This window comes from Zwartia panacis (assembly GCF_030410395.1).
GTDB lineage: Bacteria > Pseudomonadota > Gammaproteobacteria > Burkholderiales > Burkholderiaceae_B > Zwartia > Zwartia panacis.
On record NZ_JAUHHF010000006.1, the window covers coordinates 57672 to 115342 of the forward strand.

53 protein-coding genes (2 of these 53 cut by a window edge) are annotated in these 57671 nt (G+C 50.9%); 23 read left to right on the forward strand and 30 right to left on the reverse strand.

The window, feature by feature from the left end:
* Together QWY30_RS09835 and QWY30_RS09840 are read right to left on the reverse strand one after the other, a co-directional pair.
* Positions 1–538 carry the 5' portion of a Bug family tripartite tricarboxylate transporter substrate binding protein gene (locus QWY30_RS09835; protein ID WP_290240562.1) on the reverse strand. 473 nt of this gene lie to the left of the window's left edge, so the window shows 538 of its 1011 coding nt (coding positions 1–538); its start codon is at positions 536–538; its stop codon lies off the left edge, out of view.
* A gap of 27 nt (positions 539–565) precedes the next feature.
* Positions 566–1462: an amidohydrolase family protein gene (locus tag QWY30_RS09840; RefSeq protein ID WP_290240564.1), complete on the reverse strand. Its 897-nt coding sequence runs from the start codon at positions 1460–1462 to the stop codon at positions 566–568.
* A 176-nt stretch (positions 1463–1638) separates the two neighbouring features.
* Here QWY30_RS09840 and QWY30_RS09845 point away from each other — a divergent pair, with 176 nt between their 5' ends.
* A complete protein-coding gene (locus tag QWY30_RS09845) occupies positions 1639–2526 on the forward strand; it encodes an NAD(P)-dependent oxidoreductase (RefSeq protein WP_290240565.1) in 888 nt (295 codons plus the stop codon).
* Positions 2527–2562: 36 nt separating this feature from the next.
* Here QWY30_RS09845 and QWY30_RS09850 read toward each other — a convergent pair whose 3' ends face one another.
* The 3 genes from QWY30_RS09850 to QWY30_RS09860 are packed head-to-tail and all read right to left on the reverse strand — an operon-like array spanning position 2563 to position 6635.
* Positions 2563–3948 carry a GTPase/DUF3482 domain-containing protein gene (locus QWY30_RS09850; protein ID WP_290240567.1) on the reverse strand — a complete coding sequence of 462 codons (1386 nt, stop codon included), beginning with the start codon at positions 3946–3948 and terminating at the stop codon, positions 2563–2565.
* Complete coding sequence (locus QWY30_RS09855; protein ID WP_290240568.1) at positions 3941–5341, reverse strand: DUF2868 domain-containing protein; 1401 nt, start codon at positions 5339–5341, stop codon at positions 3941–3943. The genes QWY30_RS09850 and QWY30_RS09855 overlap by 8 nt, the downstream gene beginning before the upstream one ends.
* Positions 5342–5348: 7 nt before the next feature.
* Positions 5349–6635: an MFS transporter gene (locus QWY30_RS09860; protein WP_290240570.1), complete on the reverse strand. Its 1287-nt coding sequence runs from the start codon at positions 6633–6635 to the stop codon at positions 5349–5351.
* A 62-nt stretch (positions 6636–6697) separates the two neighbouring features.
* On the opposite strand from QWY30_RS09860, the gene QWY30_RS09865 reads away from it, so the two are divergent.
* Positions 6698–7048 (forward strand): DUF805 domain-containing protein, encoded by a 351-nt coding sequence (locus QWY30_RS09865; protein WP_290240572.1) that lies wholly within the window; start codon positions 6698–6700, stop codon positions 7046–7048.
* A gap of 17 nt (positions 7049–7065) precedes the next feature.
* Here QWY30_RS09865 and QWY30_RS09870 read toward each other — a convergent pair whose 3' ends face one another.
* Positions 7066–8070, reverse strand: coding sequence for an alpha/beta fold hydrolase (locus tag QWY30_RS09870; protein ID WP_290240574.1), 1005 nt, complete (start codon positions 8068–8070; stop codon positions 7066–7068).
* A gap of 112 nt (positions 8071–8182) precedes the next feature.
* Here QWY30_RS09870 and ggt point away from each other — a divergent pair, with 112 nt between their 5' ends.
* Positions 8183–9784, forward strand: a complete 1602-nt coding sequence (ggt, locus tag QWY30_RS09875; protein ID WP_290240576.1) for a gamma-glutamyltransferase — start codon at positions 8183–8185, stop codon at positions 9782–9784.
* 11 nt (positions 9785–9795) lie between these two features.
* On the opposite strand, the gene QWY30_RS09880 is transcribed toward ggt, so the two are convergent.
* Positions 9796–10977: a hypothetical protein gene (locus QWY30_RS09880; RefSeq protein WP_290240578.1), complete on the reverse strand. Its 1182-nt coding sequence runs from the start codon at positions 10975–10977 to the stop codon at positions 9796–9798.
* 27 nt (positions 10978–11004) lie between these two features.
* Positions 11005–12843 carry a gamma-glutamyltransferase family protein gene (locus QWY30_RS09885; protein ID WP_290240580.1) on the reverse strand — a complete coding sequence of 613 codons (1839 nt, stop codon included), beginning with the start codon at positions 12841–12843 and terminating at the stop codon, positions 11005–11007.
* 217 nt (positions 12844–13060) lie between these two features.
* Here QWY30_RS09885 and QWY30_RS09890 point away from each other — a divergent pair, with 217 nt between their 5' ends.
* Positions 13061–14155: a TRAP transporter substrate-binding protein gene (locus QWY30_RS09890; protein ID WP_290240582.1), complete on the forward strand. Its 1095-nt coding sequence runs from the start codon at positions 13061–13063 to the stop codon at positions 14153–14155.
* Positions 14156–14234: 79 nt separating this feature from the next.
* Here QWY30_RS09890 and QWY30_RS09895 read toward each other — a convergent pair whose 3' ends face one another.
* The 3 genes from QWY30_RS09895 to QWY30_RS09905 all read right to left on the reverse strand — a co-directional run bounded on the left by QWY30_RS09895 (position 14235) and on the right by QWY30_RS09905 (position 17362).
* Positions 14235–15623, reverse strand: a complete 1389-nt coding sequence (locus QWY30_RS09895) for a TRAP transporter large permease (RefSeq protein ID WP_290240583.1) — start codon at positions 15621–15623, stop codon at positions 14235–14237.
* 5 nt (positions 15624–15628) lie between these two features.
* Positions 15629–16198 carry a TRAP transporter small permease subunit gene (locus QWY30_RS09900; protein ID WP_290240585.1) on the reverse strand — a complete coding sequence of 190 codons (570 nt, stop codon included), beginning with the start codon at positions 16196–16198 and terminating at the stop codon, positions 15629–15631.
* A 186-nt stretch (positions 16199–16384) separates the two neighbouring features.
* The gene (locus QWY30_RS09905; protein WP_290240587.1) at positions 16385–17362 is read right to left on the reverse strand and encodes a tripartite tricarboxylate transporter substrate binding protein BugD; all 978 of its coding nucleotides are present in this window, start codon (positions 17360–17362) and stop codon (positions 16385–16387) included.
* A 317-nt stretch (positions 17363–17679) separates the two neighbouring features.
* Between QWY30_RS09905 and QWY30_RS09910 the strand changes: the two genes are divergently transcribed.
* The 4 genes from QWY30_RS09910 to QWY30_RS09925 all read left to right on the forward strand — a co-directional run bounded on the left by QWY30_RS09910 (position 17680) and on the right by QWY30_RS09925 (position 21499).
* The gene (locus tag QWY30_RS09910; protein ID WP_290240589.1) at positions 17680–18306 is read left to right on the forward strand and encodes a glutathione S-transferase family protein; all 627 of its coding nucleotides are present in this window, start codon (positions 17680–17682) and stop codon (positions 18304–18306) included.
* Positions 18307–18324: 18 nt separating this feature from the next.
* Entirely contained in the window at positions 18325–19326 is a 1002-nt protein-coding gene (locus QWY30_RS09915; protein ID WP_290240590.1) for a Bug family tripartite tricarboxylate transporter substrate binding protein, read from the forward strand.
* A gap of 53 nt (positions 19327–19379) precedes the next feature.
* On the forward strand, positions 19380–20405 hold the full coding sequence (locus QWY30_RS09920; RefSeq protein WP_290240592.1) for a Bug family tripartite tricarboxylate transporter substrate binding protein: 1026 nt from the start codon (positions 19380–19382) through the stop codon (positions 20403–20405).
* Between the two features lie 80 nt (positions 20406–20485).
* On the forward strand, positions 20486–21499 hold the full coding sequence (locus QWY30_RS09925; RefSeq protein ID WP_290240594.1) for a Bug family tripartite tricarboxylate transporter substrate binding protein: 1014 nt from the start codon (positions 20486–20488) through the stop codon (positions 21497–21499).
* On the opposite strand, the gene QWY30_RS09930 is transcribed toward QWY30_RS09925, so the two are convergent.
* Genes QWY30_RS09930 through QWY30_RS09945 form a run of 4 tightly spaced genes read right to left on the reverse strand, consistent with a single transcriptional unit; the run spans position 21496 to position 25387 of the window.
* The gene (locus QWY30_RS09930; protein WP_290240596.1) at positions 21496–22335 is read right to left on the reverse strand and encodes an SDR family NAD(P)-dependent oxidoreductase; all 840 of its coding nucleotides are present in this window, start codon (positions 22333–22335) and stop codon (positions 21496–21498) included. The genes QWY30_RS09925 and QWY30_RS09930 overlap by 4 nt on opposite strands.
* Positions 22332–23060: an SDR family oxidoreductase gene (locus QWY30_RS09935; RefSeq protein WP_290240598.1), complete on the reverse strand. Its 729-nt coding sequence runs from the start codon at positions 23058–23060 to the stop codon at positions 22332–22334. The genes QWY30_RS09930 and QWY30_RS09935 overlap by 4 nt, the downstream gene beginning before the upstream one ends.
* Positions 23053–23856 (reverse strand): citryl-CoA lyase, encoded by an 804-nt coding sequence (locus QWY30_RS09940; RefSeq protein ID WP_290240599.1) that lies wholly within the window; start codon positions 23854–23856, stop codon positions 23053–23055. Before QWY30_RS09940 ends, QWY30_RS09935 begins: the two co-directional genes overlap by 8 nt.
* Positions 23857–23887: 31 nt before the next feature.
* Positions 23888–25387 carry a class I adenylate-forming enzyme family protein gene (locus QWY30_RS09945; protein ID WP_290240600.1) on the reverse strand — a complete coding sequence of 500 codons (1500 nt, stop codon included), beginning with the start codon at positions 25385–25387 and terminating at the stop codon, positions 23888–23890.
* 151 nt (positions 25388–25538) lie between these two features.
* Here QWY30_RS09945 and QWY30_RS09950 point away from each other — a divergent pair, with 151 nt between their 5' ends.
* Positions 25539–26294 carry an IclR family transcriptional regulator gene (locus tag QWY30_RS09950; RefSeq protein ID WP_290240601.1) on the forward strand — a complete coding sequence of 252 codons (756 nt, stop codon included), beginning with the start codon at positions 25539–25541 and terminating at the stop codon, positions 26292–26294.
* On the opposite strand, the gene QWY30_RS09955 is transcribed toward QWY30_RS09950, so the two are convergent.
* A complete protein-coding gene (locus QWY30_RS09955; protein WP_290240602.1) occupies positions 26272–27138 on the reverse strand; it encodes a methyltransferase domain-containing protein in 867 nt (288 codons plus the stop codon). The two genes, QWY30_RS09950 and QWY30_RS09955, sit on opposite strands and share 23 nt — an antisense overlap.
* 111 nt (positions 27139–27249) lie before the next feature.
* On the opposite strand from QWY30_RS09955, the gene QWY30_RS09960 reads away from it, so the two are divergent.
* Entirely contained in the window at positions 27250–28218 is a 969-nt protein-coding gene (locus QWY30_RS09960) for a Bug family tripartite tricarboxylate transporter substrate binding protein (RefSeq protein ID WP_290240603.1), read from the forward strand.
* A 33-nt stretch (positions 28219–28251) separates the two neighbouring features.
* Here QWY30_RS09960 and QWY30_RS09965 read toward each other — a convergent pair whose 3' ends face one another.
* From QWY30_RS09965 to QWY30_RS09990, 6 genes are all read right to left on the reverse strand, one after another.
* Positions 28252–29088 (reverse strand): SAM-dependent methyltransferase, encoded by an 837-nt coding sequence (locus QWY30_RS09965; protein WP_290240604.1) that lies wholly within the window; start codon positions 29086–29088, stop codon positions 28252–28254.
* Positions 29089–29094: 6 nt separating this feature from the next.
* Positions 29095–30084, reverse strand: a complete 990-nt coding sequence (locus tag QWY30_RS09970; RefSeq protein WP_290240605.1) for a Bug family tripartite tricarboxylate transporter substrate binding protein — start codon at positions 30082–30084, stop codon at positions 29095–29097.
* A gap of 86 nt (positions 30085–30170) precedes the next feature.
* Positions 30171–31034: a methyltransferase domain-containing protein gene (locus QWY30_RS09975; RefSeq protein ID WP_290240606.1), complete on the reverse strand. Its 864-nt coding sequence runs from the start codon at positions 31032–31034 to the stop codon at positions 30171–30173.
* Positions 31034–32113, reverse strand: a complete 1080-nt coding sequence (locus tag QWY30_RS09980; protein ID WP_290240607.1) for an ABC transporter ATP-binding protein — start codon at positions 32111–32113, stop codon at positions 31034–31036. The genes QWY30_RS09975 and QWY30_RS09980 overlap by 1 nt, the downstream gene beginning before the upstream one ends.
* Complete coding sequence (locus QWY30_RS09985) at positions 32110–33795, reverse strand: ABC transporter permease (RefSeq protein WP_290240608.1); 1686 nt, start codon at positions 33793–33795, stop codon at positions 32110–32112. The genes QWY30_RS09980 and QWY30_RS09985 overlap by 4 nt, the downstream gene beginning before the upstream one ends.
* Positions 33796–33840: 45 nt before the next feature.
* Positions 33841–35145, reverse strand: a complete 1305-nt coding sequence (locus QWY30_RS09990; RefSeq protein ID WP_290240609.1) for an ABC transporter substrate-binding protein — start codon at positions 35143–35145, stop codon at positions 33841–33843.
* A 158-nt stretch (positions 35146–35303) separates the two neighbouring features.
* Here QWY30_RS09990 and QWY30_RS09995 point away from each other — a divergent pair, with 158 nt between their 5' ends.
* On the forward strand, positions 35304–36128 hold the full coding sequence (locus tag QWY30_RS09995) for a mechanosensitive ion channel family protein (RefSeq protein ID WP_290240612.1): 825 nt from the start codon (positions 35304–35306) through the stop codon (positions 36126–36128).
* A 421-nt stretch (positions 36129–36549) separates the two neighbouring features.
* Here QWY30_RS09995 and QWY30_RS10000 read toward each other — a convergent pair whose 3' ends face one another.
* Both QWY30_RS10000 and QWY30_RS10005 read right to left on the reverse strand, forming a co-directional pair.
* Positions 36550–37575 (reverse strand): methionine synthase, encoded by a 1026-nt coding sequence (locus QWY30_RS10000; protein ID WP_290240614.1) that lies wholly within the window; start codon positions 37573–37575, stop codon positions 36550–36552.
* 89 nt (positions 37576–37664) lie between these two features.
* Complete coding sequence (locus tag QWY30_RS10005) at positions 37665–39266, reverse strand: class I adenylate-forming enzyme family protein (RefSeq protein WP_290240616.1); 1602 nt, start codon at positions 39264–39266, stop codon at positions 37665–37667.
* A 98-nt stretch (positions 39267–39364) separates the two neighbouring features.
* Between QWY30_RS10005 and QWY30_RS10010 the strand changes: the two genes are divergently transcribed.
* Both QWY30_RS10010 and QWY30_RS10015 read left to right on the forward strand, forming a co-directional pair.
* Positions 39365–40339: a Bug family tripartite tricarboxylate transporter substrate binding protein gene (locus QWY30_RS10010; RefSeq protein WP_290240618.1), complete on the forward strand. Its 975-nt coding sequence runs from the start codon at positions 39365–39367 to the stop codon at positions 40337–40339.
* A 130-nt stretch (positions 40340–40469) separates the two neighbouring features.
* Positions 40470–41450, forward strand: coding sequence for a Bug family tripartite tricarboxylate transporter substrate binding protein (locus QWY30_RS10015; protein WP_290240620.1), 981 nt, complete (start codon positions 40470–40472; stop codon positions 41448–41450).
* On the opposite strand, the gene QWY30_RS10020 is transcribed toward QWY30_RS10015, so the two are convergent.
* Positions 41447–42802: an MmgE/PrpD family protein gene (locus tag QWY30_RS10020; protein WP_290240623.1), complete on the reverse strand. Its 1356-nt coding sequence runs from the start codon at positions 42800–42802 to the stop codon at positions 41447–41449. The two genes, QWY30_RS10015 and QWY30_RS10020, sit on opposite strands and share 4 nt — an antisense overlap.
* A gap of 104 nt (positions 42803–42906) precedes the next feature.
* On the opposite strand from QWY30_RS10020, the gene QWY30_RS10025 reads away from it, so the two are divergent.
* From QWY30_RS10025 to QWY30_RS10060, 8 genes are all read left to right on the forward strand, one after another.
* Positions 42907–44253: an MmgE/PrpD family protein gene (locus tag QWY30_RS10025; RefSeq protein WP_290240625.1), complete on the forward strand. Its 1347-nt coding sequence runs from the start codon at positions 42907–42909 to the stop codon at positions 44251–44253.
* Positions 44254–44265: 12 nt separating this feature from the next.
* Complete coding sequence (locus QWY30_RS10030; protein WP_290240627.1) at positions 44266–45189, forward strand: NAD(P)-dependent oxidoreductase; 924 nt, start codon at positions 44266–44268, stop codon at positions 45187–45189.
* A gap of 82 nt (positions 45190–45271) precedes the next feature.
* Positions 45272–46279 carry an ABC transporter substrate-binding protein gene (locus tag QWY30_RS10035; RefSeq protein ID WP_290240630.1) on the forward strand — a complete coding sequence of 336 codons (1008 nt, stop codon included), beginning with the start codon at positions 45272–45274 and terminating at the stop codon, positions 46277–46279.
* Positions 46280–46343: 64 nt separating this feature from the next.
* Positions 46344–47126, forward strand: coding sequence for an ABC transporter ATP-binding protein (locus QWY30_RS10040; protein WP_290240631.1), 783 nt, complete (start codon positions 46344–46346; stop codon positions 47124–47126).
* A complete protein-coding gene (locus QWY30_RS10045) occupies positions 47119–48000 on the forward strand; it encodes an ABC transporter permease (RefSeq protein WP_290240633.1) in 882 nt (293 codons plus the stop codon). Before QWY30_RS10040 ends, QWY30_RS10045 begins: the two co-directional genes overlap by 8 nt.
* Before the next feature lie 36 nt (positions 48001–48036).
* Positions 48037–49002, forward strand: coding sequence for a Bug family tripartite tricarboxylate transporter substrate binding protein (locus QWY30_RS10050; protein WP_290240634.1), 966 nt, complete (start codon positions 48037–48039; stop codon positions 49000–49002).
* Between the two features lie 16 nt (positions 49003–49018).
* Entirely contained in the window at positions 49019–49816 is a 798-nt protein-coding gene (locus QWY30_RS10055; RefSeq protein ID WP_290240636.1) for an SDR family NAD(P)-dependent oxidoreductase, read from the forward strand.
* A 74-nt stretch (positions 49817–49890) separates the two neighbouring features.
* Complete coding sequence (locus QWY30_RS10060; RefSeq protein ID WP_290240637.1) at positions 49891–51516, forward strand: MFS transporter; 1626 nt, start codon at positions 49891–49893, stop codon at positions 51514–51516.
* On the opposite strand, the gene QWY30_RS10065 is transcribed toward QWY30_RS10060, so the two are convergent.
* A complete protein-coding gene (locus tag QWY30_RS10065; protein ID WP_290240638.1) occupies positions 51513–52406 on the reverse strand; it encodes a DUF6279 family lipoprotein in 894 nt (297 codons plus the stop codon). The genes QWY30_RS10060 and QWY30_RS10065 overlap by 4 nt on opposite strands.
* Before the next feature lie 101 nt (positions 52407–52507).
* Between QWY30_RS10065 and QWY30_RS10070 the strand changes: the two genes are divergently transcribed.
* Positions 52508–53416 carry a histone deacetylase family protein gene (locus tag QWY30_RS10070; protein ID WP_290240639.1) on the forward strand — a complete coding sequence of 303 codons (909 nt, stop codon included), beginning with the start codon at positions 52508–52510 and terminating at the stop codon, positions 53414–53416.
* 114 nt (positions 53417–53530) lie between these two features.
* The gene (locus QWY30_RS10075) at positions 53531–54031 is read left to right on the forward strand and encodes a cupin domain-containing protein (protein WP_290240640.1); all 501 of its coding nucleotides are present in this window, start codon (positions 53531–53533) and stop codon (positions 54029–54031) included.
* A 138-nt stretch (positions 54032–54169) separates the two neighbouring features.
* On the opposite strand, the gene QWY30_RS10080 is transcribed toward QWY30_RS10075, so the two are convergent.
* The 4 genes from QWY30_RS10080 to QWY30_RS10095 form a co-directional block, all read right to left on the reverse strand.
* Positions 54170–55123 (reverse strand): TAXI family TRAP transporter solute-binding subunit, encoded by a 954-nt coding sequence (locus QWY30_RS10080; RefSeq protein WP_290240641.1) that lies wholly within the window; start codon positions 55121–55123, stop codon positions 54170–54172.
* Positions 55124–55364: 241 nt separating this feature from the next.
* Positions 55365–56561, reverse strand: a complete 1197-nt coding sequence (gene kch, locus QWY30_RS10085) for a voltage-gated potassium channel protein (protein WP_290240642.1) — start codon at positions 56559–56561, stop codon at positions 55365–55367.
* Positions 56562–56596: 35 nt separating this feature from the next.
* A complete protein-coding gene (locus QWY30_RS10090; RefSeq protein WP_290240643.1) occupies positions 56597–57604 on the reverse strand; it encodes an extracellular solute-binding protein in 1008 nt (335 codons plus the stop codon).
* Between the two features lie 15 nt (positions 57605–57619).
* Positions 57620–57671: the end of an ABC transporter permease gene (locus QWY30_RS10095; RefSeq protein ID WP_290240645.1), read on the reverse strand. The gene runs 1616 nt beyond the window's last position; the window shows 52 of its 1668 coding nt (coding positions 1617–1668); the start codon falls outside the window, past its right edge; it ends in the stop codon at positions 57620–57622.

Sequence of the window (57671 nt, forward strand, 5' to 3'; positions counted from 1 at the left end):
CCGCGATATGTCCCGTCGAACCATTACCTGATGATGCATAGGCGTATTTTTTAGGGTTGGCTTTGGCGAGTTTGACAACCTCAGCCACAGTTTTGGCGGGTAGCACGCTTTGATTAATCACCATGACCATCGGTATTTCACAGGTCAGAGTGATCGGGACGAAGTTTTTGAGCGGGTCGTAGCCGGCATTTTCCAATAACAGAGGTGCCGTCACAAACGTAGTCGAATGTGCAAGAAGTGTATAGCCATCTGCCGGGGCATTCGCAACCATCATCGTACCGACGAGACTGCTGGCGCCCGGTCTGTTCTCAACGATGACCTGTTGTCCGAGTGATTTGGATAGAGGTTCTGCAATCGCCCGCGCAACGAGATCGACGTTTCCACCCGCAGCGACTGGAACAATCAGTCGGATGGGTTTGTTTGGAAAGTTGGAAGCGTTTTGGGCGTGAATGGAACTCAGTCCTGCGCTCATGATGGCCGTTCCGCAGAGCAGGAGTTTCAGCGCTTGTTTAATTGAGTGAATGATTGTTGTTTTCAATTTTGTCTCCTCGGGATGTCATTGATATTAAAAGTCGTAGAGACGTGCTGCATTGTCGACGAGTACTTTTTTGACTGTGACAGAATCCCCCGCCCATTTGGCAATGCGGGTCAGTGCGGCGAAATCGTCCTCTGGCCTGAAATTTTCGATAACAGCCGGGTCGCGTTTGACCCCTTTGGGTGGCATGGGATGTGGCCAGTCCGTGCCCCAGACCATGCGATCCGGGTTGGCATTGATCAGCGCGCGGGCGAAAGGCTCCGCGTCTGAATAACCTGGGAGCTCGGAAATACGATAGGGAGCAGACAGCTTGACGTAGACCTTGCCGGATTGAACAAGCGCACATAAAGCGTCAAAACCTGGTTGCGTGAGAGGTTTGCTTGCATACAGTTTGCCAAAGTGATCGACTACCAGTGGAGTGGGTAGTTGACGGATCGTATCCTGCATGCCTGCGATCACATCAAGATTGGTATAGACCTGAACATGCCAGCCGAGTGGCGCAACTTGTTCAGCGGTCGCTTTAAGTTGTCGGGCCGCGGACTCAGGATCGTGATGTCCATGGGTTTCAAGATTGACACGTACGCCACGCACACCGGCCGAATGAAACTTTTTCAAGGTATCGAGAGTGAAGGTTTCATCAATGACAGCGACACCTCGACCACGCTTGGGGCCCCAAGACTCGAGTGCATAGAGCATGCTGGAGTTGTCTGTGCCGTAAGGGCTCGGATGTGCAAGCACGACTCGATCCACACCCATTGCAGCATGCAAGGCATCAAGCGCCTCGAGAGTTGCCACGGCTGGCGTGTAATTTCGCTTGGCAGCAAAAGGAAACTGCTCAGCAGGAGGAAAGATGTGTGTATGGCAATCGCAGATACCTGCGAGGCCGAGTTTTTTAAAGTCTGCGGGAATGGCGAATGTCGGTTGCATGAAAGAGTCTGTTATTAAAAGTATCGACGCTTAAATACTAACCACAAATTGATTTGGCGTCGATGTTGTTTGAAAACTCTATTTCAATGTCAATCTTGGCATTGGAGCTTTCGATCTACTTTATAGTAATGAGTATTAATTCACAGATCATTCAATAAAGATTTTTTGAGATAACTATGAGCGATATTAGAAAATTAGGATTTATTGGTTTAGGGGTGATGGGAGAGCCCATGTGCCGAAATCTTGCGATTAAGCAATCCTTTCCCGTTCTAGCTTACGACACACAAGCGGCTCCTCTTGAAAGGCTGGCTCATTCGATTGCTGTAGCCAAATCTGTTGGACAAGTGATGCGAGAAACGGATTTGGTATTTTTATCTTTACCCTCCGGTGAAGTAGTTGCCAAGATTTGTGAGCAACCAGATGGTTTGCTCGCAAACTGTCGATCGGGTCAAATCATTGTTGACCTCAGCACGTCACCGGTTGAGCTGACTCGCGAGTTGTATGAAAAATTCAAAGCTAAAGGTGTGTTGCTCATCGATGCGCCCGTGGCCAGAACACGTGCAGCGGCTGAGGCGGGTACCTTGTCTATTATGGTTGGTGCACAAGAGCCAGAGTTTGCGCAAATCAAACCTTTTCTATCCACATTCGCAACTGAAATTACACTCTGTGGGCCTGTCGGCTGTGGTCAGGTCGTCAAAATTTTGAACAACATGGTGTTGTTCGAAACAGTTGCGGCTTTGTCAGAAGCCCGTGCGATCGCAAAGAAAGCCGGAGTTGATCCTAAAAAGTTATTTGAGACTTTAGCGCTTGGTTCAGCTGACAGTTTTGCTCTCAGGAATCATGGTCTCAAGGCAATGATTCCCGGTGATTTTCCAGAGCGCGCTTTTTCAGTGGAGTATGCAGCGAAAGATTTGAGATATGCGTTGGATCTCGCTGAGCAAACCGAGGTTGACGCGGCCGGAGCGCGAAATGTTCGCAGGCTTTTTGAGCTCTCGGTGGCTCGAGGTGACGGTGATCTTTATCATCCAGTGATCAGTAGAGTTTTGGAGGATAAAGTGTATTGAAGCTGGCGTCAGGCTCGGTCTGTCAAATTTTCTAATCTATGAGTATTTTTCATTCGACAGGCCTAGTGCCAGTGCGTCTATTGCTCGTTGTCTTGCCGGACTGTCGTTGAAGTTTTCGCCAATCGATGACCAGTCAGGATGCGCACGTGCCAGTGCGATTGATTTTGTCAGTGCTGGATTTTCGAGCGACAGGTGTGGCGCCTGTTCAAGGCAAAGCGGCGCGAGTGCGGCGTGCCCCCGGTGTTCTAATCCGTTCAGTAACTGCATCTGTCGAAGTGCCAGCAGTTGCAAGATGGACTGATCCACGGTGAGTTCTCGAAAGCCTCGAACCTGACCCAGCACTCTTTCACCCCAGCGATCAATCGCTTTCCAGGCGCCACCCGCGATGGCGCCAATCGCCATTCCTGTGCCTAGACTTAGTCCAGCGCTCAGAACGTCGATGGTTGCGCCTGCTGCAGCACCGGCAGCTATTCCCATGCCCACATGCACACCAAAATGCTGAAGTGCCTGTGGGCTGAAAAGGTCGAGTTCCCAACGGCCTTCAGTCAAAGGAAGTGGGCTGGAAAGATAGTCATCTTGGCGAAACTGGAAAAGATTGAGCAGGGCATTGACGCAGGCTTGCTCGCGTTCGCGGACGTGACTTTGTTGGAGTGCGATTTTCTTTTGAAGAATGTCCGGTTCGGTAGAGGTACGTATTCTCAGGGCTGCAACGTCAATCAGCATGCTGGCAATCAGCATGATGGAAGAATCGTGCCGCGCTTCACGTTGCCGCACAGCTTGTGCCTGGAGATCGGTAAGTGTCTTCTGATAGGAGGACAGCATCAAAGACAATGTTTGATACAGTTTTTCCTCGCCGTCTATCGGAGGACTCACGCTGTCAAACGATAAAGCCGAGTGCAGACCCACGCGCGCCAGGGCGTCTCGCCATTCTTGAGTACGTGCGGCGTTGCTTGCGACAAAATTCAACACAGGCAGAAGTGGCCTTGCGCAACTCGCAAGAATCGCAAGTTCATCTCGATGCTTGGCGAGTACGGGTTCCCGAACATCCACAACATAGAGTCCGGCATGACAGCTCAGCAGTTTTTTGAGAACGCGCGCTTCTTGTTCATATAGAGACGACGCCTCCGGACTTTGCAGGAAAAGGCGAATGCGGTCAGGTCCGTCTAGTCGTTGTGAATGACTGGAGAGTTGCTCGAGATAGTCCAGGAGCCCGATACTGTCTTCGATTCCGGGTGTGTCAAAAAGCATGAGTGCTGTTTGAGTGCCCAGGCTGATAGTTGCGCCCTGGACTTGCCGTGTCGAGCCAGGCATATCCTCGACGACTCCGAAATTGACATCTCGCGTCAACGTGCGAAGCAAGGATGTTTTGCCGACATTCGTATGACCAACGACTGCGATTTGAAGTGTTTGTGGATCAGTCATGATGACGCTCCAGCCATTGCATCACATTCAGGGCATCATCGCGGACTCTGAGTTCCATATTTGGCGGATCGCGAAGCAGGGATAGCCAGGCTTCGGTATGGGCATGATCGGTTTGACTGTGCCGAAGCCATATCAGTGTTCTTTTAGAGCATTCGGAGAGGTCACTGATCAGACGCAGTGTGCCGCGATCAGGCGAGTGTCTGGCATCGCAGACCAGTACGAGATTTTTCGCGCGAGTCAGTGTGATTCGATCTAAAACCAGTCGACGTGATTCACGCGAGTCGATAGGGCCGATGCAGGTGACTGCAGTCCCGATCCCTGCGGGTGGCCAAGGATCATTTGGATCGGGTTCGATTGCGATCAAAAGATTGTCAGTGTTCCAAGAACCGTCTGAGTCAGGGGTATTTGCGTGAGCGACTGAAATGACTGATGGGTGTGGCGCATGTCCCTCTGACATCTGTTCGGATGCTGGCATACGATGTAAGACAGCGACATAATAGGGAGCAGAAACATCAGGTCCGATGCGTAAGCGACGGATCGAGACAATGAATGCGGAAATCAACGACAAGATCACTCTGGGAAGTATGCCGTATGCGACGAGACAGCCCAAGAGCCAACCAGACCACAAACGTCTCGTGACTTCAGCATTGTGATGAGAGAGCGAACCACTGGCACGGATGAGATCTTCGTCGGGTACTGCGAAGCCCAGCCATTGAGGAACCACGGCGAGTCGTCCAACCCATTTCACGAAAACATCCGAAGATAAGACGGTTGTTTCCCAAACAAAATCATACTGGCGGGTTGAGAGTGCAAAGATCATTGCAGCACCTGCTGCCACCATTATCGTGACCCAGATCAGGTGTGTGCAGGTGCTGAACAGCCAGCGTGTCGCATTGGCTTGCCTCCAAACGCTCCACCACGCCTGCACGACTAAGCCGATATTCGGTCCACGCGCAAGCATGAGTGTCAACTTCGGCCATAGCTGTGCGAGCAATCCACCCGAAGCATGAGTTGAGAATATCGTGACACACCATACAATGAGTGAAATGCTGTTCAACCCAAGTAGAACAAAAATAGCTGTCACGATATTCACAGGTTGCGCACTGTTTCCAAGCGAGGCAAAGCCTATACTGGCGCCACTCATTGCTGCAAGGATCAACAATAGGAAAAAAGCTAGCCATCCTGCTTTACTTAGCTTGTTGACGATTGAAATCAAACCGTTCGATTCGCTTAGTGCTTGGGCGCGACGGACAACTTTTGAGAGGGGAGTGAGTTCATGCTGTGCCAGTCGTCTGGCTTTACTGTCGTCGAGAGGTCCCCATTGACTTTCTCTCAGATGCACCGCTTCGCATAGCCATGCCTGACGAAACGAGATTGGCTCACGTTTTTCCATGATCGAATTACTTCTTTCTCTGGCGAAGCAGTGCAATACCAACAAACATTGCCGGCAGAGAGCAGACGACAAAACCGATACCGTAATTGTTCGTCATACCAAGTAAAAGTGAAAAGATCGATGGAGCGGTCAAGGCGCCGACCTGTCCAAAGGAAAGCACTCCTCCAGTCACGGCGCCTCGGGCGCCCTCTGGTGCAGCACGCGCAGTTTCGGCAAGTAAGACGCCATGCCAGGACAGTGCGGTTGCGCTGATGAGCGTGGCGACGATTCCGACGATGATCGTCGGCCAACCTTCGCCGCAAATGCTCAGGAGAACCATGCTGATTGCCATGCCGATTGCCAGCGCTGCCATCATGATGCGAGGATGGACATAAGAGCTGCCGAGTAGCCCCCAAATAATACGTCCCGGGACAGCGACGGCGACGGCGATAGAAAATACAAAGCCGGCGGCGACGAGTGTGTACCCCATTGTTGTCAGGTACACGACGAAATAGACCGTGAAGATTGTTTGAACAGCATTAAAGGCAAAACATGCAAAAGAGAGATTGCGCAACTCTTTGGTGCCCACTACAGCGCGCAGGGTGTTACCGAAATCAGAGAAATGAAATTTGCGAGCGGGATCGCGGTCATCGTCAAATTTCTTGCGTAGTGGTTGAAGCATGAGTGTGAAAACGATACAGGCCAGAGCGCTGATCAGCATGGTGTAGCGCCAGTTTGACCACTCAGTGATCCTGGGTCCGAGCATACCCGCCAAAAGAAGTCCAGCAGGGACCGCAGTTTGCTTGATTGAAAATATTAGAGGCAGGTAACGCGGTGGAGAGCAGCGACCCAACAGGTGCGAGCTAGAGGGCGTGGAAACTGCTGCGCCACCACCACTTAACATCGCGGAGAGGATAAGCGCGATAGGGTGACCGATGGTGGCCAACGCCATCCCTAAAGCAAGGAGGATAAGAGCCAGTTGGCTCATACGCATCGCGCCATAACGCACAATGAAACTGCCGCAACCAAGTTGGGTGGAGAGTGCGGCACCCGCTGCAATAGAAAAATAGACACCGATCCATGCCGAGTCAATCAAGAGATCCGCGATGATGGCGGGCGCGATCACAGCGGGAAGGGCGCGCCCGATTGCCGCAAAGGTTTGCTGCAAGAACATTGCCACGAGGGCAAGCAGAAGGTGATTCACAAGAAGGTGTTTAAAGTTAAGTGTTTTGCAAATGAACTGCTGCGATGCAATATCTTGATGAATCGCACCTTTAGGATAACGGAAGTCATAAATATGTGTTGACGCAGTCAAGACTGATTGTCAATATTAAAACCAACTACGTAATCTAACATCAAATAATCGGGAGAACATCCATGAATTTTTCTACAGCCGTCTCAACCTGTTTGTCAAAATTTGCCACATTTAGCGGGCGAGCCACGCGCAGCGAGTTTTGGTGGTTTTATTTGTTCACTGTTCTACTGGGCTGGGGAGCAACGATAGTTGGCGCGCTCGTGCTCGATGGCGGCGCGTTTCTGGGTAATTTGGTCTCCCTCATTTTCCTGATTCCGACATTTGCCGCGGGTAGTCGTCGTTTGCACGATATTGGTCGTAGTGGCTGGTGGCAACTTTTGGTAATCACCGTTATTGGTGTTTTATTGCTGATCTTTTGGTTTGCTTCGGATAGCGAAAAGGCCGCGAATAAATATGGCGAATACACACCTTGATTCAAATATCAGTCAGGCTAATGATTGGGTAGCTTCAAAAAATTTCTGACTGTTTGATGAATGAAATGTGTTTGACTGGAGCCGAGTAACGCTCTCCATGCAAGATGGCCTTTGTTCGAGTCGACGGGCGCGTAGGTTGCGCCCACCAGTCGTTCTGCGAGCTGTTTGGCACCTTCCAGGCTTAAGAGCCTCTCCTGCGTGCAAGGAATCAAAAGTGTTTTCGCGGTCAAGCGCTCAAGTGCGTCGTTCAAGCTTGAATTAAACGGCGCGCTGACATCGTGATTGGAGGATGCCTGATAACGTTTGAGTAAGCTCCAGGCATCCCAGCGGGCAAACCAGTCTGCCGATGCTTGGGCCTCGAGTTCAAGCGTGTTGAAATCCGTCTTGGCAATATAGTCATCTGTCACGGTCCAGGCAAAGTAGTGTTTGCCAGCGAGTTTCAGTCCGTTAATTGGATTGATTGTGTATTGGCCGTCGTTCCAGTGTGGATCAAGTTTTACGATGTCAATCATTCGCTGGGTCGCGAGTTTAAAGCTATGGCTCGCATGCCAGTCAGGTACTAAAAGCACAGCATTTTTTACCATTTCAGGATAATGAATCATCCATTCCAAGGCCTGAAATGCACCCATGGACGCACCGGCCAGTACGGCGATGGCCTGATTGCCCAGACCCAGACCTTTTTTCACAAGTTGGACTTGGGCGTGCACCATATCCCGGATTGAGTAGTCTGGAAAGTTTGCGCCTAAGCCGTCCGCGGGACTCGAAGAGGTGCCACCCCCAATCGCATCAGTACTGACGACGCAATAATGATCTGTGTCGTACGCTCTGCCTGGTCCGATATGCTCGATTACGCTGTGCCTGACATTGCCAGTGCCGGGGAGAACAAGTAAAAGATTATCTCGCTGCTCATTGAGCGCACCATAACAGACATAACCAATCCTGAGCTCGGGGAGGGTCTGACCGGACTCGAAAGTGAAGTTTTGCAGCGTGAAGATACCTTCTTGGGCATTTGGACGAGTCATGTCAGTAGTCATTGGAGTTTGCTGAATCATTTGTGGCTTTCAATGTATGCCTGCTTGATCCATTTGTAAATCGTGTTAATTTTTTAAAAACGATTAGAAATCAGGAGATGTCATGAAGGGAGTCGTTGTATGCCCACAGCCTCGCGCGGCAGAGGTGGGCGCTGAAATTCTTGAGCAAGGTGGAAACGCTTTTGATGCAGCGCTTGCGACTGCATTTTCTCAAATGGTCAATGATCCCTTCATGTGTGGATTAGGCGGGATGGGAACGCTGCACTATTACCATGCGCAAAGCGGTCGTAGTGGCATGATCGATTTTTATAATCGGGCGGGCTCCAAGGTTCGTCCCGATATGTGGGAAAAAGACTGCAAGGGCCGCACACCGATTTCCGGCTACAGCTTGTTCGATGATTTCAGAAGCGAAATTGGTTATACCGCAATCATGACACCCGGTACGCCCGCGGGTCTCGGCTTGTTTCATGAGAAGCTCGGCTCGATGCCTTGGGCGGATCTGATTGCTCCAGCCATCGCACAGGCCAATGAAGGGATTGTCGTGACTCCCAATGCCGCGAGCGTTTGGAGTGGTTATGCCCAACCCGGTATTCCGGACGGTCTCACGCGTATTCGTAAAACAGCTGAATGTGCGCGGGTGTATTTACATCCAGATGGACGTTTGTTTAAGGTCGGTGACGTCATGAGACTGCCTGACTATGCCCGAACATTGGAGCGACTGGCAAAAGGTGGCTGGCGTGAATTTCACCAAGGCTCGCTCGGCGATGAAATCGCCAGAGATCTGGAAATGAATGGAGCCTTTGTGACCCGGCAGGACCTGGCAGACTATCAGCCTGAGGAAAGTGCTCCTTTGGTCGGTCATTATCGTGGTTATGAAGTGCGATCCAATCCACCTCCTGGCAGCGGCGCGACGCTGATCGAAATGTTGCAGATTCTTGAGCATTTTGACTTAAGCTCGTTTGAGCACGGATCGACCCGTCACCTGGATTTAGTTGCACGCGCGATGGCTGCCGCGCACGTTGACCGCAATGCATATTTAGGAGATCCTCGTTTTGCTGAGGTGCCCACAGATATGTTGATCTCCAAGAGACGCGCGGCTTATTGGGCAGAGAGAATCAAGAGCGGACACTATGCTGGCGGACAAGAAGAGGCTCCCCCAGGTTGCACCACGCATGTGTGTGTTATGGATGCTGCGGGAAACGCCGTTTCGATGACGCATACGCTTGGTACCGCTGCGGGTGTCGTGACGCCTGGCTTGGGATTCAACTACAACAATTCAATGAAATTGTTTGATCCAGTGCCGAATAAAAAGAATTCGATGGCACCTGGAAAAGCTCGCACGACAGGGATGGTACCAACGATGTTACTCAAGGACGGCAAGCCCGTTTTGTTAGCGGGTGCACCAGGTGGTAGCGTCATTATCAGTGCCACCTTGCAGTCCATTTTGAATGTGGTGGATTTTGGCATGTCGCCTGTGGAGGCTGTGACAGTCCCGCGGATACATTGCGAAGGACTGGGCATCCATGCGACCGTGCCACGTTCGGTGATTCAGGAGTTGCGGGCACTTGGGCACAAGGTGCATCAGAGCGCGCATAGCTTTGAGCCAAGCATGTCGCGCGCCCACGTGATTTCGACGATTGGAGGCCGCATGCGCGGTGGTGCAGATCCACGAGGTGGAGCAGGTGTTGTGTATGCGAGATCCTGAAAACTTGCAGATCAGACTAGCGCCTTGAATAGTGTTGTCAAAATTGTCATCAGCGGGATTTGAGTCGCGGCCACAATGATCATTGGCAATGCTATTGGCACGATAATCGGCATGATGCAGCTCTTGCCGATCGGGATCATGCGCATGTTTTTTACTGCGGCATAAATCGTCTCGATATCCGCGGAGGGACCTAGTTCAGGCGAATCCAGGATGTCTCGTTCGCCAATATTTTGACCCAGAATCCATTTTTGATGAACAAGTCGACCGTGCTCCGACAGAAGGGCACTATATTCGCGCATCGCTTTTTTGCGCGTAGAGATCATCTTTGCAGAAAATACAAAAAGTGGCGCTAGAACCGTGAGACCCCAAAGTACTGCAAAAGAGAGTAGAGGGAGTTTCAATGTTTCGAGTGCGATCTGATGAAAAAGCGAATCATGTATCCAACGGGAAGCCAGAACGGCTGACATGGCGAGAGTCACAAGAACAAAAGCTTTGGGAAGTTTTTGTAAAAAGCCTAAACCTCCCATAGCGTCCGGGTGTGCGGGAACAAGCGCGAGATCAAGTTTTGAAAAAAGATAAAAAAGTCTGAATATCAAACCGATGCGCCATAACCAGCCAAGTAACAAGATCGTAAAGACAGGTCTCACAACATAAAGAAACCACCAGCCACCGAAACCCAAGCCCGCATCGAGGGTGGCCCAGGAGAGTTCGTGTTCGTGAATACTGTTTGGCACACCGATGAGCCACAAGAGCGTCAGAGCAAAGACGATCACCCAGGGAAATGCTTTGTCGCGCAGGTCGGTCGTGTCTTTGATGATCTGAACAAAGCGATCGCGCTGACTATCGATGATCAGGCCGTTTTCAATAAATTGTGCGACGATTGTTCGCACAACTCTGAGTGCCATTCCTTCAGCCAAAATGAGCAAAGGAATCGCGACAAGACATCGGACATGCACGCCATAGTGTGCCAGGAGTGGTTCGCCTGACGCGCGATCAAGCAGGCGACTTTCCAGTGCGGCCCAAATCACGATCGGCAACCAGGTGAACATCGCGAAAAACAACGCACGCCTCGCGACGCCCAGGCCATTGTCGGGTGCCAGACCGATCCTCCTTTGCCAGCGGATCGGTAAATCATTTCTGACTATGATGAAATCAATAGGATCTGCAGAGGAGCTTGATTTTTGGTCTTTCATTGATGGATTCACTCAGTCTTGGTGTTCTCAACGCCCAACAGCATAACCTTGCATGCCACGTGGGTTGGCCCCGGCACGCAAAACGAGTTGGCCATTGAGTCCTGTTTCGCGGGTACAAGCGGAGATGCGTCCCTCGGACCATGCCGTACCGACTTTAACGTCATGACCTGCTTGCTTGAGACGTTCAATCGTATCTTGCGGCATTCGTGCTTCAAGCGTCATTTTGTTGAGCGTGGTCGTGCGCGGCCAAAAAGAAGAGGGGTAGTGGTCCAAGTGCCATGATGGCGCTTCAATGGCTTCCTGTAAATTCATGCCATACAAAGCATGGCGTAAAAAGAAAATCAAGGTCCACTGATCTTGTTGATCGCCACCGGGTGTCCCAAAAGCCATATAAGGTTTGCCATCTCGCAAGGCCATTGACGGTGATAGGGTCGTGGTCGGACGCTTGCCGGGTTGCAGCTGACTCGCCAATCCTTCACCCATCCAGGTCATTTGCAGGCGGGTATTGATGGAGAAACCGAGCGCTGGAATCACTGGGCTCGAAGACAACCAGCCGCCCGAGGGGGTGGCTGAAACCATATTGCCTTGCTGATCGATCACGCTTAGGTGACAAGTATCCCCAACAAAGATTTCTTTTTCTGCCCACTCGCGCACGGGAGGTAAGGCAGCAAATGTGGGTTCGCCAATACCATAGCGCGTATCAGAAATTGACAAAATGCGTTCACCCAGACTGAGATCTGGCATCGCAGGCTGACGGCCATCGGGTTGACCCGGTCTGATTGAATTTGACGCTTGAGCCGCTATTTGCGCAAAGCGCTCCTTGCCATAATCCGAACTTAGCATTGCCTGAAGTGGTACATCGACAAAATCCGGATCTCCGAGCCAGACCATGCGATCAGCAAGCGCGAGCTTGGCGGCCTCGGCGACATGGTGCACAAACTCGAAGGAGTCGGGAGCGTGTTTTTGCAGTTCAGCATGTCGCAGGATGGTCAGTTGCTGCAAGAAAGTCGCACCTTGTGACCAGGGGCCGCATTTTGCAACGGTGTAACGGCCAAATTCTGCTGTGATGGGATCGTCGTACGTCGCCTGCCAGTTGGCCATGTCTTCATAACGCAACAGGCCTTTATTGCGTTGACCGGTGGTATCTCTGATCTCTGCGTGCGTGTAGTAATCGTCAATTGCGCGCGCAACGAAGCCCCGGTACCAGACATCAAGCGCAGCTTCAATTTGTTTAACCCGATCTGAACCGCCTTGAGACTGAGCTTGCTCAATAATTTTTCGGTAGGTTTTTGCGATCGCGGTTGATTGAAACAGAGCGCCCGGAGCAGGCACTTTGTCCTGAGGTAGCCAAACATCCCGGGAGCTATGCCATTCCGCGCGAAATAAATCCTGTACGGCAGTAATCGCTTGCACGATTCGTGGCACGAGAGGAAAGCCATTTTCGGCATAACTGATCGCGGGCGCCAGCACTTCGGCCAAAGTCATGGTGCCGTAATCTTTCAACATCGTGAGCCAAGCACCCCAGGCTCCGGGAACCGTTGCAGGCAGAAGACCAATGCCAGGAATCAGCTCTAACCCTTTTTGGCGAAAGAATTCGGGTGTGGCCAATGCGGGCGCGCAGCCCTGACCACAGATGACGCGCATGCGCTGCTCTTTTTCACTCCACAAAATGAGCGGAACTTCGCCACCAGGACCGTTCAGATGGGGCTCGACGATCTGAAGCACAAAGCCACCCGCTACAGCGGCATCAAAGGCATTGCCTCCTCGCTCAAGAATAGACATGGCTGTCTGAGAGGCGAGCCAGTGAGTGGAAGAAACCACACCAAATGTTCCAATAATTTCCGGGCGGGTGGTAAATGAATCCATGACTTGGCCTAGGGTGATTTGAAGATCAGGTAAATAATGCCGACAATCGAAGAATATTAATATGTATTGAGGAGCTGGCTTGCACGGCTTGAATGGGAATCGAGCTCAGCATCTCGGAGAAAACCTAGGGTTTTCCTAGGTTTTGCTTTGAGCAGGCGCAATATAATCGTGGTTGATTTAACAATTTTTCTATTTTTGGTACGACGGAGACTCCGCCATGAATCGTAGATCGTTTATTACTAAAGCAGGTATTGCCGGCGCCGCCGGTTTATCGACTGTCGCAGCGCCCGCAGTGGCACAACGCAAAATCACATGGCGCATGGTCACAACGTGGCCTAAAAATTTTCCAGGCATGGGCGTAGGTGCTCAACGCTTGGCTGACCGTATTACTGCGGCTTCGGCAGGCCAGCTGACGGTTCAGGTTTTTTCCGCAGGCGAGTTGGTGCCAGCGCTTCAGTCGATTGACGCAGTCATTGACGGTGGTGCGGAGATGTCGCATGGAGCTGCTTACTATTGGCAGAACAAAAGTACCGCTCTGTCATTTTTTACGGGCGTTCCTTTTGGTATGACCAGCCGTGAGTTGGCTGCCTGGGTTCGCTATCTGGGCGGACAGCAGATCTGGGACGAGGTTTATGATCAGTTCGGTCTGCAGGGCTTTTTGTCTGGAGACACCGGCACACAGGCTGGCGGTTGGTTCCCTAAGGAGATCAAGAGTCTGGATGACATCAAGGGCTTGCGTTTCCGTACCCCAGGTTTGGGTGGTCAGGTGTGGGGCAAGCTGGGTGCGTCAGTGACCAATATGGCCGCTGGCGAGATTTTCCAGGCCTTGCAGTCGGGTGCATTGGATGCCGCTGAATTTGTGGGTCCTTACAATGATTTGGCCTTGGGTTTCTACAAAGCCCGTAAGATTTACTACACCTCAAGCTTCATCGAGCCAGGCTTGGCAACCGAGCTGGTGGTCAATAAGAAAAAGTACCAGGCATTACCCAAGAACTTGCAGGATCTGGTCCGTGATGTCTGCCAGGCCGAGTATGACCAGGTTGCTTCGGACTTTGCTGCAAATGACCCTCGCGCGTTACAGGTGTTGGTCAAAGATCATGGGGTCCAAGCCATTCCCCAGTTCCCTGACAGCGTAGTTGAGGCTGCCGCCAAAGCTTCTACTGAATTGTTTGCATCGATCCGTGACAAGGGTGATGCATTGACCAAGAAAACAGCGGAGAGCTACGTCAAAGCTTTGGATATCGTTCGTACCAAGACTGAAGGTACGGATGCCCAGTTTGTTGCGGCGCGCACTAAATACTTTAAGCTCTGATACAGATTGCTAGTCAGTCGAAAGCCCGGCAATCCAAAAGATCGCCGGGCTTTTTATTGATAAGAAGAATTAGAAAGATTTAGTACAAGAGCTTAGGCAGCCAAGTCACAAGTTCGGGGAATACGAAAAGCACCGCAATCGCTAAGACCTGCAGGCATACGAATGGAATAACACCTTTGTAGATCATGCCTGTTGAAACGCTGTTTGGCGCTACGCCTCTGAGATAAAACAATGAGAAGCCGAACGGAGGCGTGAGGAAGCTTGTTTGCAAGTTGACTCCCACCATCACTCCTAGCCATACAGGATCGAGTCCCAGCATCAGCAGGATTGGAGCAGTAATCGGGATCACGATAAAGATGATTTCAAATGTGTCCAAAATAAAGCCCAGGACAAACATGATGATCATCACGACTACCATAGCGCCGATCGCTCCGCCGGGAAGTCCAGAGAGGAATTCGTGAACGAGATTGTCTCCGCCCATTTGACGGAATACGATGGAGAATACCGAGGCACCAAACAAGATGATAAAGATCATCGAAGTAATAGTTGCGGTCGAAATAGCAGCTTCGCGTAATACTGTCCAGGAAAGTCTCCAACGCAAAGCGGCAAGAATCGTTGCGCCTACCGCACCGACCGATGCTGCTTCGGTGGGCGTTGCGATCCCAGCCAGAATCGAACCGAGTACTGCGATGATCAGAATCAGAGGGGGCACCATCGCCGTCATGACTTCTTTGAGAATTCCTTTTTTCTCTTCATCACTGAAAGGCGTTGCCGGACAAGATTTTGGATCGGTAATGGCTTTGAAAATCATCCAGCCAAGGTAGAGCAGCACCAACAGCATCCCTGGAATGAACGCACCAGCAAACAGATCTCCAACAGAAACAGGGTTTGGTGCAAAATTTCCTTTTGACATTTGTACTTGGGAGTTGATGCCCGCCAGCATGTCAGCCATGAAAATGAGAACTGTGGAAGGAGGAATAATCTGACCGAGAGTGCCGGAGGCGCAGATCACACCGCTTGCGAGTTTGGGGTCATAGCCAGCTCTTAACATCGCTGGCAAGGAAATCAGTCCCATCGTCACGACAGTCGCTCCAACCACACCAGTTGAAGCAGCAAGTAACGCGCCTACAAGAATGACGGAAATACCCAGGCCCCCGCGAACATTACCAAACAATTTGCCCATCGTGAGTAAAAGCTGCTCGGCGATTTTTGAGCGCTCAAGCATGACACCCATGAAGACGAATAGAGGCACGGAGACCAGCACTTCGTTGGTCATGAAACCGATATAACGACCTGCGAGCGAGGACAGGTTCGAGAAGTCGAAGACCTCAAAGTAGTACCCGACCGCACCAAATAGCAAGGAGGTACCAGCCAGAGAAAATGCGACAGGAAAGCCGAGCATCAGCATGCCAATCACACCAAAAAACATCAGTCCTGCGAGAATCTCGCCAATGAGAACGTAATCCATATCCATTACTCCTTGCCAGTCGCTTGCGCGATCGTTGGGTAACGGAAGTCTTCAGGAACGAGGTCCTCTCTTTTGGCTAGAACAAGGATGGAGCGAATCGCCATCGCGAGACCTTGTAATGCGACAAGCGCAACAAAAACGAGGATGAATGTTTTCAAAACGTAAAGTCCCGGCATGCCGCCAACGTTGGCGGAGTTTTCCATTAGGCGCCATGAGCGCTGGACATAGGGCAGTCCGATGTAATAGACCGCGTACATAAAAGGAAAGAGAAATAGGCAGACCCCAATTAAATCGGCGATTGCCTTTTTTCGAGGCGCCGAGGGCCGATAAAAAATATCAACCCTGACATGATCTTCTCTAAAGAGTGCAAAGCCAGCCACGGCGGTAAACATGACCCCGTTCAGCCAGACATACAGATCTTGCATCCAAAGACGAGTCGTGGAAAAAAGGTAGCGCTCGACAACAACTGCAAAGCAAACCAGAACAACAGCAACCGATAGCCAGGCAAAAACGTTGCCGACAGCTTTGTTGATGCCATTGATTGATTTCATAATCGCTGCTAGAAAAGTTAGCATGCGAATTCTCCAATTGGGCTTAGAAACGGGCGATTTTAAAGCAGCCCTGTGAAAAGACACGAGCCGCAGGGGTTTGCCCTAAGTTTTAAGGGCATTGAAAAGGCAAATATGAAGGATTTCGCCCAAGACTCAAAAAATACAGGCGCCAGAGACTAAGCTCATGGCGCCTGTGAGGGGCTTTCTAGATTACTGTGGTTCTACACCTGCTTTCTTAAACAACTCGGCCCACTGCGGGACTTGTTGCTTGACTTTGGCATCCAGGGCGGCAGGATTCGCGTCTTTGGTCAGGACTTGCGCGCCCAAACCAGCCATGCGCTCTTGGAACTTTGGATCCGCCAAGCCAGCTTGCAGGGCTTCAAGGAGTTTGGCGCGTACAGGGGCGGGGGTGTTCTTTGGGACCCACATGCCGTGCCAGATACCGACTTCGAAACCTTTAAAGCCAGACTCTTCCATCGTTGGCAGATCAGGCAGTGTGGGCACGCGCTCTTTGCTGGTGACAGCATAGGCCTTGATGGTGTTTGCTTTGATCTGTTGGGTCGTGTTTGTGGTTTGATCGCACAGGAGGTCGACTTGCTTGCCGACCAGATCATTCATCGCAGGACCTGTGCCTTTGTAAGGGACGGTCAGCAAATCAACACCGACGCCATTGGCAAACATCACACCGCACAAGTGTGAGGCCGCACCGATACCGGCATTTGCCAAGGACACTTTATCTTTGTTTTTCTTGACGTATTCGACCAATTCCTTGATGTTGTTCGCGGGGAAGTCCGAGCGACCGACGATGGTCATCGGCACGTCAACCACCAGTCCGATCGGCTCGAAACCATCGATAGGGTTGTAATTTGGCTTTTTGTATAGGGAAGGCGCGGTCGTGAAACCAACGTGCATCAACAGAACGGTATAGCCATCTGGATTGGCGCGGGAAACATATGAACTGCCGAGCGTGCCACCCGCTCCAGCTTTGTTCTCGACAATGACTGTTTGCTTGAGTGTGGGGCGCATAGCTTCGGCGAGAGAGCGAGCGACGCTGTCTGTTGGACCGCCGGCTGCGAAAGGCACCACCATGTTGATGGGTTTTGTAGGGAAGTTATCAGCGCTTTGTGCAGATGTAGAAAACGCAACAGCTGATAACAATGCACCGAGGGTGAGGGTAAAGGGTTTCATCGTTACTCCGTAATCAGTAGAAAGTGATACAAAAACGGGCTCTGGGGATTTAGCAAACCCTGTGGTCAGAGAAGAAAAGATCACCAAATTGGTATAAAAGAACCAATTTTCATGGCACTAAATAATTAAAAATTATAACTAATGAACTATTCATGCTGATTGAAAGACTTAAAAAGTAAAGGTTTTAAGGAGAGTTGAGGCCGGATTCGCACCTAAATAAAGGGGTGTTGAGAGAAGATTTGTGTCATTCAGACTTGAGAATGGGTATATTCGATTGCTGATATCTCAAACATTCATATAAAAAGAGAGCACTCGCAATGACAATCCAGTTTTTTTCGTTCGATACCCCTAACGGGCGCAAGATCTCCGTAGCGTTAGAAGAGATGGGATTGCCTTACACCGTCACGCCGGTGGATATTGGCAAAGACGAACAGTTCAGGCCTGAATTTTTAAAAATCAGTCCTAATAACAAAATCCCCGCCATCATTGATAGTGATGGGCCGGACGGCAAGCCGATTAGTGTGTTTGAATCCGGCGCAATCCTGATTTATCTTGCAGAGAAAACAGGAAAATTCCTCCCGTCAAAGGGCGCTGCGCGCGTGGCGGTTTTGGAGTGGTTGATGTTCCAGATGGCAGGTTTTGGCCCAATCCCGGGGCAGGTCCACCATTTCCTGGGGCTGACGAATGAAGAAGACAAACGCTATGGTGTCCAGCGTTTTATGAAAGAGACGCGACGTCTGTATGGTGTGATGGATCGGCGACTCGCGGAGAATACTTTTTTCGCAGGTGAAATTTCTATTGCTGATTTTGCGATTTTGGGATGGGTGTGGAGACACCCGCGCCATCAGGTCGATTTGGCAGACTTTCCTCACGTTAAGCGCTGGTACGAAATGATGATGGCCCGACCTGCCGTGCAGCGTGGTTTTGCCGTTGCATTGAAATAATTTTTGGAGAAAACAAACATGAAAAAATATTCTTTCAATATCAAAAAAATCTGTGCGGGCTTGATTGCAATGAGCGGTACTGTTCTTGCAAGTGGTTACGTTCACGCGCAAGCTGCGGAGTCTTATCCTTCCAAAACCATCAAGCTGGTGGTGCCTTTCGCGCCTGGCGGTGTCACAGATACGAGCGGGCGCATCGTGGCCGAGGGTCTGTCCAAAAGACTCGGTCAGCAAGTCATTGTTGAAAATAAACCAGGTGCTTCAGGCAATATCGGCGCGCAGCAAGTCGCGAGTTCGGCACCAGACGGTTACACACTCTTTTTAGCTCTTGATGGCACGTTGGTGATTAATCCCCACGCTTATTCAAAAATCGGATTTGATACGTTAAAGGATTTCGCGCCAGTCGCCAAAATCGGTAATTCTGTGATTATTCTTGCTGCCAATCCAGCTGTGAAAGCCAAGAACCTGAAAGAACTTGTGGCGCTGGCGAATGAAACACCGGGCGGTCTATCCTACGGCACTTCGGGCAACGCCAGTATCGTGCACTTGGCAGGCGAGCTGCTCAAACAACAGTCCAACTCCAATTTTGTGCATGTCGCATACAAGGGTGGCGGTCCGGCAGTGGCGGATGCTCTGGCGGGTCATATTCCTTTGACCTTCGCATCGGCTGCCTCGATCAATCAGCATTTGAAAGCCGGCAAGCTGGTTGCATTGGGTGTTCCTAGTGCGACACGTTCAGCCGCGTATCCTGATATTCCGACATTCAAAGAGTCGGGTATCCCCGGTATTGAACTCAACTCATGGGTCGGTATCATGGCTCCAGCGAAGACGCCTGACGCCATCATCGCCAAGCTGAACAAAGAGATCAATGCCGTGCTGCAGGATCCCGCTGTCAAGGAAAAGTTGCTCGGTTCTGGAATCGAGGCGGCCAATGGTACGCCTGCTCAGTTCGGTCAAGAGATCAAACGCGACTTGGAAATGTACAAGCCGGTAGTTGAAAAAGCCGGCATTAAAGTCAACTGAAAACGGAATCACCAAATATTGATTTGATCAACGAGTCAATTGGAGACAAACAAATGAAGACAGTAAAACTGACACAGTTCATGACGCGTTTGCGAGCATTCAAGAGTGTGAGCCGAGGTTTTGTAACTTTAATCGCCGGGGGCGTTTTGGCCGCAACGCCCTTGATTTCTGGTGCGCAAGACTTTCCCAATAAGCCTTTAAAGATTGTGGTTGGATTTCCGCCCGGGGGTGGCTCGGACTTGATGGCCCGCGCTGTGGGGGAACAACTTTCTAAGGCTTTGAATCAGCCGGTTGTAGTTGAAAATAAACCAGGTGCCGGATCGTCAATCGCGGCTTCTTTCGTCGCACAGTCAAAGCCTGACGGCTATACCATGCTGTTTGCCCAGGCCGCTAACCTGGGTATCGCGCCTGCGCTGCGGGATAATCTGAATTACGATCCAATCAAAAGCTTTGCCCCAATCACTCGCCTGACCTCTGCGCCGCTTGTCATCGTAGGACCCTCTACATTGCAAGCTAAAACGCTAAAAGAGTTGATTGCGGCGGCTGCGGCTAAACCTGGCGCATTGAGCTATGGTTCTCCTGGTGCAGGAACTGCCGGTCATTTGGCCGGCGAGATGTTTGGTTCCGAAGCAAAAATCAAAATCGTGCATGTCCCTTACAAGGGTCAATCCGCTGCGATTACAGACATGATTGGTGGTCGAGTCGAAATGTATTTCAGCACACTCGCTGTGATTAAGCCGCACGTCGAAGGCGGCAAAATCCGTGCGTTTGCCGTGACTTCGGCTGAACGTTCTCCGGCCTTCCCGGATGTTCCTACCGTGGCGGAGGCAGGGATACCGGGCTTTGAAATTGAAAACTGGTATGGCTTAGTCGCACCCGCCGGTACACCACCTGCGATCATCGATCGTCTGAACAAAGAGGTGGTGAAAATATTGAAGGATCCAAAGATAGTCGAGGAGCTGTCCAAGGAGGGTGGCAGTATCAAGCCTGACACACCAGAGCAATTTGCCAAATTCCTCGAAGTTGATGTGCCTCGTTGGAGAAAAATCGTCAAAGATGCGAAGCTGGAAACCAATTGATTCTTCACTGATTCAAGTCAGGTCGTTTCGCCATCCACTGAACGATTTTGGGTATAGTTCAGTTTTTCACGGAGACACTCATGAAAAGCATTCGAACCAACCCTTTTAAGCGCTCAGCGAAATGGGCGGCGGGCGCCTTGTCTGCCGTCGCTTTGACTTGTGGCGTGACTGTTGCGCAAGCTCAGCAAGCCTACCCTAATGGGCCGATTCGTTTGGTGGTGGGCTACGCTGCAGGTGGTACCACCGACATCTTGGCGCGCTCTTTAGGTGAACAGCTAGGCAAGATTTTGGGTCAAACCATCATCGTCGATAACAAGCCAGGTGCGGCCAGCAACATTGGTGCCGCGTTTGTCGCCCAGGCCAAACCTGATGGTTACACGCTGTACATGGCAACGGTGGCGAGTCACGGTATTAATCCTGCGCTCTACCGCGGCAAACTGACGTTTGATCCGATCAAGGATTTCGCACCTGTATCGATGGTGGCCTCCATCCCCTTGATGTTGGTGGTGAATCCAAGCTTGCCAGTCAAGTCAATAAAAGAGTTGATTGAGTACGCTAAAAAGAATCCTGGCAAGTTGAATTACGCCTCCAGCGGTAATGGCTCGCCTGGTCATCTGGCCGCGGCTGTGTTTAATGACGCGACGCAGGTCAAGATCGAGCATATTCCTTTCAAGGGCGGTAACCCGGCAAACACTTCAGTTCTTGCTGGAGAGACTCAAATGACGTTTGCGACTGTGCCGGGAGCATTGCCACACGTTGTGTCGGGTAAGCTCGTCGCTCTGGGCGTGACAACCAAACAGCGCTCAAGCGAATTGCCAAATGTTCCGACCATTGCCGAGGCGGCCAATTTGCCAACGTATGACATCAGCACCTGGAACGCGATTCTGGCTCCCAAGGGCACGCCAGAGGCGATTGTGACCAAGTTGAATGCAGCGATCGGTCAGGCAATGAAGTCACCCGAGTTGCGTCAGCGTTTCGAAAAGGAAGGTGCGATGCCGTTGACAAGCACCCCCCAAGAACTGAACGACTTCATCGTGGCTGAAGTTGATCGTTGGGGCAAGGTTGTCGACAAAACCCCAATGAGTACGAATTAAACAAATTTGCCTGTTAATCCACCGTCGACGACTATTTCTGTCCCAGTGATGTAAGAAGCGTCATCTGAAGCCAGAAAGGTCGCGACGGAAGCGATCTCCCAAGGTGTGCCCATGCGTCCCATGGGCACCTGCCTGTCCCGAGCCCGACGTGTATTGTCCATGTCGGCGTTCGCATCAAACACCTTTGCCACGTTTTTTTGGATGCGCGGCGTATCGATCAAACCAGGAACAATCGTGTTCGCGCGAATGCCATCGCCCGCATACTGTTGCGCAAGCATTTTGATGAAGTGTGTGACAGCAGCTTTTGTGACGCTGTATGCCAGATGCGGATACCCAAGATAGCGCATGCCTGCGACCGATGACACACCAATGATTGATCCAGATCCTTGTTTCACCATGATAGGTGCAACAAGTTTGGCGGCGATCAAGATGCTTTCGACATTCACCTTTTGAATACGATCCCAGTCCTCGAGCGTGGTTTCGGCAGGGCCTCCAACGCGGCCAATGCCAGCGTTGATTTGCATGATGTCGATACGACCAAAATCCTCCATCACGCGCTTGATTGCCGATTGCATCTCATCGAAATTGGATACATCAGCGCGATAGGCGATCGCTTTTGCACCGGTCGATTCGATGTCTTGCGCAACTTCTTGTGCCGCGGCGAGATTGAAATCGAGTGCGGCCACTGAAGCACCGGCGCAGGCCATCGCGATGGAGCTTGCCTTGCCGATGCTGACACCTGGCGCGCTCGTTCCCGCACCAAGGATCAAGGCGACTCGACCCTTGAGTTTCTCGGAACGTGCCGGGAGCTGCAGGTCCGTGATGCGCGGGTTCATGCGACTTGACCCAGACCGACAGTCATACCGCCACAGACATACAACACCTGACCGGTAATGAAACCTGCGCGATCGTCCATGAGAGAGGCAACGGCATGCGCGATGTCTTCGGGTTCGCCCATCCGTTTGACTGGAATAGACTCAAGGATTTTCTTTGTTTTGGGCGAGTCGGGCGGATTGCCCGAGAGGAATAGTTCGGTTGCGATCGGTCCCGGACCGATGGCATTGACTGTCACACCGAAGGGGGCGAGTTCAAGTGCCCAGGTGCGCGTCATCCCCAACAAGCCCGCCTTGGTGGCGGAGTAAACAGTGCGTAACTCTTTACCGAGAGCGGCGCGACTGGAAATATTGATGATTCGACCAAAGCGTGCAGCTTGCATGAAAGGTTGCAAACCTTGGGCGACCAGCATAGGTGCGCGTAGATTCAGTGCACAAACCGCATCGAAGTCCTCAAGCGTCGCATCCTCGAGTGTACCGGGTCGAATAAAGCCTGCATTGTTGACGACGCGCAGGATATTGTGATCGCGGGTAATACGTTGCAAAATATCTCGAGTCGCATGCGCATCCGTCAAATCTACCGCGTAATGCGTTTCTCCCTTTAATAAAGAAGAGGGAGCGACACGGTCGAGATTGATAATCTGATAGCCATCTTCAATGCATCGGTGAATGATGGCACGGCCAATTCCTCCGCTACCGCCTGTGACGAGTACGTTACGCTCAGCCATGTGATTGACCTCCGGTGCCTGGACCATTGCCCACATAAGGAATCATTTCATCGATCGTGTCCCAGATGAAGCGACCAGCGGGGTCTTGTTGCTCTTCGGCGATATGAGAGACCAGACCTGCTGCGCGCGAGATGACTGCAAAGCCTCGCATGAGCTTGGGTGGAATTCCGATTTCACCCAGCATCGCGGCAACGGCACCTGTCGCGTTGATCGTGATATGGCGACCGTACACGCGATCCACTGTGGCTGAAAGCAGGCGGAGTGCACCCACATATTTTTGTTCAAGCTCGGGTTCGGCTTCTGTCAATGCGAGTAACTTGATCGATCGAGGATCATCGGGCTTGTGCAGGTGATGTCCAAAGCCGGGCAGATTCTGCTTATTTTTACGGATTTCCATCACCAGATTTTCTGTGAATTTTTCTGGCTCGGACGAGTCGACGATCTGCTGCAGAATCACAGCGTTATTTTCCATGGTGCCCACAAACTGGCTACCCACAGCCATCAAACCCGCAGCGACTGCGCCCTGAAGGTTTTCCGGGGCGCTCATGTAGATCATGCGGGTGGCGATAGCGCTCGGCGTGAAACCGTGCTCCATCAATGTGATAAGTACGGCATCCATGATGCGCATATCGACCGCTCTTGGTTCGCGACCAAGAATTTGCATGAACATCACTTCCGAGAAAGTTTTTTTACCGATCAGATCCTCGACTAGATCTGCATCGCGGTAATTCATGCTGGTGAGTGTATGTGTGCAAAGTTTGGTCGTGGGTGTAGGTTTTTTTGTGGAAGATGACATGAATGATTCTTCTTTAAAGAGGACAGGTTGATCAGTTTAAAAGTTCACGGATAGCTGTTTTAAGGACCTTGCCAACAGAGGATCGAGGCAATTGATCGAGGAAATGTATTTTTTTAGGCGCATGGACCGAGCCCAATGCAGTTTTGACGTGCGCGATTAATATCTCTGGGTCACATGTCACGCCCGGATGCAGTTGAACCGCAGCATGAACTGCTTCTCCCCACTTTTCGTCGGGCATACCAAAGACTGCGCACTCATAGACAGCCTGGTGTTGTGACAGGACGTTTTCGACATCCGTCGGATAAATGTTGAATCCACCTGTGATGATGACATCGCGGATACGATCTTTGAGAAAGAGATAGCCTCGATCATCGATTAAACCCACATCGCCGGTATGCAACCATCCATCGATGATGGTTTCAGCTGTTTTTTCCGGTAAACGCCAGTAGCCCGTCATGACAAGATGTCCGCGAACGACTACTTCACCGACTTCTCCTTCGGGCAAAATTTTGCCATCAGGAGACATGATCGCCATGTCTGACAGCCAGGTGCAACGACCCACAGATCCACGATTCAGTGGATCCTTGAAGCTGCTGGGTCGCATCATTGTGACGATTTGAGGCGCTTCTGTTTGTCCGTAAGTGGTGCCGACGACATCGCCGAAGAATGCTCTGAGCTGGTCGACTTTTTCCGCCGGCATCGGTGCGCCGCCGTAGATCAGGTTACGCAGTTTTGGAAAATCCGAACGCGAGACTCCTGGGTGTGCCATCACCATGTAAATCAAAGTCGGGGGCATGAAGCTCATGGTTCCGCCATGCTCGCGGAAGGCCTGGATGACTGATGCGGGGTCAGTTTTATCGAGGAACAAAAGCTTTGCACCCTCTGCGAGCATTGGGAGCAAATAGGTGGATGTTCCGTGCGTCACTGGCGCTGTGACCACAAAGCAGTCGTCTTGGGTGATTTGCCAGCCGCTCACCTGGTTAATAATTCCGGCCGTCCAGGCACGATAGGGCTGCATCACGCCTTTGGGCAAACCTGTGGTCCCACCCGTGAACTTGATCGCTTGTGTGGCGTTTTCGCCTGCATCATTGGCGACGGGTGTTTGGCCAGCATAACGTTTGATTAAATGCTCGATATTGAGTGAAGGATCTGTTCCACTGTCATCAAGACGCAGCCAATGTGCTGAACTGGCTTGAAGCAGTTCGGCGCCTTTTGCATCAGAGATGACGATCGAAGGCTCTATGGTGTCGGTGATGCGTTTGATTTCGGAAGGAGTACTGCGTGCGTTGAGTGGCACCCAGACCTTGCCAGAAGCGAGTACGGCGAGGATGGCGGTCGCATGATCGACTGTATTGGCGGCACAAATGGCCACACGGGTTTGAGGCTCTGGATCGAGGGCCTGCAGAGCGGTTGCCAAGGCCTTAACTTTTGCCGCGAGTGCCTGATACGTCAGCGTGCATGCGCTGCTTTGAAGAGCAATGCGTTCAGGGTAGAGCTTTGCCGCTCTGAAAAAGAAATCAATGGGATACACCGGAGGTTCCTGTTACATGCGTTGTAGGCGATCTCAAAATAAGCAGTTGTTCGTATATTGGACAACTGTAGCTTTTTGATCGTGCAATTTTGGCTATTTTTGAGGATTTTCCGCTTTAAAATCACCCTGCACAATACAGAGTGTCCAATTAATGAACAAAAACAATGGATCAGGTCCGAGCACCTTTCGTCGTGGGTTGGAGGTGCTGGAGTCTTTGCGTCTGGCCGGCGAACAAGGTCTGACGATTCCGGAAATAGTCTCCGCAACCAATATGCAACGCAGTACGACCTATCGGTTCTTGGATGTGTTGGTGAGTTTCGGATGTGTCACTCGGGATGAAATCACGCGGCGGTATAGCGTGACTGCTGCATGGACAGCACCCGTACGTTCACACGAAGCGGCAATCGAGCACGCCAAAAAGGCACTTCGCAGAATCAGTGATTTGACTGGTGACAGTGCGTTTTTGATTTGTCGGGCGGGTGCGGATTCCTTGTGTATTCATCGGGAGGTCGGCACGTATCCTTTGCAGGTCCTCACGGTCGCGGCGGGGCATCGACAGCCTCTCGGGGTCGGCGCTGCCGGTCTGGCTTTTCTCTCAGCATTGCCCCAAGAAGAAGTCACGTCGTTGATCGAGCAAAATAAATCAAGACTGGGCGCTTATGGCGGAATGACTACCGAGCAGCTACAGCTATTGGTTAACACAACGCGCGACCGTGGTTGGTCAATTGTCGGCAACACTGCCGTGCAGGGCGTGCTTGGTGTAGGTGTCGCCTTGCGCGATCAGACGGGACATCCGACTCTGGCGATCAGTGTTTCATCTGTGATCGACAGAATGCCCGTATCCCGTCAAAAGACCATCGCTGACTGGATTACTGAGTCGCTGGCTATGGCGACCTTGTCGCAGTAATGACGGTGGTCGGCGAGGTCTGTAGGCTCGCATTGATTTTTTTACCAGCGACTTCGCCTACAAAAATCTGCTCTTTATCATTCGCGTCTTTGTAGCCTAGCGTCAATTGTGAGCCGTTCAGTTTGCCAGTCACGCGTTGTGAGCGGTTATCACCAAAAGTCAGCGTCCCTTCGACCTTTTGAAATTTTTGCTGCAGACTCAGTGTCGCGGTCGTCGCACCCGGCAAACCATTCAATGACCAGTCACCTTGCACCTTGGCGGGAACGACCCAATAGTACCCGCGCCCACCTGCCTCGGGATTAATAATTTCATCAGGTTCCCATGCGCCCATCATGAAGGAGTTGGACACAACCCGGGTACCAGGTTTCATCTCCAACAGCTTTGGTTTGAGTTTGAGGTTGAGACTTGTCAGAAGGTACAAGGTCACCACGGTCGCATTGGAAAAGTCTTCTTCAAAAATATCTCCCGTCACGATGGTGACCTTGTCAGAGACATTGGCACGTTGAGCGTTTTGCCGGGCAAGATTGGCCATATCTGGGTTGAATTCAATACCGACGGCTCTTGCACCGAATTGTCTGGCTGCCTGAATTGGAATCTTTCCATCCCCCGCACCTAAATCGTAGACGAGGTCGTTAGGCGAAACTTTCGCTGTTTCCAGCATGCGAACAACGAGATCGTTGGGCGTCGGGACCCAGATAACGTCTTTGCCGGCCTGCGCAATGGTGGGCTCATATGTATTTTGATTTGTCTGAGCGAATGCGGCATGACCGCAAAGCAAACCAGCCATGACGATGGCGCTCATCGTTCGCTTCAAACTTTGTCCAACGAATGCTTCATGAAACATGTCAATGACTCCTGAGAAAGGTTGCCACAAAGAGCAATAGTGATGGTTATGCTATGTTCGGGCAGGTAAAATTGTCCAGTAGTTTTTGTTTGATTGAATGGAGTTTCATTGATGCGTACCGGATTGCGTTTTTTTGCTGCTGTATTAGCCGCCCTCTCACTAGGTACCGCCGCCCAGGCTCAGTCCTTCCCGACGAAATCTATTTCTTTCGTTGTACCCTTTGCGGCAGGTGGTCCTGCTGATCTGGTGGCGCGCGAAGTCGCCCGTTTAATGGGTGAAGATCTCGGTAAACCAGTCGTAGTCGAAAATCAGCCGGGTGGTTCCGGAGTCGTCGCGCTTAACACCATGAGTCGATCCAGTGCTGATGGTCATACCTTATTGTTCGCAGCGTCCGGAACCGTAGTCATTCATCCATTATTGACCGACAAATTCGATTCGGTCACCAAGCAGTTGGTTCCAGTCGGGCTAGTCTCGACCAGTCCACATGTTTTGGTGGTGAGCTCAAAAATAGGTGTCAAATCGGTGCAGGGGCTGATCGACTACGCCAAAGCAAATCCTGGCAAGCTGAATTTCGGATCGGCGGGTACTGGTGGCGCGGCTCATCTAGGGATGGAAATGTTCAAGTCCCAAGCCAATATCGACGCCGTGCATATTCCTTACAAGGGCACTTCTCAAGTGATCGCTGACTTAGCCTCTGGCGAAGTGCAAGCGCTGTTCAGTAGCATGCCCTCACTGAAGCCCTTGATTGATCGCGGTGCAGTGGTTGCGATTGGTATGAGTGGACCCAGCGCAGGTGCTGAAAAAATGGGAATTCCTGAAATTTCCAAAGCAGGTTTAGCTGAGTTTGGTTACACCACCTGGTATGGACTGTTTGCGCCTGCAGGCACGCCACAGGACATCGTGAACAAACTGAACGAAACGCTTAAAAAAGTATTGGCCAACCAAGCACTCGCCGAAAAACTCAGTCCTCAGGGACTTGATGTGCGTTACAGCACCCCAGCAGGACTCGGTGACTTAGTGCAAACAGAAGCGGCGGCATGGTCTAAGATCATCAAGACTGCCAATATCAGTATCAAGTAATTGCATGCGAGCACAGCGAGGTTGTGCTCGTTATTATTTTTTTGTTGCAATGACGACACTGCCCGGAATTTGTCTGATCGTTCCATGAATTTTGTGGGCGCTTACAACACCCGTGAAAGTCTGACTTTTTCCATTACGATCTAAATAGTTAAAACTGATTTGAGCGCCACTTAAGCGTCCTTCGATACGCTGTTCAAGAGATTGACCTACTATCAGATCTCCATCGAACTTTTGGCTTTTTTGAGTGAGCTTGAGCTGCGCATCCGGCCAGCCTGGCAAATCACTCAAAATCCAGTTTCCCTCGACCTTTGCCGGTACGATCCAGAAATAACCTGATACTTCGCCTTCGGAGAGAACCTTCGCATCCGGTTCCCAGGAACCCATGGAAAAAGTGTTGGAGACAATACGGGTCCCTGGCTTCATATCAAGCAAACGCGGCTTGAGTTTGATGTTGAGTTGAGTGAGCAGGTAGAGCGTGACTACCGTAGCATTAGAAAAATCTTCCTCGAAGATATCGCCTGTCACGAAGGTGACACGATCGGAGACGCCTGCTTGTTGCGCGTGACGTCTGGCCAAAGCGGCCAAATCCGGGTTGAATTCGATACCAATCGCGCGTGCGCCATAACGTTTGGCAGCTTCGATGGGAATCTTGCCATCTCCAGAGCCCAGGTCGTACACCACATCAGTCGACGTGACCTGGGCCGTTTCGAGCATTTCAGAGACAAGATGGTTTGGGGTCGGCATCCACATCACGTCTTTGCCGCTTTGGGCGATCAGGGGCTCATAAAGCTCTGTGCCCGCATGCTGGGTTGCGCAGCCGCTCAACATTGAGATGACGAGAAGACTGGCTGCTGCGCGGACCCTAAGCATGGATGATTACTGTTTTGCTGCGGCGTTTGAATCTTCGACGACCTTTTTCCATTTCGCAGTTTCTTTGGCCATGAACTCAGCGAAGAACTCAGGAGATTTTCCAACTGGGTCAGCGCCTGCCGTCACAAAACGGTCTTCCAGCTTTGGCATGATGGCATTCACTTCGGCATTGAGCTTGTCAACGATTGCTTGAGGTGTGCCTTTCGGTGCAAGCAAGCCAAACCATGATCCCGAGGAGTAGCCTGGGAAACCGCTTTCAGCGATTGTCGGGACTTCTGGCATTGAGCGTGAACGCTCCAGGCTGGAGACTGCGATCGGAATCAGTTTGCCTGATTTGATCGGAGCGATCACTGACGGAATCGTCGCAAACATAAAGTCTGTGCGGCCTGCCAGCAAATCGTTCAGCGCTTCGGCACCCTTGTAGGGAATGTGTTGGGCATCGATTCCCATACGCTGCATCAGCATGAAGCTCGAGAGGTGAGCGGAGGTACCGACGCCCGTTGAGGCGTAATTCAGTTTGCCGGAGTTTGCTTTGGCGTATGCTTCAAACTCTTTGAAGTTTTTGATTCCCTTTTCGGGATTGACCACGAGGACGTTAGGCACATCGGCCACCAGGATGATCGGAACCAAATCCTTGAGTGGATCGTAGGCAAGTTTTTGTAATGATGGATTGATGGTGAGCGGACCGACCGATGCCATCAAGATACTGTAGCCATCGGGCGCTGCTTTGACGATATCCGCCGTGCCGATGTTGCCGCCCGCACCTGGTTTGTTTTCAACGATGAAGTTTGCGCCTTTCATGCGAGTAGGCAATTCGTTGGCAATCGCGCGGGCAATTACATCAGTCGTGCCGCCAGCAGTAAAGCCAACCATGATTTTGACTGGACGATCGGGATATGTTGTCGCGGTTTGAGCCTGGGTCACAAGAGATGCACCCGCGGTCATCACACCCATCGCAACAGCCAGGGCGTAGCGTTTAAATTTAACGTTGATCACAAGAATCTCCTTCGTACGTGATTAGTTTGTCAAGCTTGATCCAAATCTTTAGCTAGACCGAGTATACGTGAGGAACAGGGGGCTGTTTAAGAGGTTTTACGGCCTGAAATCTGGATTGAGGGGTCATGCATCAAATACCCCTTGAAAGCACCGTTTTCAATCTTTCCGGTAACTGTTCGAGTCGTCCCATTCGCATCACGGTAGTGAAACGTCATTTCATTGCCACGCATCAGGCCTTTGATGGGCTGTTCGACTCGACCAGCGGGCATTTGCAGCGTTCCGTTGAGTTCCTGATATTGCTGACGAATGACGAGTGTTCCCGTTGCATGACCAAGATCAGGCAAGCCCGAGATTGACCAATATCCCTCAACGTTTGCAGGGACAATCCATAGATAGCCCAAATGTCCGCTCTCAGTTTCAATCGTCTGGTCGGCCGACCACAAACCCATCGTGAATGTATTGGAGACGATTCTCGTGCCCGGTTTCATGGCGAGTAATGTCGGTCTGAGTTTGATATTCAGACCTGGCAGCAGGTAAAGCGTGACAACAGTTGCTTTTGAAAAGTCTTCTTTGAAGATGTCGCCTGTGATGATGGTGACTTTGTCAGCGACCCCGGCACGTTGAGCATTTTTTCTGGCGTACTCTGCCATGTCGGGATTGTATTCAACGCCTACAGCGGTTGCTTTGAATTGCTTGGCGGCGAGGATGGCGATTTTTCCATCGCCTGCGCCCAGGTCATAGACCAAATCTTTCTCAGTCACCTGAGCTGCTTTCAGTAGTCGTTCGGCAAGGTCTGTGGGTGTTGGAATCCAGACAACATCTTTACCCTCTTGAGCGATGGATGGCTGATAATCCTGAGCGACCGGAGTATGCGCTCCACATCCAACCAACGCAACAGTAAGAACAAAGGCGTTGAGAGCACGACACCTGATGAGCGACTGAATCATCATCAAGCCGTGACGAAGCGAAGCTCTTGCGAGGGAATACGCAAATGGATCTGTGCGCCGATTTTAAGCGGTGCTGCTCCTCGTGAATGGGGAATATCCGCTTTGACCAATCCCTCGCCAACCTTGACCTCGTAACGTACAAACTCACCCAGAAACTCGGAGTCCTCGATGATGCCTTGTAGTGCTAGATTGTCTTGTAGCTGAGATTGCGAGTCCTCGACAAAACGCACGGCATGCGGCCTGAAAGCAAGATCCATTTCGGTGCTTTGGAGTTCCAGACCTTTTGGCAAGGTCAGCATGCCGAGCTTGGGAGATTCAAAGCGCAGATGATCCCCTTCGGTGATAAAGCGTCCAGCGAATAGATTCACCGAACCTACAAACTGGGCGACAAAACGGTTGACTGGAAAGTCAAAGAGATCCATCGGTGAACCCACCTGTTGAATCACGCCTTGATCCATGACCGCGATACGATGACAGGTCGTCAGTGCCTCTTCTTGATCGTGCGTCACAAAAATAGTGGTGATGCCAAGTCGTCTCTGGAGCTGGACAAGTTCTTGTCGAGTCTGAGTGCGCAGCTTTGCATCCAAATTAGAAAGTGGTTCGTCCAGAAGAAGCACTTGGGGTTCAATGGCGAGGGTTCTGGCAATCGCCACGCGCTGCTGTTGACCTCCCGAGAGTTGTCCGGGACGACGGTTTGCAAGTCCCGCCATGTCAACAAGTTCAAGAGCGCTGGCAACCTTGGCTCGGATTTCAGCGGGCGGCAATTTTCTGGCTTCCAGACCAAAAGCGACGTTTTGGGCGACTGTCATGTGAGGCCAGAGCGCATAGTTTTGAAACACCATGCCAACGTTTCGCAACCAGGGTTGAGTGCCGGTCACGTCCTTCCCATCGATCAGCAGTTCGCCACGCTGGTGCTGATTAAAGCCTGCGATCAGTCTCAATAGTGTGGATTTGCCGGATCCGGAGGGGCCCAGCAAGGCAAAAAACTCGCCAGGCTCAATGGTGAGAGTGATGTCTTTGAGCACCGCCGTTGAGCCAAATGACAATGCGATATTCTTTATCTCGATACCAACCGATTTCATGTTCGATTCCCAACGTTTTGATGTGGCGTGGCAGCTGCGGCCAGACGATGCGTGATGTAGGTGCCGAGAGCCACAATTGAAATGGCGACGACACTGAGTGCGGCTCCTGGACCCCTGCCCGCGATCGACTGAAAATATAGATAGATGCCATAAGACATCGGTGCCAGGCTTTCTCTGCTTGTGAGTAAGATCGTTTCTGAGATCTCTGCGGCGGCAGTAATGAAACTCGTGACAAAGCCTGCGAGTAGTCCCCCCATCATCAGTGGAATGACAATTTTTCGAATAGTCCGCCAGCGGCCGGCTCCGATATTTTCCGCGGCTTCTTCAAGTGCGGGATGCACTTGAGTGAGCGCAGCCATGCATGACCTGAGTGCATAGGGGAGTCGTCGCACAGAATACGCCACGACAAAAATTACCCAGCTTGCCGTAAATGCTCCGGCACCGAAGGGCAACTCGATACCCCTGAAGGCTCGCAGGTATCCGATACCCAGAACAAGACCTGGCATCGCGAGTGCGACCGTGACGAGGTGATCAAGAATTTGTCGGCCTGGAATCGTCGTGCGAATGACAATATAAGCAATCGCTCCACCAATGATGATGTCCACGAAAGCAGCCAGACCACAATACAAGATTGTGTTCCAGATCATCTGTTTGGCGTCGGTAAAGATCGTCGCGTAGTGAACCAGTGTGAACTGCTCAGGCAAGACGCTGAAACTCCAAACTTTAAAGAGTGACATCAAGAGAATGCCAAGATGCGGAGAGAGGACGAGCATCAAGACACCAATGATCCAACCGTAGGCCAGGGCGGTTTGCCAGCTTGTCAGTTTTCGTTTCGGTGCTTGAGCACCGCCTCGGGATACGAGCGCATAGTCCCGACGTTTGACAAACCACCAGGATCCGGCCATGGCAGCCACTGAGAAAAGCACAAGAATCACACAAATCACGTAGCCGATCGGATCTTCGATACCGATGGACGTGACGCGCAAATAAGCTTGCGGCGCAAGCATGTTGGTCACGTTCAGGACTAGAGGTGTGCCAAGGTCATCAAACACCTTGATAAACACTAGGGATGCGCCCGCGATATAGCCTGGGAGGGCGAGGGGAAAAATCACTTTTCTGAAAAGCCGCCATCCCGATGCTCCAAGATTTTGGCCTGCTTCTTCCATCGAAGAATCGATGGTCGCGAGAGAGGCAGAGAGGTTTAATAAGATAAAGGGAAAGTAATGCAGCGTTTCCACAAAAATGATACCGCTCAATCCTTCCATCACTGGCAGGCTGATACCGAAATTGTCCATCAAGATCAGATTGACGGCGCCTGAGCGGCCAAAGATCAGTTGCATGGCGGCAGCGCCCACAAATGCTGGCATCACTAAAGGTAATACGCCTAGTGTTTGGATCAGGACCGCGCCTCGGAATTGAAAACGCATGGTCAGATAGGCCAGTGGTATGGCGATGACTGTCGCGCACAAGACCGTTGTGCCTGCCACGAAAAGACTGTTCGCGAAGGACTCGCGCATGAGGGAGATCTCAGCGAACGCAAGGAAATGTGTCAAGGTAAAGCCACCCTGACCATCCGTGAAGGCCGTATACACAACGGTCAGAATCGGACCGATTAGAAAAATGAATAAAAATAATGCGATCGCAATCGCGATCGCGATCAGCCCAGGATGGTTGCGCTTCACGGTTTTCAGGTACCTTTAAAAAGGCCCCGAAGGGCCTTGTCTGACTTATTTTGCCGAATTGGCCAGTGTGACCGCGCGAGCGTAGTTTTCTTTCGCTCGATTCGCCCATTCCTCTTCGATTTTTGCTTTCGCACGTGTGGCGTCAGCATCAGATTTTTTGGCTTTGAATAGCTCAAGCAACTGTGGATCTTTAATTTGTTTTTCATCCACGGCTGGCGAGAAAGCAAGTTGACGTGCTTGATCAAGTTGAGCGCTAGGTTTCCCAGCTAGACGCTTTTCTGCGTCATGAATGGCTTTCGTCGCAGCGACGAGTTCCTTGTGACGGAAGGTGATCATTTGATCGAACAAGGAGCGGACCACCATGTAGCGTGATTCCGAAAGCTCGGAATCAAAGTTTACTTTTGCTTGGATCTGACCACTAAAAGGGTTGGGGTAGTCAGCTGGGGCTTGTTTGTAAATTGCTGGCAAGACGGGTAGACGGCTGATGTCCTTCTGGAGCAGGAGCTTCTGACCTTCATCGGACAGCGTGAACTCGATGAAGCGTTTGCCCGCCTCAGGAGACTTGGAGCCTTCGATCAATGCGATGTTAGCGGGAACAATCGAGGTGACGGAGGGATAAACAAAATCCACAGGCATGCCGGAATTTTTAGCAGCCAAACCAAAGAAATCAATCACCAGACCAATACCGAACTGTCCGTTTGACACACCGTCAGGCACGCCAAAGCTGCGTTCGGTGATCGCGGCACTGTTGCCACCGATCATCAAGACTTGTTCCCAGCCTTTGTTCCAGCCCTCACCCTGAAGAATGGTTTCCACCGTTAGGTGCGTGGTGCCTGAGCGTGAGGGGCTCGAAATTGCAAGGTGGCTGAAGTAAACAGGTTTGACCAAGTCTACCCACTCTTTTGGGGCGGGAAGTTTGTTGGCCTTCATGTAGCGGGTGTTCCACATCATGCCGTAACCCGCCAGAGCCTGGCCTCGGTAGAAGCCTTGTGGATCATTGACCGGGTAGTTGCCAACCTTGGCTGGAATATCAGGGTTGCCAGGGCCAATGTTGACAAGTAGCTTTTGATTGGACAGCACCTCAAACGCGTCAGGTGCAGAAGCCCAGAATACTTCTGGCCGCGAGCCGGATGCTTGCTCTCTGACGTAGGCAATCCCTGCGGAAGTATTTTTGTTCAGAATCTCGACTTTATCGTTCGGGTATTTTGCCTCGTAGGCTTTTTTATAAGCGGTTGTCAGCTCTTTGGGAAAGGAAGTCACCACAGAAATCGTTTCTGCTTGAGCTGTCATTGGCAAAAGAAGAGCGAGGAGGGCGGATGCGACCGCGGTTCGGGTAAAGGAGAGATGCATGCTTGCCTCTTGGTTTTTAGTGTGACTTGTCGGGAAATCTTAACAGGACGCTTGGTCTTTTGACCATGTTTAAGGGTTTCGATGTATTCCAAATAGCGTATTGAGAAACATTGTCAAACATTCTACCGTCTCGGCATTGTTAAAGGAGCATTAAAACAATGGATAAAGAGGAATTTGCACGGTACCAGGAGCTGGTGATTTCAACGGCGACCGATGTCGGTATCAAAGTGTTGGCAGCGATCGTATTTTGGGTCATCGGTCGTTGGCTGATTGGAACTGCGGTCTCCATGGTCAGGCGTTCGTTGGAAAAACAAAAAGCTGATCCAACTGTTTTACGTTATGTCGGTTCCGTCATTACGGTGACCCTGAATGTATTGCTGGTCGTAGGTATCCTGGGGTATTTCGGGATTCAGACCACGACTTTCGCGGCATTGATCGCGGCGGCTGGTGTGGCAATTGGCGTGGCCTGGTCAGGTTTGCTGGCAAACTTTGCTGCAGGTGCGTTCATGGTGGTGTTGCGCCCGCTCAAGGTCGGTGATTTTGTGACCGTGGCAGGGGTGACGGGCACGGTCATGGAGTTGGGATTGTTCACAACGACAATCAATACGCCGGACAACGTGCAGGTGATGGTGGGTAACAACAAGGTGTTCGCCGACAACATTCAAAACTTCAGTCACAATCCTTTCCGTCGTGTGGATTTAAAGTGTCAATTGTCGGGCGCTGCGGATCACAATGCTGCAATGCAATTGTTGCGCGAAAAAATTTCCGCAATTCCGAATGTTTTGGCTGAACCTGCTGTTGTGGTGGAGATTTTAGAATTTAATCTCGTGGGGCCTGTTTTGGCTGTGCGTCCGTTTTGCAGTAACGACAATTACTGGCAGGTTTACTTTGACACGAATCGCGTGATTCGCGAGAGTCTGAGTGCCGCTGGTTTTCCTGCGCCGATGCCTGCTCAGAATGTGTTTGTATCGCAGCAGGGTTGAGGTTCTTTCTTAGGTTTTGAGGGTTCTTCTCAAGATTTGAGAGTTCTTCTCAAAATTTGAGAGTTCTTCTCAAAATTTGAGAGTTCTTCTTAAGATTTGAAAATGGAGTGTTTGGTTTTGCTGAGCAAAATCCAAAGCACTCCATTTTCTATTTGTTCGCGACACCGTGATTTTTTCGAGGTTTATCCTAATTTATTCGAAGTAGGTTTTTAATCTCTAAAGAGGCAGAAGACTACTTTAAGAAGTGAAAAAAGGAGTGCTTTGGATTTTGCTCAGCAAAACCAAACACTCCTTCTTTTCACCTCACCTCAAAACTCAAAACTCAAAACTCAAAACTCAAAGCTCAAAGCTCAAAGCTCAAAGCTCAAAGCTCAAAGCTCAAAGCTCAAAGCTCAAAGCTCAAAGCTCAAAGCTCAAACAATCAACCCAACTCTTTAGAAACAATCTCAGCACCAGCCACCAACGCCTGAAGCTTGGCATTTGCAATCGCACGTGAAAGAGGGACCATTCCGCAATTCGTGCAACCATACAGATGCTCTGGCTTCACAAACTTTAAAGCACGACGCAAAACGTCAGCCACCTGCTCGGGCGTTTCAACATTGTTCGTGGCAACATCGATTGCGCCAACCAGCACATCCTTGCCACGCAGTAATTCAATTAAATCCATCGGCACTCGAGAGTTCTGGCATTCAAGACTGACCTGATTAATCGTGCTTTGAGCCAGCAGCGGGAAAACCTTTTCGTATTGACGCCACTCGTCACCGAGACTTTGCTTCCATTTGATATTGGCTTCGATTCCGTAGCCATAACAGATATGGACAGCACTCTTGCAAGTCAGGCCCTGGGCGGCACGCTCCAAAGTTTTGACGCCCCAGTCACGCACCTCATCAAAGTAAACGTTGAAAGCGGGCTCATCGAACTGAACGATATCGACGCCGACGGCAGCCAGTTCTTTGGCCTCTTCGTTCAAAATTTCAGCAAACGTCCAGGCCAGCTTTTCGCGACTGCGATAGTAATCGTCGTAAAGCGTATCGATCATGGTCATCGGACCAGGAAGCGTGAATTTGATCGGACCCTTCGTCAGCATACGCAGGCGCTTGGCGTCTTCGACAAAGACGGGGCCGCCACGGCTGACACGATCCACCACAACAGGCACATCCGCGTCATAGCGATTACGGATGCGAACGGTTTTGCGATTGACGAAGTCAACGCCTTTCAAACTATCAATAAAAGTGGTCACAAAGTGCTGGCGAGTTTGTTCGCCATCGCCAATCACTGTGATGCCAGCGCGTAACTGATCATCCACGGATAAGCGCATGGCGTCGACTTTCGCTTGTGCGAGCGCTTCACCTTGCAATTGCCATGGTGCCCAGAGTTTTTCAGGTTCGGCCAGCCAGGCAGGCTTAGGGAGGCTACCGGCAATCGCAGTGTTAATTGTTTTTGACATGATGTGATGTGAGAGATGAAATAAAGGTGAAAGTGATTAAACAATAACTTGAACAATTAAATATCAGAGTCATGCCTGGATTAGGGTAATCACCGCCCAGAAACTTGAAAATCAACGGCTTGCGCACGAACGTTTGGATCGGCTCTCAAAGCTGTTTTCAATATTTTGTGAGTAGGCGTCAAGGGCAGCTCTTTTAAAAAGCTCACGAAGCGCGGGACCTTGACTGCAGTGAGTTTCGCGCGACACCAGTCGACGATATCCTGTTCTTTCAAGAGTGACTCAGGCTTTTTAACCGCAGCAATCAGAATCTCGTCCTCTCCAAGCTCCGAGGGCACTGCAATCGCAGCAACCTGATAGATACCCGGTAGCTCCGCAATCACCATTTCAAGCTCAGCGGCAGCAATGTTTTCACCCCGTCTGCGGATGATGTCTTTCTTGCGGGACAGGTGGTAGTAGTAACCGTCTTCATCGCATCGCACAAGATCACCTGTTTTAAGCCATCCATCGTGAAACGCTTGTTGCGTCTGCTCCGGATCGCGAAAATAGCCTTGCATCACGATGGGGGTTTTGACCCAAAGTTCTCCAACAACGCCGACAGGGACATCCTGACCTTCATCATCGACGATGCGGCAGATAGCCCAAGGCCTCTGAGGATCAGGATGTTTGCCCGGTAAGCCCATGCTGCCTGGTTTATCCGGTCCTTCCCAAGGATTGCATGTCACACCCGGGATTTCGGTCATGCCAAAACCGGAAAATAGTTTTTGAATGCCAAACTCTTGGCGGAAAACGGAGGCTGAACCTTTACGTACTCCGTAGGCGACACGCAATTTGTGATCAGGTCGGTATTCGCTGCGATCGCGCGCGCACAAAATGGATCCGATCGCTTCAATGACATTGACGACCGTTGCGCCTTGATCCGCTGCGACATGCCAGAAGTTAGAGGCAGAGAAGCGCGGAACCAGAATCATGCAGGCACCACTCGCCAGCACGCCACTCAAAGAATAAAAAACGGCGTTCACATGAAAAAATGGCAGGATGATCAATACCCGATCCTCAGGCTGCAAGTGCAGGCGCTCAACGTTCGCCTCACCTGCGGTAACCAGGTTGAACTGGCTGTGCATCACACCTTTTGGAAACCCTGTCGTACCAGAGGTGTAAATGATGATGCAAGTGTCTGAGGCTTTGCCCTGAGGAGGAAGGTGAGGCCCATCTGTGGATTCGATGAGATGACTCAGTGAATCGCTTGACTCGGAAGAGGCATCGATTTCAACGATCCAGGGTGACATCTCAATATTTTTTAGGACTGCCTTGATCGTAGGAATGACAGCTGTTTCAGCGATCACTCCACAAATCTCGGCATGTTTAAAGACATAGCCAGCTTCGCGTTCGCCAAAGTCCGGGTTGACTGGCACCATGATGGCACCAAGATAGGCAAGGGCGAACAGGGTCAGTACGTGTGCGGAATCGTTTCGGCCCATGATCGCAACACGCATGCCGTGACATACGCCTTTGAGATGCAAGGCGTAAGCAAGTTGTTTGTAGGCACGATCAAACTCAGACCAGGACAAGGTTTGACCTTGCTGAACAATAAAAGGGGCGTTGCCCTTGACTTCACAACGGCTATTAAACGCGTCGTGCAAAGTGCCGTCGTGCGGGCGGAATGTATTCAGTACTGCAAGGGGTGTTTTCATGTTGGTGCAAGACTTCGTTGTGTTCTGGTCAGCAGTTGCGTAAGCTTATTACAGATCGCCTGAATGGCGACTCACAGACTGATCATGAGGAGATAAGAATGTATCGAAAGGTCTCGGCTTTGCTGTGCGGCTTTTTGCTTGCTTGCAGTGGAGCCCAAGCAAGTCCGGCGGACAATTATCCTGAGCGCCCGATTCGCATTGTGGTGCCTTTCGTGGCCGGCGGTGGTGGCGATTTTATTGCCCGAGCCTGGTCTGACAAGTTATCCGATACATTGAAACAACCCGTGATTGTCGAGAATCGAGGTGGTGGCAACACAGTCGTTGGTACCGAGCTTGTCACAAAAGCCGCGCCTGATGGCTACACGCTGCTGTTGGTCAGTCCGACGATTTCGACCAACCCAACCTTGCTTCCCAATCTGCCCTATAAAACTCCTGAAGCTTTCGCGCCGGTGGGACAAGTCATCACGTATGCCATGGGATTGGCCGTTAACAGTGGTTTACCAATTAACAACATTCCTGAACTCGTCGCATTCGCCAAGAATAATCCTGGCAAGCTGACCACAGCCACGTCGGGCGAGGGGTCGGCGACTGACTTGGCCGCGGAGCTATTCATGGCCGCAACAGGAACAAAAATCACCAAGATTCCCTACAAAGGCGCTGGCCAGGGTGTTTTGGATGTCGCAAGTGGTCATGTTGACATGTTGTTCACGGGGATGTCCCAGCTCAAACCCCATTTGGACAGCAAACGTATCAAGCTCGTGGCCACCTCTGGTGCGGAGCGACTCGCTTCAGCGCCTGATACCCCCACGATCGCTGAGCAGGGCTACCCGGGTTTTCAGGCGGTTGTCTGGTGGGGCGTTTTGGCACCCGCCGGGACACCGAAGGAGGTCGTGAACAAAATTAATGAGGCCTTGCGTGTCAGTCTTGCGCAACCTGAAGTCGCCAAGCGTTTGTCTGTGATTGACGGCGTCGTAGCGGTGTCTTCACCGTTGGAATTTGAGCAGTTTTTGCGCAAGGAAATTGCGACTTGGGGCAAGCTTTTAAAACCCTCCGACTCAAATAAAGCCAAGTGAATCATCGGAATTTGACGGGAATAGGGGTTCGCTTGACAGTGCAGAGTCACAAACCTAAGATCAACGTAGGTGCGGTCTGATTGTGTTTTTTTACAATCGCCACACAGTACACACGGAGAAATTGAACGTAATGAAAAATATCAAACGAATTGCACAACTGGCTTTGGTGGCCTCGCTGGCTTGGGCTGCGGCTCCGGTCAGCGCATTGGCTCAAAGCTATCCTGACAAACCCATCCGGATCCTGATTCCCTTTCCTCCGGGCGGTGGCACGGACTTTGTGTCCCGAATCGTTGGAACAAAGCTCGCCGAGCTGACAGGTTGGCAAGTTATTCTTGAAAACAAACCCGGAGCGGGCGGTAACCTCGCCATCGAGCAAGCTTCCAAATCCCCCGCCGATGGTTATACCTTAGTCATGGGGCAGACCGACAACATGATGCTGGGTCCCTGGCTGTATCCTTCTTTGACTTATGACAGTGTCAAGAGCTTTGAGCCGATCGTTCAGGTTTCAGTGACTCCAGCGGCGATTGGTAGTGCTGCGAACTCCTCGATCAAAACGCCCATGGATATGATCGCCAAGGGTAAAACCGCCGAAGGCCTGCGTTGGGCGACTGCCGGTGCGGGTACGCTTGGTCACCTGGTTGGTGAAGATTTCAAAAAACGCGCTGATATCAACTTGCTCCAAGTGCCTTACAAAGGTGCTGCACCTGCGATGACTGATGTGATGGGCGGCCAGGTCGATGTATATATCGGCTCTTTGGCGTCCCTGTTGCCTCACGTCAAAAGTGGCAAACTCACAGCCGTCGCCGTGACGACAGCCAAGCGTGCCGCGCAAGCGCCTGACACGATGACGATGCAGGAAGGTGGCGTCAAAGATATGGACGCGAGCATCTGGGTCGGTTTGTTTGCACCTGCCGGCACACCTCCTGCCGTGGTTGAGCGCCTGAACAAAGAGGTCAATCGCGTCCTTCAGGTTCCTGAGGTCGCCCAAAAGATTGAGGCCGGTGGCGTCAATGTCGTGGGTGGAAGCTCAAAAGATTTTGGCGAGTTCGTGAAGAAAGACTACGCGAACTGGGGCCGTATCGTGAAGGAATCAGGCGTCAAGCTCAACTAGACCGGGCTCAGTAGTTGCGTCAGATGCGTCACGGAGGGCAAAGTTCTGAAGTGACGTACCTGATCGCCGATTTGCTGGATTCTTGTTAAGTCCAGTCCAGAAAGTGGCATGAGATGGTTGAATTTACTTTCGACTTCTTGCCAAGTGACACCCGTTGGACCAGAGCCACGGGCTGCCCTGCATGTATTGGAAATTTTACGGCCATCTTTGAGCGTGATGATCACGGTCCCGCCATGGCGATGCGTAAAACGATCCGGAAGCGGTGCTGGTTGAGGATCGAAAACGACTTTGTCCTGAAGCTTGGCGATCACAGGGTCGAGCATTTTTTCTCTGGTGATATGTTTCCAGGTAAAGCCTCGATCCACAATTGCCGCAGCGACAAAATAAACAACACTATGTGCGGCCGTGATCAGGTCGGTGGGATGGTGGGGTGCCATCCAGTCTTTCATTTGTGCCGCTGAAATCATGACCTCCTGAATGTCATCAGGATTGATATTGCCTTCGATCGCAGCCGTTGCGGCCGCTTCGGCTACGGCATGAAAAGGGTGCGCGCCGGGCATCAGTTTGATCGCCATATCGGTGCAAATATCCCAGGATTCGCCGAAATCTTTGGTGATGTCTTCGATAGCAGTCCCTCCCAGTGCACTCAGAAAACCACGAGGCGTCTCGAGAACAGAGACTTCCGATCTGAAGCCCCGTTTGGCGGCGAGTGCGGCCTGGACACCCGAGCTGGCCGCCATCCCTGCGTGATACTCGCGCGCGCAGCTCGTGTCGGCAGCAATGGCCATACCACCGATTGATGTCGCAGCGATTGCGATGGCGTGGGTCATTTGCTCAACGTCTAGCTGCAGAAGTTTGCCAACCGCGACGGCGCCACCAAAGACTGTTGAGAAACTGCCGTGAAAGCCGTTTCTCATCCGGCCAGGCGTCAGAGACTCATCAATCCGGCCCGCGACCTCATAACCGATCACCATTGCCTCAAGGACTTGATTGCCTGATGCACCGATATGCTCTCCCATTGCGATCGAAGTTGTGGAGATAATCGTGCCGATATGTGCGATGCTGCGCATATCGCTATCGTCGGAGGCTGCGGCATCGCTTGCGAGCGCATTGACGCGGGCTGCCGCTGTCACGGGTAACTTGTGACTGTTAAACCAAACCCTTGCTTGTTGAGCGCCACCATCTTCGAGGGCAAGTTCTCTGACGATACGCGCGGATTCGATATCAATTCCTGCCGCGACACTGGCAAGTGTGCTTGAAATACACATTTCAGCGCGCTCTAGCGCCAGGGGAGGTATATCCACAATGTGAGTTTGCACCGCAAATCGTGCCAGAGTGCCGGCGATCGTCATTTTTGTCCTTCGTTTTATTTGTTAGGATGACAGGCTAGTCGTGATAATCACGTACCGCAAGATAAAGAATAATTAAATCACGAGACTCAATCAAGGAAGTCGCTATGAATACCTCGCAAATACTTTGCGCGAATGTGCATGGTACTCAATGGGAAAATATTGCCCCGACGGTTCGCCATGAAGCCAAACGTTCGTTGCTGAACTATTTTGCTGTCGGTTTTGCTGGATCGCATGATCCCACTATTGAAAAACTCGTGAAGACTTACACGGCTTTTTCAGCCAATCAGAGTGCGTCAATGATTGGACGGACTGAGCGAACAGATGTGCTCAATGCCGCCGCGCTCAATGCCATGAGCGCCAACGTATTTGATTACGATGACACACATCTGCGCACAGTGATTCATCCTACCGCGCCGATTGCTGCCGCCATTCTTGCCTATGCAGAGAAGAACCGTGTGTCCGGCCAAGATTTTCTGCAAGCATTGATACTCGGAATGGAAGTTGAATGCCGCATTGGAAATGCGATTTCACCCTATCACTATGGCCGCGGCTGGCATATCACGTCGACCTGCGGTGTGTTGGGCGCAGCGATCGCGAGTGGCTGGCTTTTGCGTCTGAGCCCCATGCAGCTGAACTGGGCATTGGGGAGTGCGGCGAATCAAGCTTGCGGCATAGTCGAAACGCTCGGAACAATGGCTAAAAGTTTAAGTGTCGGTAACGCTGCGCGGAATGGTCTGTTGTCTGCATTGTTGGCAGCAGATAATTTTGATGGTCCGGTTGCGCCGCTCGATGGTCTTCGCGGGTTTCTGAATGTCATGGGTGACAAGCCTGATCTGGGGGGCATCAACGATCAGTTTGGAAAGCACTGGGAAATGGCCCTCAACACTTATAAGCCCTACCCGTGCGGTATCGTCCTCAATCCAGTGATCGAGGCCTGTTTACAGCTCTCTGCGCGTCAAGATGTCGTGCGCGATTTGGCGCGGCGCATTGAATACATCGAGGTCACTGGACAACAATTATTGCGTGATCGAACTGACCGTCCCGGGGTTAGAACTGGTCGCGAGTCTCAGGTGAGCGCGCAGCACGCCGTGCCGGTTTCTTTATTGCGAGGCCGTGCGGGTTTGAGTGAATTCAGTGACGAGGCAGTCAATGATTCGGCCGTGCGCGCATTGGGCGAAAAGGTCAGATTTTCTGTAGACAACAGTATGTCGATCGATGCTGCAAAAGTGACATTGCATTTTATTGGCGAGCCTCCAGAAACTGTTTTCGTCAAGCAAGCCCGAGGATCGACAGGGCGACCATTGACGGATCAGGATATCGAGGAAAAATTGATGACCTTAAGCGCACAAGCGAATACTGGTTGTGATCAGTTGCGTCTCATCCAATCCGTTTGGGAGATCGAGAAGTTCGATGATGTGAGTGTCCTCATGACAATCGCACGTCAGTCTTGAGTGAGAACGAACATGACAGACTCACAATTGAAAAAATCACAGCTCATTCATTTCATTGGCGTGGGGGCGATGGGGGCGCCCATGGCACAACGTTTGCTCGAGGGCGGTCACCAAGTCCGTGTTTATGACAGCAATCGTCAGCGAATCGAAAAATTTAGTGCTCAGCATGGCAAGCATACGGCCTTGACGCCTGATCAACTCGGTACCGATGCCGATTTCGTAGTCATGATTCTTCCGAACAGTGGTGTGGTTCAGGAGGTACTGTTTGGACAGAACGGGTTGTCGAATCGACTCAAAAAGAATGCTTTTGTCGTGGATATGACATCCGGACAACCAGAGATGACACTCACGATGGGGACTCGCCTAGAAGCCCTCGGCGTGCATTTGATTGATGCCCCAGTTTCCGGCGCTGTACCCCGGGCACAAAATGGCACGCTCACCATCATGACTGGAGGGGAGCCTGTGTGGATTGAGCAGGCTGAACCGGTGCTCTCCCTCATGGGAACGGTGACGCGTACAGGTGCGCTAGGTTCAGGCCATGCAATGAAAGCGCTCAATAACCTCGTTTCCTGTGCAGGATATCTGATCGGTATTGAAGCGCTAATCATTGGATCAAAGTTTGGTTTAGATCCAGAGGTCATGGTCGATGTCTTGAATAGTTCGACAGGGATGAACAACAGCACCCAGAAAAAATTCAAACAATACGTGTTGAATCGAAAGTTTGATTCTGGTTTTCCCTTGCATATGATGGTCAAAGATATCGCGATCGCGATGGGATTAGCCAGAAATATGGGTGTGCCAGCGCCGTTTGGTCATTTGTGTCTGGATATGTGGAATGGGGCGAAGGGAGTGTTAGGCCCCAATGTGGACCATACAGAGGTCGCGCGCTTGAGCGAAATCCTTGCAGGATGGGAGATTCCTGAGTCATTGAATTGAATGCCGGCTAATTGCTTCTCGCACATTTTTCGTAATTACTCTATAAAGTAAAAAATTATCTTAAAAAAGCTAGGAGACAAAAATGAAAAAAGTACTTTATGCATTCGCACTTTCTGCTTTGACCGTATTGCCGCTCACTGTCAAAGCGGACGTGACTGAATTGAAAGTACCCTTGGGTGCCGGTGGTTTTGGTTTTTTACCTCTGCACATCATGAAAGAGCACAATCTGATTGAAAAGCATGCGCAAAAACTGGGTCACACAATGAAAGTGAACTGGTCGAACATTGGCGGACCCTCTGCCATGATCGATGCGTTGTTATCTGGTTCTGCGCATTTCATCGCAGCGGGTCCCCCATCCTTTCTGATTTTGTGGGATCGCACCAAGGGAAATGCGAATGTCAAAGGTGTGGCGGCGATGAGTTCGATGCCGATGAATCTGAATACGCGCGCAGAGCATCTCAAGACGATTGATGATTTGCGGCCGACTGACAAGATCGCAGTGACGTCGGTGAAGTCGTCTATTCCTTCGATCGTCATGCAAATGTACGCAGTTCAAAAGTACGGTAAAGATCAGGCGTTTCGATTCGACCCCTATACCGTGACGATGAATCATGGTGATGCCGCAGCGGCATTGTTATCCGGTAGTGGCGGAATCACAGGTCATTATGCTTCCGCGCCTCTAGATCAACTTGAGAGAAAGTCTCCTGGTGTGCGGTCGATCATGAATACAGATGATGTCATGGGTGGATCGACCACGTTTACGATGATTTCCGCGCGATCAGACTTTCAGCAAAAAAATCCCAAGGTCTATGCCGCGTTTGTCAGTGCGCTTAAAGAAGCGCAGGACATGATTGCCAAAGACAAAAGTGGCGCGGCCGACATCTTGATCGCATCGATGGGCGGCTCAAGTAAATGGTCAAAAGAAGACATGATCGCGCAACTGAACGATCCAACGATTAAATATACGACCAAGCCTGAAAACGTCATGAAATACGCCACCTTCATGAATCAGATCGGATCGCTTAAAAACAATCCAAAATCAATTGACGAGTTGTTCTTTGCTGGCAGTGATGTGGCCGGTGGAAATTAAATCCCTTGTTCCCGCGGACTGAATCAGATCGCGGGCGTTTTTTGTTTAAATGGACTCGTCCACAATGTTGCAGTCATCTTCATCACCCTTGCTTTCTGTACAAGGTGTGACGCTTCGCTATCGTACGAAAGAGCACCTTGTCACGGCGACCTATCGCGTGAGTTTTGACGTATTGAAATCAGATCGTTACGTCATACTGGGCCCTTCAGGTTGCGGCAAGTCGACATTACTCAAAGCTGTCGGTGGGTTTTTAAATCCGGTCGAAGGTCAAATTAAATTAAATGGTCACGAAATCCATCAGCCTGGACCCGACAGGGTGATGGTGTTTCAAGAGTTCGATCAGTTGCTCCCTTGGAAAACAGTCAAACAGAATGTTGTGTTTGCGCTGACTGCGAGTGGAAAGCTTGGCCGAAGAGAGGCTGAGGATCGTGCCATGCATTACATCGATAAAGTGAATTTGACAGGATTCGCCGATAGTTTGCCGCATACCCTTTCGGGAGGGATGAAGCAGCGCGTGGCGATTGCGCGCGGGATGGCGATGGAACCTGAGATTTTGCTGATGGACGAACCTTTCGCAGCCCTCGATGCGCTGACCCGTGGAAAAATGCAAGAAGAGCTTTTGCAGCTATGGGAGGACACTAAATTTACCGTTTTGTTTGTGACCCATTCGATTCCCGAGGCGGTAAGAATCGGTAGCAGGATATTGCTGTTAAGTCCGCATCCCGGACAAGTCCGCGCCGAGTTGAACTGTCATGGAATCGATACCATGGGACCGACGGGTCAGCCTTTGGCCAAACATATCGAAGAATTACTGTTTCATGATCACGAGAGAATCGCACATGCGTGAGCAAATCATTCAAGACACCCCTGTCGCTCGACCAGAGAGAATCAGTGAAATTGAGCTGACGGGTTTTGGTGTGATCGAAAAGCCACTGAGTACGTTTGAGCGATTGATGGGTAACGGCTTGCTCAGAAAGACACTTGTTTTGCTGTTTCTCGCAGGAGTGTGGGAAATCTATGCCCTTTGGCTCAACAATCCGTTGTTATTCCCAACATTTTCCGCCACCGTTCAAGCGTTTTTCGCGGGCTTGATCACAGGCAAGATCATCATGGCGACATGGTCGTCGCTGACGGTACTCTTGCAGGGTTATGCCGTGGGGCTGGCGATCGCTGCGCTCTTTACGGCATTTGCCAGTGCCACGCGCATCGGTTCGGATATTCTGGAAACGCTGACATCCATGTTTAATCCTTTGCCGTCGATTGCTTTGTTGCCTTTGGCGATGATCTGGTTTGGACTGGGTGAGGGCAGCATCATTTTCGTGTTGATTCACGCGGTCCTCTGGGCGGTTGCCCTCAATACACACGCAGGTTTTAAAGCGGTGAGTCCAACCTGGCGTATGGTGGGTAAAAACTATGGGCTCTCCAATGTCGCCTATGTCACCAAGATTTTAATTCCGGGCGCTTTCCCGAGTATTTTGACCGGTATGAAAATCGGCTGGGCTTTCGCTTGGCGTACGCTGATTGCGGCTGAGTTGGTCTTTGGCGCTAGCTCTGGCTCGGGTGGTTTGGGTTGGTATATTTTTCAAAATAAAAATATGCTGGACATTCCAAATGTATTTGCCGGGCTGCTGACGGTCATCATTTTTGGCCTTCTGGTGGAAAATCTAATCTTTAAAACCGTTGAGAAAAAAACAATTAGCCGCTGGGGTATGCAGTCCTAAGTTTTAAATGACGATCTAAAATTACTGGAGACAAACATGAAAAAAATAGTTGCGCTGCTTGCGCTGTGTCTGGGCGTGGTCTCGCCTGTGATCGCAGATTCAGCTTTTAATCCCAACAAGCCTGTCAAGATTGTTGTGCCATTCCCACCCGGTGGAGGTACTGACGCGCTTTCCAGGATTTTGGCTGAAAAACTGACTCAGATTTGGAAGCAGCAAGTCATCGTTGAAAATCGTGCCGGCGCGCAAGGTAACGTTGGTACCGCGTATGGCGCCAAAGCACCTCCTGATGGCTATACCTTGGTGCTCGCGCACCAGGGAGCCTTCACCGTCAATCCTCATATCTACAAAGATACGGGTTTTGATCCTGTCAAAGATTTCATTCCGGTCACACGCGGAACACAACAACCTTTTGTTCTGGTGGCAACACCAGGTTTGAATGTTAAAAATCTCAAGGAATTTATTGCACTGGCAAAAACGCAGCCAGGAAAACTCTCGTACGGGTCGAGTGCCTCAGGCCCTCAGTTGACCGGCGAGATGTTTAAAGGCGTGACGGGAGTCGATATGATGCATGTCGCCTACAAGGGGGCAGGTCCAGGCATCGTGGACGTATTGGCTGGCCATATTAATTTATTCGTCGCGAATCCCACTTCGGTGGCACCGCATGTCCGCGCAGGCAAACTTGTCGGACTCGTGATGTTTGGTCCGGATAGTGTGTCCGTATTGCCGGATACCCCAACAGCAGCTCAGGCAGGATTCCCTGAGCTTGGAAAAATGCCGGAGTGGTATGGATTCGCGGTACCTGCTGGCACACCCGCCAAGGTGGTTGAGCAACTCAATCAAGACCTGACTGCCGCGCTGAAAGATCCGGCCGTTAAAAGTCGCTTGGATGGTCTGGGACTGAATGCTTCACCTAGTACGCCCAAAGAGTTTGCAGAACAAATTCAGCGTGACTTGAATGCAACGAAGGACTTGGTCAAGAAAGCTGATTTGAAAGCACAGTAATGATTGATGGTGTTTGATGTCTCAAGGATCAGAAATGCTCAAAGGTAAATCGGCGCTTGTCACAGGTTCGAGTGGTGGAATTGGATTGGCGATTGCCCAAGAACTCGCTTCAGCCGGTTGCAACGTGATTTTGCATGGACTTGAACCGCTCAGCCAGGTCTCCGGGGAGCTGGCCTTACTGAATGCGAAAGGTGTCCAGGCTGTTTATCATCAAAAGGATATCCAAAATCCCGATGAAGTTGAGCAGCTGGTCTCACTCGCGCTTAAACAGTTTGGCCGTATCGATATCCTGGTCAACAATGCGGTCACTCGACACTTTTCGCCGATTGAGACGTTTTCAACTGAGCGCTGGGATCAGGCGCTTGCCGTCAATCTGAGCGCGCCTTTTCATTTCGTGAAAGCATTTTTGCCAGGCATGCGAGAGGGTGGTTGGGGGAGGGTGATTAATATGACCTCTGTGTATGGCTCGCGTGGCACACCCAATCGAATCGATTATGTCACCACGAAAAGCGCGCTCATCGGTATGACAAGAGCGATCGCCTCCGAGGTTGTGGGGCAAAATATCACCTGCAATGCGCTGTGTCCGGGGTCCGTGCTGACCCCTAACATTGAGAGTCGCATCCGCGCCCTGATGCAAGAAAAACAGCTTGATTGGGATCATGCGACAAAAGAGTTTTTACAGGGCAAGCAGCCAGGCGGCAAGCTGATTCCGGCCAAACATCTGGCAGAGCTGGCACTTTTTTTGTGTACACCTGCTGGTGGTCAGATGAATGGAGCCATCCTGCCTATGGAAAACGGCTGGTTGGCGCTTTAGTCGGACGGCAGTGCGAGCTGACAGTTTTTATCAGGTATTCTGAGGCAAATATTGATCAGAATGAGGATTGAACAATGGCCCAGATCATTTGGCGCTGGATAGATCGCAATATCCTTGAGCTTGGCCGTGAAGTGCGTTTGTCTTATTTGCCGCCGCTCATGGTTTATATGGCTGCCGGCATTTCCAGTCTGACCGGCATTGTGGGTACCTTTTTCGTCAAGGATTACCTCAATCTCTCTGTTGCCTTTTTAGCTGCATTGAGTTTCTGGGTGGTCATTCCCTGGTCGCTCAAAATGGTGCTCGGACACTTGATTGATTTGCTCTGGCGATGGAAAAGGGCATTATTGTTTCTCGGTGCTTTACTGATCGCGGCGAGTTTGCTGATCATGATCGGGCTGATTGGTGACCGCGAATCCATGGCAGCGGTGATGTCCGTGGAGAGTTGGTATGTGCTGAGTGCCTTGCTTTCTCCTGTAGGGTATGTATTGCAAGATGCTGTGGCCGATGCGATGACTGTAGAGGCTGTCCCCCGTGTGGAGGACGATGGACAGTTGATCGATCCTGAACGCAGAAAGCTGATGCACACGACCATGCAGACGCTTGGGCGGGTGGCAATTATTGGAGGTTCGGTATTTGTTGCGGTTATTAACCTGTATGTTTTTGCAGGTGTCCAGCAACTTGATGAGGCACAGAAGGTAGAAAAATATCTTCAGGTTTATCTTGTGTCGATGGCGATTCCCTTGATCTCTGTACTCGGTGTCGTATTGGCCGCCGTCTTGCAAGCGCGCGCGCAAAAAAAATTGCTAGCAAGGGGCATGACAAAAGAACAGGCTCATGCGCTCCTGACCGGTGATATCGAACCAACCAAACCTAATTGGGTGATTCTGGGGGGCAGTCTGGTTTTTGTCGCATTCACGATGACGATGGGACTGACTCAGATGCCCTACGGGCAGGAAATCATTTTTGTTGGATCAATGGGGATTGTCACCTTTCTGATCTCCAGGCTGACGCGTGACTTGGATCCTCAGATGCGGTCCACGCTTGTGGGTACTGCGATTGTTATTTTTGTGTTTCGCGCGATACCAAGTCCTGGCCCTGGTGTGACGTGGTGGATGATTGACGAGCTCAAATTCGACCAGCATTTTTTCTCGATCCTCTCCCTGATTGCCAGTACCTTGTCCTTGCTCGGCATGTTTATTTTTCGACGCTTTATGGCCGAGCGTTCGATTGCTTATGTCGTGGGTACGCTGACTATATTTGGCACCTTGCTTTCTTTGCCTACGATCGGCATGTTTTATGGTTTGCATCATTGGACCAGCGCGATGACGGGCGGTATCGTGGACGCAAGATTTATCGCCCTGGTGGATGCGGCGCTGGAGTCTCCCCTCGGTCAAGTGGCGATGATTCCGATGCTGGCGTGGATCGCGCGTTCGGCCCCTGAAAATCTCAAGGCAACGTATTTTGCTGTGATGGCTTCGTTTACCAATCTTGCGCTGTCGCTCAGTCAGCTTGGCACAAAGTATTTGAATCAGATTTTCACCGTGACCCGGGAGGTACGCAATCCAGCCTCGGGCGTAGTCGAAGTCGCGGCCAACTATACAAGTTTGGGATCGATTCTGGCGGCGTCTATTTTGATTGGTTTGACTTTGCCGTTTCTGGCGATTCTTTTTGTGAAGCTCACGCGCTTTAGAACAGCTTAATTTTGAGCGAGTTTCTTCGGGGTCAGGGCTGCAAAATCTTGCGCATAACCCCGCAGTTTCTTTTGAAGAAATTTCTTTTGCTCGGCAGAGGCAATATTCAGAATCTCGGCGGTTGCCTGAGCCCATTCCATGCGCAAGTCATCGCGCTGCTGGTTGAGATTCGGTTCACGGTATGTATTCAGGCTCGTGAGGTATTCTGTAAGAGCCTGTTGCGCGTGTGCAGGTGACCCTGAGCGCTGTGTCTCCAGAAGTGTCAACAAGGCTTGCTGGCGCAATTTGCGTTCTGCATACCAGGCGGTAATAGTGGGCGCCCTGCGATCTGAAACAGAAATCAGAATGTTTCTTTGTTGCGTGTCCAACGACCCCAGCCACTCTTCGAAACGTTTTGTAATGCGCGCATGACGCTTTTTGATGCTCGCTGGGCTATCGGAATTTTTCAAATAGTCAGAAAAATATTCATCGTTACTATCTTTAAATTTTGATTGCAGCTGCTTGAGCTGTTGCGGTCCCAGTGTCACCAGAAGAGGACCGAGTTGCGTCGCCGCGCGTGCCCCGACGGTTTGCAGCTGGTTCTCGATTGTTTCTTGTATGGAGAGGATTTCTTTACCCGTGAAAGGTTCAGGTTTGGAGAGCCTGTTGGCCCATTGATTGAGTTCCGCGGTGTAAAGGGGGAGTGTGCGTTCATGCCATGCAGCAAAGCTCGCCAGTTCCTGATCAAGCAGTGCTTGCTGTTTCTCATCCAGATTCAGATAAGAATTCATGCGATAAGCGATTAGCCCGGGGGCGTAGTTATAGGCAAGTTGCAGTGAACTGCATCCAGTCAGGACTAACGCAACGATAGCAACTGCGCCCGATTTCAGGAGACGCATCAGGGAATTGGAGACGCGCATGAGTGTTGCCGGCTAGTATCGTGAAAAATCAGTACAGTAGTTCTTTATTTTGCCACTGATTAGTTGTATTGATTGAAATGACAAGGTTCGGAGAAGGTCATATGGACGCGTTTTATGCGGATCATTTTGTTTTGCCGCTGCCAGAGGGCCATCGTTTCCCGATATCTAAGTATCGCTTACTGCGCGATGGCGTGGCTGGAGCACCCGGACTCAACTTGCTTGAGGCGCCAGCTGCCACAGATACCCAGTTACTGTTGGCTCACGACCCCGTTTATGTTCAAAAAGTGATCACGGGAACGCTTGAGCCCAAAGAACAGCGAGAAATAGGTTTTCCCTGGACACCCGGCATGGTTGAGCGTTCGCGTCGTTCCGTAGGCGCGACAATTGCCGCTTGTCAGTCGGCTGTGCGAGACGGGATTGCGGTCAATCTTGCGGGCGGCACACATCATGCGTATCGGGATAAGGGAAGTGGTTTTTGTGTGTTCAACGACGCTGCGGTCGCGGCGCGAGTGATGCAGAGACAGTCTGCGCATGGGTTCAACGTAGCCATCATCGATCTAGATGTGCATCAAGGAAATGGTACTGCAGCAATTTTCAAAAATGATGCCAGCGTTTTTACGCTCTCATTGCATGGCGACAAGAATTTTCCTTTTAGAAAAGAGCCGAGTGATTTGGATGTTCCTTTGGCGGATGGCGTATCGGATGAAGCGTATTTAGAAGCTTTGGACGCAGCACTTGAACAATTAAACAAGGTTTTTACGCCTGATTTGTTGATCTATCTCGCCGGAGCGGATCCGCACGAGGGTGATCGCCTGGGACGTCTCAAGCTGACCCATGCTGGAATGCTCAAGAGGGATCAGCGTGTGTTTGAGTATTCGAGAGCGTTGAGTGTCCCGCTTGCCATTTCGATGGCGGGTGGTTATGGCCATGATATCGAGACAACAGTAGCCGTTCATCGTCAAACCGTGCTTGAGGCGCTTAGTTTCAGTCAATCACTCACTTTTATTTAGAGACCCGCAGGATCTTGATCCCGATCAAAATGGATGAACGCTCATCAAGGTTAGAATCGAAGTACAGCCCGCGAATAAGCGGCCAGTGATTAACGAATTGGAGGACGACTCATCATGGCTCACACACTTCAGCAATTTGCCCGTCAATGTCACGACCTGTTGAAAGCTCAACCTGGTCCAGCCGGGCGTCAAAAGGTTGCGGATCTTTTGAAAGAAGTTTTAGTGGACAAGCAGTTTGTCGAAGCCAATCTCGGGCCGAATGTTGGCGAGAGAGAAGTCATTTACGAAGATCCCGAATTGGGCTTTTGTATTGTTGCCCATAACTACCAAGGCGCAAAAAGCTCAACACCGCACGATCACGCCCACTCTTGGGCGATTTATGGCCAGGCGCGCGGAGAGACAGAGATGCGTGACTACGCCCTGATTGAGGCTGCCGCAGGAGACAAGCCTGGCAAGGTTCGTCAGACTAAAACATACAAGCTCACACCAGGTGTGGCACATGTTTATAACGAAGGTGATTTGCATGCCCCGGAACGCGTTGCTTCGACAAGTCTGATCCGTATCGAGGGTACGAACATGTCGAAAGTAAAACGTGCAGCGTACGAGGTTGTTTAGAGGTACTTTAAGGGTACTTTAAAGTCCTGCGCTTGAACACAACAAGGAAGGCACTCCGAGTCTTTAATATAGACATTCGGAGTGCGCTTCGCGATAATCAGAAATCAAAACACGAAGCAAGCTGTTTACGTTGCTCCGTTACATTGCTCCGACTTCTTTGAAGTACTTGGCCGCACCAGGATGCATGGGGATACCTGCATCTGCCGCCATCATTTTAGGTGTTAATTCACCGATCGCCTTGTTTACGGCAGCCATAGCGGGAATATTTTCAGCCATAGTCTTGACCATTTTATAGACTACATCTTCAGGCATATCGCAACGAACGATTAAATGAGTTTGATAGCCAATGACAGGTACGTCCTTGTCTTGCTTGGGATAGGTTCCAGCTTTGATGATGAGCTTGCTATAGCCTCCATTCATCTTACGCATGCCTTCCATTGTCTTGTCATCAACGGGCACTAACTTGATATCGCGTCCACTGGCCAGATCCATCACGGCCGATGCAGGTGCAGTGGTGCCAAGAGTAAAGACATCGACGTGACCGTCTTTCATCATCGAAACCGCATCCGTGTAGCTAGCCTGGAAGTTCATGCGAGCCAAGCCGCTGTAGTCAAAACCGTTAAGCTTGAGAACAGCTGCGGTGATGGCCTCCGCCGTATTGCCCTTTGACTGGGCGACCAGACGCTTACCCTTTATGTCGGCGTAAGAGTTGATATTAGATGACGCAGTTGCGACCACTTGAAAGTATTGAGGATAGATGTTGGCCATTTGGCAAACATTGGTCGATTTTTGCTTGAATGGGGGGACACCCATCGCACCATCCACAGCACTGCTTGAGTTGGAGAAACCGACCTGCGCTTTACCTTGTTCCACACCAATGACGTTGGCGACGCCCGCACCGGGTTGCGCTGTAATTTGAAGTCCAGGGATCGCCTTTTCCCACATGCCCTTTAGCGCACCACCGAGCGGCACCCAGACGCCACCTTGGGGGCCGGTCATCAGGGTGACTTGCTGAGCGGAAGCTGGTGTAGTAGCCAGCAGGGCTGTACCAAGCGCGACTGCTGAAAGTGCGAATTTTGTGGTTTGTTTCATGACATCTCCAAATAATTTTTATGCGTGTGTCACAACTGATATTGGATCAATGTGACTGATACCAAGCGTATGGGTCGGACGATCTGTGAAAGACCAGACCATTTTGCGATTCTATAGAACAGAGCACTAAAAGTGAATGAGTCAAAACACATCTCTTTATAGGGTGACATACAGAGAAATGACAAGTGCGATCATAAATAACTAGGGTTTACCATGCATCAAAAGACGCTTAAGGAGGATCTCAGGTCAAATTTTCAGTTTTTTGGCTTTTATTAAAGAACAATTGAGAGATGAGATTTCCATCAATCACCTCACCTGCCAACGTACGTGTCAGAATTTCGCTTCCAAGTAGTTGAGGTGAAAAGATGATGTCAGGGCGGACGCGTTGAATTTTCGACAGATGGGCGGATTCGTTTACAACCGAGACAGTTTTGACGGTACTGTTGCCGACAAGTTCCTTGGCCGCTAAAACAATAAAAGCATTTTCTGCGTCGTCTTCCTTAAGCGCCAAGATGTATTGCGCATCCGGCAGACCCGCTTCCTTGAGTACGTCAAGCATGGTTGGATCGCCGATCAGAACATCCGTATGAGGGGGATACTGGTGGGTGATGTTGGGTTGAACAATTGCGGTGACGTGATGTCCGCGATCCAGCAGGCCAGCGACGACATTCATGGCAAGCGGCGTGGCGCCGCAAATGATGATGTGGTTTTTTCTCATGGAAATAACAGCCCTTTTCTGAATAAATTTTCTGAGGCTCCCGCCAATGACTGGACCTGCCAATGCGCTGATGGCCGTTGCAAAAACAGTGATGCCGAAAATGACGATGGATACGACGAATAAGCGCGCTGTTGGCTCGATAGGCAAAATATCGCCATAGCCGACAGTTGCCATCGTGATGACAGAAAAGTAAAACGCCGAAGTGAGATCTTCGATGGGCGGTTTGAACTGATCGCCCAGATATAACGTCCCGAACACGGAATAGAACAATAACCAGCTGACACTGACGATGGTGTACATGCTGCTTGCCGCAAAACTTGAACGACCAAAAACTTGCCAGTTATGGATCAGCAGGACAAACAGTACAACGCTAAAAATAATGATGCCAAAATGACCCTGTGAAGTGTAGACATCAATGATGAGCGCGAAGATCAACAGGATCAATGACATGAGCCAGGCGATTCGGGCGCGCCACAGCAGCCCGATCGACATGATCATCATGCCAAGACCCAGTGCGAGCCTTGGCAATTCGATCAGTCCTATCGTGTCAATCAGGTCTTGCCAGTTTTCATTCAGAAGCCATCCGTGGTGTTCGGAGGCCATGATGCGTGAGACAAGTGGCCAAATGAAAATCCATGCGTCCAGAAAAATAAGGAGTCCCAGCCATAAATTGGCCGGGAAAATTCCTTGGATGATTTGAGAACGATTTTTTTTCAGCACTTGAGTACCAATAAAAGTCTTGAGACTAAATTGATCTATTTTCCTGCGCTTTTCAAGGCCTCTTTCCACAAGTCAATCACAACCTTGTAGTCGGCGGCGGCTTTGGCTGGGTCAGTACCCACCACTTTGATGTTGCTCAGGTTCGGTAGTTTGGTCAGTTTAGCGACATCGATATCGGAGCGCGTTGGGCGGCGGAAATTTTGTACGAGTTCAGCCTCTTGTACTTCTTTAGACAGTAAGACATCGTAAAGTTGTTGCGCAGCAGCTGCACCGTTTTTTGGGTTTTTGATGATGGCGACGGCTTCAGGTGCGATAAAGGCGCCTTCTTGAGGGTAGACAAGCTCGATCTCTTTCTGACCACCCGCTACGTATGAATAGGCTGCGTATTCCATTGTGATACCAATCGGATATTCGCCGTTTGCAACGCCTTTATAGACTTGAGCTGAGCTTTTGGAGATCACTACATTGGCTGCAAGTTTCTTGAGACCCTCTGCGCCAAACAGTTGATAAACGCCGTAGACTTGGTCGTAGGCACTGCCCGAAGTAACTGGATCGCCAATGATGATTTTATTTTTCCAAACGGGGGAAAAGAGATCTGCCCAGCTTTTAGGCGCCGTTGCGCCCTTGAGCTGCTTATTGTTGACCATGATGATCATGACATGGGCGTTGGAGCCTACCCATAAATTGTCAGGGCCTTTGAATTGAGGTGCGATGTCTTTAGCTTGTGCGGATTCGTAAGGTTGAAAGTTTTGACGAAAGGCGGCCATCGTGCCAAAACCAGCACCCCAAACGACATCACCCAGAGGATTTTTGGCCTCAGCCTCGATACGCTTCATCAGTGCCCCGGTGCCGGAGGTGACTTTCTGAATGTTGAGCGTAGGCGTGGTCTTTTTTGCCACATCCGTGGCGGTATCGATCACTTGTACATTGTTTGAGGTGTACATCACCGCGTTATTGGCGGATACAGTCGCGGTCATTGTTAAAAGAGCGAATGCACCGAGTGTCGAGGGTAAGATGCGACGAATAAAGGTCGTATGTGTCATGTAAGGACTCCTGATTTAAGGATTGTGACTGGAGAACAGGTCAAGTTTTAAAAAGCGGATCGCTAAA

Bases quoted from the DNA above. Each gene is read 5' to 3' on its own strand.
- QWY30_RS09975 (WP_290240606.1), bottom strand. From the start codon at position 31,034: ATGATGATTCAGTCGCTCATCAGGTGTCGTGCTCTCAACGCCTTTGTT.
- QWY30_RS10050 (WP_290240634.1), top strand. From the start codon at position 48,037: ATGAAAAAAATAGTTGCGCTGCTTGCGCTGTGTCTGGGCGTGGTCTCG.
- QWY30_RS10020 (WP_290240623.1), bottom strand. From the start codon at position 42,802: ATGACGATCGCCGGCACTCTGGCACGATTTGCGGTGCAAACTCACATT.
- QWY30_RS09870 (WP_290240574.1), bottom strand. From the start codon at position 8,070: ATGACTCGTCCAAATGCCCAAGAAGGTATCTTCACGCTGCAAAACTTC.
- QWY30_RS09930 (WP_290240596.1), bottom strand. From the start codon at position 22,335: ATGAACCCGCGCATCACGGACCTGCAGCTCCCGGCACGTTCCGAGAAA.
- QWY30_RS10080 (WP_290240641.1), bottom strand. From the start codon at position 55,123: ATGAAACAAACCACAAAATTCGCACTTTCAGCAGTCGCGCTTGGTACA.
- QWY30_RS10070 (WP_290240639.1), top strand. From the start codon at position 52,508: ATGGACGCGTTTTATGCGGATCATTTTGTTTTGCCGCTGCCAGAGGGC.
- QWY30_RS09910 (WP_290240589.1), top strand. From the start codon at position 17,680: ATGACAATCCAGTTTTTTTCGTTCGATACCCCTAACGGGCGCAAGATC.
- QWY30_RS09895 (WP_290240583.1), bottom strand. From the start codon at position 15,623: ATGGATTACGTTCTCATTGGCGAGATTCTCGCAGGACTGATGTTTTTT.
- QWY30_RS09920 (WP_290240592.1), top strand. From the start codon at position 19,380: ATGAAGACAGTAAAACTGACACAGTTCATGACGCGTTTGCGAGCATTC.
- QWY30_RS10090 (WP_290240643.1), bottom strand. From the start codon at position 57,604: ATGACACATACGACCTTTATTCGTCGCATCTTACCCTCGACACTCGGT.
- QWY30_RS09905 (WP_290240587.1), bottom strand. From the start codon at position 17,362: ATGAAACCCTTTACCCTCACCCTCGGTGCATTGTTATCAGCTGTTGCG.
- QWY30_RS09990 (WP_290240609.1), bottom strand. From the start codon at position 35,145: ATGCATCTCTCCTTTACCCGAACCGCGGTCGCATCCGCCCTCCTCGCT.
- QWY30_RS09950 (WP_290240601.1), top strand. From the start codon at position 25,539: ATGAACAAAAACAATGGATCAGGTCCGAGCACCTTTCGTCGTGGGTTG.
- QWY30_RS10000 (WP_290240614.1), bottom strand. From the start codon at position 37,575: ATGTCAAAAACAATTAACACTGCGATTGCCGGTAGCCTCCCTAAGCCT.
- QWY30_RS09840 (WP_290240564.1), bottom strand. From the start codon at position 1,462: ATGCAACCGACATTCGCCATTCCCGCAGACTTTAAAAAACTCGGCCTC.
- QWY30_RS10035 (WP_290240630.1), top strand. From the start codon at position 45,272: ATGAAAAAAGTACTTTATGCATTCGCACTTTCTGCTTTGACCGTATTG.
- QWY30_RS10025 (WP_290240625.1), top strand. From the start codon at position 42,907: ATGAATACCTCGCAAATACTTTGCGCGAATGTGCATGGTACTCAATGG.
- QWY30_RS09955 (WP_290240602.1), bottom strand. From the start codon at position 27,138: ATGTTTCATGAAGCATTCGTTGGACAAAGTTTGAAGCGAACGATGAGC.
- QWY30_RS09915 (WP_290240590.1), top strand. From the start codon at position 18,325: ATGAAAAAATATTCTTTCAATATCAAAAAAATCTGTGCGGGCTTGATT.
- QWY30_RS09865 (WP_290240572.1), top strand. From the start codon at position 6,698: ATGAATTTTTCTACAGCCGTCTCAACCTGTTTGTCAAAATTTGCCACA.
- QWY30_RS10065 (WP_290240638.1), bottom strand. From the start codon at position 52,406: ATGCGCGTCTCCAATTCCCTGATGCGTCTCCTGAAATCGGGCGCAGTT.
- QWY30_RS09845 (WP_290240565.1), top strand. From the start codon at position 1,639: ATGAGCGATATTAGAAAATTAGGATTTATTGGTTTAGGGGTGATGGGA.
- QWY30_RS09980 (WP_290240607.1), bottom strand. From the start codon at position 32,113: ATGAAATCGGTTGGTATCGAGATAAAGAATATCGCATTGTCATTTGGC.
- QWY30_RS10040 (WP_290240631.1), top strand. From the start codon at position 46,344: ATGTTGCAGTCATCTTCATCACCCTTGCTTTCTGTACAAGGTGTGACG.
- QWY30_RS09925 (WP_290240594.1), top strand. From the start codon at position 20,486: ATGAAAAGCATTCGAACCAACCCTTTTAAGCGCTCAGCGAAATGGGCG.
- QWY30_RS10010 (WP_290240618.1), top strand. From the start codon at position 39,365: ATGTATCGAAAGGTCTCGGCTTTGCTGTGCGGCTTTTTGCTTGCTTGC.
- QWY30_RS10075 (WP_290240640.1), top strand. From the start codon at position 53,531: ATGGCTCACACACTTCAGCAATTTGCCCGTCAATGTCACGACCTGTTG.
- QWY30_RS10060 (WP_290240637.1), top strand. From the start codon at position 49,891: ATGGCCCAGATCATTTGGCGCTGGATAGATCGCAATATCCTTGAGCTT.
- QWY30_RS10030 (WP_290240627.1), top strand. From the start codon at position 44,266: ATGACAGACTCACAATTGAAAAAATCACAGCTCATTCATTTCATTGGC.
- QWY30_RS09890 (WP_290240582.1), top strand. From the start codon at position 13,061: ATGAATCGTAGATCGTTTATTACTAAAGCAGGTATTGCCGGCGCCGCC.
- QWY30_RS09940 (WP_290240599.1), bottom strand. From the start codon at position 23,856: ATGTCATCTTCCACAAAAAAACCTACACCCACGACCAAACTTTGCACA.
- QWY30_RS10015 (WP_290240620.1), top strand. From the start codon at position 40,470: ATGAAAAATATCAAACGAATTGCACAACTGGCTTTGGTGGCCTCGCTG.
- QWY30_RS09995 (WP_290240612.1), top strand. From the start codon at position 35,304: ATGGATAAAGAGGAATTTGCACGGTACCAGGAGCTGGTGATTTCAACG.
- QWY30_RS10005 (WP_290240616.1), bottom strand. From the start codon at position 39,266: ATGAAAACACCCCTTGCAGTACTGAATACATTCCGCCCGCACGACGGC.
- QWY30_RS09880 (WP_290240578.1), bottom strand. From the start codon at position 10,977: ATGAAAGACCAAAAATCAAGCTCCTCTGCAGATCCTATTGATTTCATC.
- QWY30_RS09965 (WP_290240604.1), bottom strand. From the start codon at position 29,088: ATGCTTAGGGTCCGCGCAGCAGCCAGTCTTCTCGTCATCTCAATGTTG.
- QWY30_RS09935 (WP_290240598.1), bottom strand. From the start codon at position 23,060: ATGGCTGAGCGTAACGTACTCGTCACAGGCGGTAGCGGAGGAATTGGC.
- ggt (WP_290240576.1), top strand. From the start codon at position 8,183: ATGAAGGGAGTCGTTGTATGCCCACAGCCTCGCGCGGCAGAGGTGGGC.
- QWY30_RS10045 (WP_290240633.1), top strand. From the start codon at position 47,119: ATGCGTGAGCAAATCATTCAAGACACCCCTGTCGCTCGACCAGAGAGA.
- QWY30_RS09850 (WP_290240567.1), bottom strand. From the start codon at position 3,948: ATGACTGATCCACAAACACTTCAAATCGCAGTCGTTGGTCATACGAAT.
- QWY30_RS09960 (WP_290240603.1), top strand. From the start codon at position 27,250: ATGCGTACCGGATTGCGTTTTTTTGCTGCTGTATTAGCCGCCCTCTCA.
- QWY30_RS09885 (WP_290240580.1), bottom strand. From the start codon at position 12,843: ATGGATTCATTTACCACCCGCCCGGAAATTATTGGAACATTTGGTGTG.
- QWY30_RS10055 (WP_290240636.1), top strand. From the start codon at position 49,019: ATGTCTCAAGGATCAGAAATGCTCAAAGGTAAATCGGCGCTTGTCACA.
- QWY30_RS09855 (WP_290240568.1), bottom strand. From the start codon at position 5,341: ATGGAAAAACGTGAGCCAATCTCGTTTCGTCAGGCATGGCTATGCGAA.
- QWY30_RS09900 (WP_290240585.1), bottom strand. From the start codon at position 16,198: ATGCTAACTTTTCTAGCAGCGATTATGAAATCAATCAATGGCATCAAC.